The following is a 55,075-nucleotide window of genomic DNA, read 5'->3' on the forward strand; positions in this document are numbered from 1 at the left end:
ACATGCTGCGGGCCTGCTCCAGCGCCACGAACATGTCGGCGGCACGGTGCTGCAGGCTCTGGAACGAGCCGATCGCAACGCCGAACTGCTTGCGGGTCTTGATGTACTCGACCGTCTCCTTCAGCGACTCGTCCATCGCGCCGACCGCTTCCGCGCACAGCGCAATGCGGGCTTCGTCGGCGACGCGCTCGATCAGGGGCAGGCCGTTCTCGGGATCGCCGATCGCAGCGTCAGCACCGACCTCGACATTGGTGAAGGTGATGTCGGCCGCGTGCAGGCCGTCTTGGGTCGGATAGCCCTTCCTGGTGACGCCCTTGGCATCCGCTGGGACCAGGAACACGCCGATGCCGGTCTTGTCGCGCTGGCCGCCCTTGGTGCGCGCGGTCACGATCAGCGTGTCGGCGTTCTCGCCGTTGAGCACCACGAACTTCTCGCCGTCGATCACCCAGCCGTCGCCCTTCTTCTTCGCGCTGGTGACGACGTCGAAGAGGTCATAGCGCGAGTTCTTCTCGAGCTGGGCGAAGCCAAAGGTCCTGCTGCCGTCGATGATGCCGGGAATGTACTTGGCCTTCTGCTCGGCCGAGCCACCATGGCGCAGGAAACTGCCGGCGACCACGACGGTGGCGAGATAAGGCTCGACCACCAGCGCCTTGCCGAGCGCTTCCATCACGATCATGGTCTCGACCGCGCCGGCGCCAAAGCCGCCGTCGGTCTCCGCGAAGGGCAGACCAAGCAGGCCCTGCTCGGCGAGCTTGCTCCAGAGCGCTTTGCTCCAGCCGCCCTTCTCCTTCATGTACTTCTTGCGCGCATCGAAGTCGTAGGCATCCGCCAGCAACCCGTCGACGCTCTCCTTGAGAAGCCGCTGCTCCTCGGACAGATCAAAATCCATGTTCGTTCCCTTAACTAACTGATCGTTGTTCAAGCCGGAGCCTCTTCACCTCGCCCCGCTTGCGGGGAGAGGTCGGATCGCGAAGCGATCCGGGTGAGGGGGTACAGGTCTCTCGGCAGTCGTTGCTCGGAGAGATGCCCCTCACCCCAACCCTCTCCCCGCGAAGAGCGGGGAGAGGGAGAGGAAACTACAGTCCCAGCACCGCCTTGCTGATGATGTTGCGCTGGATCTCGTTGGAGCCGCCGTAGATCGAAACCTTGCGGTTGTTGAAGTAGCTCGGCGCGATCTGCGCGGTCCAATCCATGCTCTCGTTGGAACCGGCATCGCCGTGCTCGTCATAGGGCGCGGCGAACGGACCGATGATCTCCATCAACAGCTCGGTCGTGGTCTGCTGGATCTCCGAGCCCTTGATCTTGAGCACCGAGGACGCCGGATTGGGCTTGCCCTTGCCGTGCTTGCCCTCGTCGGCGACGACGCGGAGCTGGGTGAGCTCGAGCGCCTTCAGCTCGATCTCGCAGGCAGTGAGCTTCTCGCGGAACGCCGGATCCTCGATCACCGGACGGCCGCCGGCCTCGACCTTGGAGGCCAGCGCGCGGATGCGGCGCAGCCGCTCCTTCGACACGCCGACCCGGGCGATGCCGGTGCGCTCATTGCCGAGCAGGAATTTTGCGTAATCCCAGCCCTTGTTCTCTTCGCCGATCAGGTTCTCGTAGGGCACCTCGACGTCGTCGAAGAACACCTCGTTGACCTCGTGTCCGCCGTCGATGGTCTGGATCGGACGCACGGTGACGCCCTTCGACTTCATGCTGAACACGATGAAGGAGATGCCCATCTGCTTCTTCGCGGCCGGATCGGTGCGGCAGAGGCAGAAGATCATGTCGGCGTGCTGGGCGAGCGTGGTCCAGGTCTTCTGGCCGTTGATGATCCACTTGTCGCCACGGCGCTCGGCCTTGGTCTTCAGCGACGCGAGGTCCGAACCCGAGCCCGGCTCCGAGAAGCCCTGGCACCACCAGTCGTCGACATTGGCGATGCGCGGCAGATATTCCTTCTTCTGCTTCTCGTTGCCGAAGGTGTAGATCACCGGGCCGACCATGCTGACGCCGAAGGCGAGCGGCTGCGGCGCCGGATAGGACTGCAGCTCCTCGTTGAAGATGTAGTGCTGCACGGTGCTCCAGCCGGTGCCGCCATATTCCTTCGGCCAGTGGGTGACGCCCCAGCCCTTCTTGTTGAGGATGCGCCACCAGGTGACCATCTCGTCCTTCGACAGATGGCGGCCTTCCTGCAGCTTGCGCCGGGTCTCCGGCGGCACGTTGTTCTTGAAGAACTCCCGCACCTCCTCGCGAAACGCTATCTCTTCCTTGGTGAAAGCGAGATCCATCGGATCCTCCTTTTGAAATTCAACTGCTTCTTTCCTGGTCGTCCCGGCGAAGGCCGGGACCCATAACCACCGGCTTTCGTGTTTGACAACGCCGGCTGCCGCATGTGCCCAAAGAGAAGCCGCGGCGTATGGGTCCCGGCCTTCGCCGGGACGACAATCCTACTGCAACACCTCGAACAGGCCGGCCGCGCCCATGCCGCCACCGACGCACATGGTGACGACTGCGTATTTGGCCTTGCGGCGGCGGCCCTCGATCAGCGCGTGGCCGGTGAGCCGCGCACCCGACATGCCGTAGGGGTGGCCGACCGAAATCGCGCCGCCATTGACGTTGATCTTCTCCGGATCGATGCCGAGCTTGTCGCGGCAATAGAGCACCTGCACCGCGAAGGCCTCGTTGAGCTCCCAGAGATCGATGTCGTCGACCTTGAGGCCATGGCGCTTCAGCAGCCGCGGCACCGCGAACACCGGACCGATGCCCATCTCGTCCGGCTCGCAGCCGGCGGAGACGAAGCCGCGGAAGATCCCGAGCGGCTTCAGCCCGCGCTTGGCGGCTTCCTTGTCGCTCATGATCACGGAGGCGCTGGCGCCGTCCGAGAGCTGGCTGGCATTGCCGGCGGTGATGGTGAAGCCCTCGCCGCGCACCGGCTTGAGGCTGGCAAGCCCTTCGGCCGTGGTCTCCGGCCGCGGACCTTCGTCCTGCGACAGCGTCACCTCTTTCATCGTGACCGCACCGGTCGCCTTGTCGGTGACCGCCATCATGGTGGTGATCGGCGCGAGCTCTTCCTTGAACTTGCCGCCCTGCTGCGCGGCCGCGGTGCGGCGCTGGCTTTCGAGCCCATACTCGTCCTGCTTCTCGCGCGAGATGTTGTAGCGCTTGGCGACGATCTCGGCGGTGTCGATCATGGGCATGTAGACCTCGCCCTTGATCTTGAGCAGCGCCGGATCCTGGGCATGGAAGGAATTCATCTTGTCGTTCTGCACCAGCGAGATCGACTCGCCGCCGCCGCCGACCGCGATCTCGACGCCGTCGAAGATCACCGAGCGCGCGGCGAGCGCAATCGCCTGCAGGCCGGAGGCGCACTGACGGTCGATCGTGGTGCCGGCGACCGTCACCGGCAAGCCGGCGCGGAGCAGCGCCTTGCGCGCGATGTTGCCGCCGGTCGCTCCCTGCTGCATCGCCGCGCCCATCACCACGTCCTCGATCTCCTTCGGATCGACCTTGGCGCGTGCCACCGCTTCGCCGATCGCGTGCCCGAGCAGGGTCGCGCCCTCGGTGACGTTGAGCGCGCCGCGATAGGCCTTGCCGATCGGCGTGCGGGCGGTGGAGACGATAACGGCGTCGGTCATGAGCGAGATCCTGATGCAGTCTGTTGTTGCGTGGATTGAGATGTCTCGGTTTGAGCAGTCTTGGGCTGCTGCTGGCGCAATTCGTGACGCGACAGCTTGCCGACCGGGGTGCGCGGCAATTCGTCGACGAACTCGACGGCCGCCGGCAGTTCGTGCTTGCCGACCTTGCCGGTGAGGAATGCACGCAGCTCGTCGATCGAGAAGGTCTTCTCGCCGTCGCGCAGCTTGATAAAGGCCTTTGCCGCCTCACCGCGGTAATCGTCGGGAATGCCGATCACGATCACCTCCTGCACGGCAGGATGGGTGTAGATCGCCTGCTCGATCATCTGCGGATAGACGTTGAAGCCGCCGGAGATGATCATGTCCTTCTTGCGGTCGACCAGATAGAAATAGCCGTCGGCGTCCATGTAGCCGATGTCGCCGGTGAGGAAGCGGTCGCCGACGAAAGCCTCCGCGGTCTCCGCCGGCCTGTTCCAGTAGCCCTTGGTGACGTTCGGGCCGCGGATGCGGATCTCGCCGACCTCGCCGACCGGCATCACCCTGGTGGAATCCTCCAGCGACACGACGTCCATCTCGATGCCGGGCAGCATCAGCCCGATCGAGCCTGGTTTCTCCGGTCCCTCCTTGGGATGGCCGGTGCCGGGCGAGCAGGTCTCGGTCATGCCCCAGCCGCTCTTCAGCTTCATGCCGACGCGGCGCTCGAAGATCTTCGCGACCTCCACCGGCAGCGGCGCGCCGCCGGAGCCGGCGACCACCAGCGAAGAGAGATCGCGCTTGTCGAGATCGGGCAGCGAGGCGATCGCGATCCACATCGTCGGCACGCCGGGAAACACCGTTGCGCGCTTGACCTCGATGTCGCGCATCACGGCCTCGACGTCGAAGCGCTGGTGCAGCGAGATCAGATGGCCGCGCCGGATCGCCGACAGCAGGACGACGGTCAGCGCGTAGATGTGAAACAGCGGCAGCACGCAGATCACGCGCTCGATCGCATTGCGTTCGAGCCGCCCGGGCTTGCCCCAGACGTCGTAGATCGACACCGCCGCGGTGAGATTGCCATGGCTGAGCATGGCGCCCTTGGGCAGGCCCGTAGTGCCGCCGGTATATTGCAGCAGCGCGACGTCCTCGACGTCGACCGCCGGCCATTGCGACGGCCTGGTCGCGCCGTCGATGAACTGGCGATGGGTGATGATCGCGGGATTGTCGGGCAGCGCCGTTTGCGGCGTGCCGACCTTGCCCCAATTGTCGTCCTCGCAGACGATCAGACGATCGAGCAGACCCTTGGCGAGGAATTTCAGCGCGGTCGGCAATAGCGCCGACAAATTGCTGGTGACCAGCACCCGCGCGCCTGAATCGGACAGCTTGTGCGACAGCGCGATCTCGCCGTCGAGCGGCGACAGATGCACGACGCGGGCGCCGGCCTTCAGCGCACCGAAGAAATTGATCGGATGGTCAGGCGAATTGCCGAGGAACAGCGCGACCGACGTTCCCTTGCCGTAGCCGGTCCGCATGAAGGAAGCGGCGGCGGTCTCGACCAGGGCCTCCAGCTCGGCGTAGCTGATCGGCCGGTCGCGGAATTCGAGCACCGGGCGCGCGCCGAACTCGGCGGCGGCGCTCGACAGCAGGTCCGGCAGCGTGCCGCGCGTGATCTCGTCGCTCCACTGCACGCCCTTGGGATAATATTGTTCGCCGGGATAGGTCATGAAAACCAGACTCTGGAAACTGTCATTCCGTGGCACGCGCAGCGTGAACCTAAGATGCGCAATTTGCGCATCGGGGAATCTCGAGATTCCGGGTCTGAGCCTTACGGCGCATCCCGGAATGACACGTGGTTACAGTCGGCCAATCACGCCGCCTTCGACGGCGCGGCGAGCGAGGCGAAGGTCTTGCCCTCGTCGGCGAGCTTCTTGAGCAGCGGCGCCGGCTCGAGCGAGGGATCGTTGGTCTCCTTGGCGTAGAAGGCCAGGCGATCGGCGATGTGCTTGAGGCCGACGGTGTCGGCCCAGAACATCGGACCGCCGCGATAGATCGGCCAGCCATAGCCATAGAGCCAGACCACGTCGATATCCGACGGGCGCGCCGCGATGCCCTCGGCGAGGATCTTCGCGCCTTCGTTGATCATCGGGTACATCATGCGCTCGAGGATCTCGTCGTCGCTGACGACGCGCTTCTTGCGGCCGAGGCGCGCCAGCGTCTCGTCGATCAGCTTCTCGACCTCCGGATCGGGCAGCGCCGCGCGCGAGCCCGGCTCGTACTTGTAGTAGCCCTTGCCTGTCTTCTGGCCGAAGCGGCCGGCTTCGCACAGCGCGTCGGCGATCTCCGACTTGATGCCGCGGTCCTTGCGCGAGCGCCAGCCGATGTCGAGACCGGCGAGATCGCCCATCGCGAACGGGCCCATCGGCATGCCGAACTTGGTCACCACGGCGTCGACCTGTTGCGGCAGGGCGCCTTCGAACAGCAGCTTCTCGGACTGCTTGCCGCGCTGCGCCAGCATGCGGTTGCCGACGAAGCCGTCGCAGACGCCGACCACTGCCGGCACCTTGGCGATCTTGCGGGCGATCGAGACGGCCGTGACCAGCGCGTCGGGCGCGGTTTTGTCGGCGCGCACGATCTCGCACAGCTTCATGACGTTGGCCGGCGAGAAGAAGTGCATGCCGAGCACGTCCTGCGGACGCTTGGTCGACTTCGCGATCTCGTCGATGTTGAGATAGGAGGTGTTGGAGGCCAGCACCGCGCCCGGCTTGGCGTACTGGTCGAGCTTGCCGAACACTTCCTTCTTCACCGCCATGGTCTCGAACACCGCCTCGATCACGAGATCGGCGTCGCCGACGTTCTCGATGCCGACGACACCGTTGATCAGCGCCATCCGCTTGGCGGGCGCGTCCGCCGGGATGCCGCCGCGCGCGGCGGTCGCCTCGTAGTTCTTCTGCATGATGCCCATGCCGCGCTTGAGCTGCTCCTCGCCGGTCTCGATCAGGGTGACCGGGATGCCGGCGTTGGCGAACGACATCGCGATGCCGCCGCCCATGGTGCCGGCGCCGAGGATGGCGACGCGCGCCACGTTGCGGCCCTTGGTGCCCTCGGGGACGCCGGAGATCTTGGCGGCTTCGCGCTCGGCGAAGAACGCGTAGCGCTGTGCCTTGGACTGGTCGCCGTTCATCAGCTTGAGGAAGCCCTCGCGCTCCTTCTTCATGCCCTCATCGAACGGCAGGTCGATCGCGGCGCCGACGGCGTCGGCAGCGGCGAACGGCGCCTCGAGGCCGCGCGACTTCTTGGTCAGCGCAGCGACCGCATTGGTGAAGATCGAACGATCGGCCTTGGCCGCGGCGAGCTTGCTGTCGTCGTCGCGCAGCTTGCGCAGCGGACGCTTCTCGGCGACCACCTTGCGCGCGAATGCCTCACCGCCCGAAGCCGGTCCCTCGACGATCTCCTCGATCAGGCCGGCCTTCAGCGCCGCGTCCGCGCCGATCGGATCGCCGCCGACGATCATCTTGACCGCGAGCTCGGGACCGACCGCGCGCGGCAGGCGCTGGGTGCCGCCGGCGCCGGGCAGCAGGCCGAGCTTCACCTCGGGCAGACCGAGCTTGGCGTCCTTGGTGGCGACACGGTAGTGGCAGGCCAGCGCGACCTCGAGGCCGCCGCCGAGCGCGGTGCCGTGGATCGCGGCAACGATCGGCTTCGGCGAGCTCTCCATCAGGCTCAGCACTTCGGCGAGCCCGGGCGGCTTCGGCGGCTTGCCGAATTCGGTGATGTCGGCGCCGGCGATGAAGGTACGGCCGGCGCAGGTCAGCACGATGCCCTGGACCAGCGCATCATCGATCGCGCTCTTGATGCACTCGAAGATGCCGCCGCGCACCGCGGCGCTCAGCGCATTCACAGGCGGACTGTTGACCGTGACGACGGCAATATTGTCATGACGTTCGAGCTTGACGACTTCACTCACCGGGACTCTCCCTGGACGCTTGTTCTTGGACTTGTGTTGAGTAGCTGCACGACTTGCGTTGAGCCGCTACGATTAGACCAATTTCGCACTGCGAAATTTAATTCCACATCTTGACATGGAGGGTTATTTTGAAGCACGTGCCTTGTCAACGAGCATGACAAGGGCAGGGCAAGGATAGGGATGAAGCGCGCTAGCAAGAAAGCCGCGACCGATCGCAATTTCGTCGTCGCCCTTTCCCGCGGACTGGACGTCCTGCGCGCATTCCAACCCAATGACGGGCTGCTCGGCAATCAGGAGATTGCGGCCCGCACCAAGTTACCGAAGCCAACCATTTCCCGGCTGACCTACACGCTGACCAAGCTGGGATACCTTACACCTGTACCGAAGTTCGAGAAGTACCAACTCGCGCCGTCGGCGATGGCACTCGGCTACGCCGCGCTCGCCAATCTCGGCGTTCGGCATTTGTCCGAGCCCTATCGAGAAGAAGTGATGCGCGCGACCGGCGGAGCGGTCGCCGTCGGCGGCCGCGACCGCCACAGCATGATTTATTTCGGCCAGAGCCGGAACGGCCTGGCGCTCGGCGTACAACTCGACGTCGGCTCGCGGGTGCCGATCGCAACCACCGCGATGGGGCGTGCTTATATTTGGGCATTGCCGCCCGACGAGCGCGCGGCTTTACTGCGTGAGCTGCGGGATCACTACGGCAGCCGCTGGGCCAAGATGCGCGACGGCATCGAGCGCTCCGGCGAGACGGTCGCGAAGCACGGCTTCACGATGTCCGCAGGCGACTGGCAGAACGACGTCGCCGCAGTCGGCGTTGCATTGAGATTGAACGACGGAACCGGTCCTTACGCCTTCAATTGCGGCGCGCCGGCATTCCGCTTCACGGAAGACAGATTGCTCAACGACATTGGACCTCGTCTTGTCGCGATGGTAAGGAACATCGAGCAGGCGCTCGGTGGAATGGCGCCGCAATCCAAAAAAGAAGAACGCAAAAAGACCAGAGTAGGAGGGAAAGTTGCACGTTTGGCCGAGGGGATCAGATAGCCTCCATCACGTCCAGCGAAACGCATCGCAGGGCCGCTCGCACCGCTCGAAGACGGCGGGCGAGACGAGATGACGCAGGCACAGCTCGCGCAGGGGAATGATCCCCTGCTCGCGGTTCGCGACGTCAGCGTCGTGTTCGGCGGCATCATCGCACTGAACGGCGTGTCGTTCGACATGCGCCATGGACAGATCCTCGGGCTGATCGGGCCGAACGGCGCCGGCAAGACGACGCTGTTCAATTGCCTGTCGCGGCTCTATCAGCCGTCGTCCGGCGACATCCTGATGGAAGGCAAGAGCATCCTGTCGCGCCCGCCGCACCGGATCGCCGAGATCGGCATCGGTCGCACCTTCCAGAACGTCGCGCTGTTCCCCAACCTGTCCGTGATCGACAATGTGCGCGTCGGCGCGCATGCGCGCACCTCGAGCGACATCGTCAGCGACTCGCTGCGCCTCGCCTGGGTCCGCCGCGGCGAGACCGACATGAACAAGAAGGTGCACGACATCCTCGGCTATCTCGATCTCGAGGACGTCGCCCACACCGTGGTCTCGGGACTTCCGTTCGGCACCCAGAAGCGCGTCGAACTGGCGCGCGCCCTGGCCGCGGATCCGAAGATCCTGCTGCTCGACGAGCCGGCCGGCGGCCTCAATCACGAGGAAGTCTATGTGCTCGGCGACCTGATCCGCAAAATCCGCGACGACCGCAAGATCACCGTGCTGCTGGTCGAGCATCACATGGGTCTCGTGATGTCGATCGCCGACCACGTCGTCGCGCTCAATTTCGGCCGCAAGCTTGCCGAAGGCACGCCGGCCCAGGTCCAGGCCGACCCTGATGTCATCAAGGCCTATCTGGGGAGCAAGGACCAATGACCACGATGCTCAACGTCAAGGACCTGCGCGCCTATTACGGCCAGGTCCAGGCCCTGCACGGCCTCTCCTTTTCGCTCAACGAGGGCTCGCTGACCACGCTGCTCGGCGCCAACGGCGCCGGCAAGACCACCACACTGCGGGCGATCTGCAACATGGTGCGCTCCACCGGCGCGATCGAGTTCGAGGGCAAGCCGATCGGCACGCGCTCGACCGAAAACGTGGTCCGCCTCGGCATCGCCCACGTGCCGCAGGGCCGCGGCACCTTCACCAACATGACGGTGGAGGAAAACCTGCAGCTCGGCGCCATCAGCCGCCCGGACAAGAAGGCGATCGGCGCCGACATCGAACGGATGTACGAGCATTTCCCGGTGCTGAAGCAGCGCTACACCCAGCAGGCCGGCACGCTGTCCGGCGGCGAGCAGCAGATGCTCGCGGTGGCGCGCGCGCTGATGCTGCGGCCGCGCCTGATGCTGCTCGACGAGCCGTCGTTCGGCCTCGCGCCACTGATCGTGCGCGACCTGTTCCGCATCCTCGGCAAGATCAATCGCGAGGAAAAGGTGACCATCCTGGTGGTCGAGCAGAATGCGCAGCTCGCGCTCGAGCTCGCCGACCAGGCCTACGTGATCGAAACCGGACGGATCGTGATGTCGGGCAATGCCAAGGACATCGCGAACAACGAAGACGTCCGCAAATCCTATCTCGGCTACTGAGGGAGCTGGCACAATGGAGCTTTTTGCCAACCAGGTCCTGGCCGGCATCGCCACCGGCGCGATCTATGCCTGCATGGCGCTCGCGGTGGTCATGATCTACCAGGCCATCGACCATCTGAATTTCGCCCAGGGCGAAATGGCGATGTTCTCGACCTTCGTGTCCTGGCAGCTGATGCAATGGGGCGTGCCATATTGGGGCGCCTTCGTGCTCACCGTCGCCTTTTCGTTCGCCGCCGGCATCGTCATCGAGCGGTTGCTGTTCAAGCCGCTGGCGAAGGCGCCGATCCTGACCAACGTCGCCGGCTTCATCGCGCTCTACGCGATCATCAACTCGGTCGCCGGCCTGATCTGGGACTTCACCATCAAGCAGTATCCGACGCCGTTCGGTTCCTCACCGTTCCTCGGCAGCCAGCTGATCTCGACCCATCAGGCCGGCATGATCGGCATCACGCTATTGATGCTGCTCCTGCTGTTCTTCTTCTTCCGCTTCACCCGGGTCGGTCTTGCGATGCGCGCCGCCGCATCGCTGCCGGAATCGGCCCGACTGGTCGGCATCAACACCTCGTGGATGATCGCGCTGGGCTGGGGCATGGCCGCCTCGATCGGCTCGATCGCCGGCATGATGATCGCACCTGTGGTGTTCCTCGAGCCTAACATGATGCTCGGCGTGCTGATCTATGGATTTGCCGCAGCCGTGCTCGGCGGCCTGTCGAGCCCGTTCGGCGCCGTCATGGGCGGCTTCCTGGTCGGCGTCTTCGAGAACCTCGTCGGCACCTACATCCCCGGCGTCGGCAATGAACTGAAACTTCCGATCGCGCTTGCGCTGATCATCGTCGTCCTGGTCGTGAAACCGGCAGGCCTGTTCGGCCGCGCCATCGTGAAGCGAGTTTGATCATGAGCGCCGCTGAAGAAGTCGAAGTCGTCACCGAAGGCCAGGCCGTCGAGGCCGTTCCCAAGCGCGCCATGACGCTGGGCTACGGCACCTCGCTCGTCGTGCTCGCCGCGCTGATCCTGATCCCGCTGTTCGTCAAGAACTTCATCATCTTCCAGATGACGATGCTTCTGATCTACGGCCTCGCGGTGCTGGCGCTCAACATCCTGACCGGTGGCTCCGGCCAGTTCTCGCTCGGCCAGAGCGCGTTCTACGCCGTCGGCGCCTACACCTCGGCGATCCTGATGGAGCATGCGGGCATGAACTATGCCCTCACGCTGCCGATCGCCGGCATCGTCTGCTTCGGCTTCGGCTTCCTGTTCGGCCAGCCGGCGCTGCGGCTTTCCGGCGTCTATCTGGCGCTCGCGACCTTTGCGCTAGCCACCGCGATGCCGCAGCTTCTGAAGCTGGGCTATTTCGAGCACTGGACCGGCGGCGTGCAGGGCCTCGTGGTCACCAAGCCGGATGCGCCGTTCGGCCTGCCGATGGGGCAGGACATGTGGCTGTATTACTTCACGCTGGTGGTCACGATCGCGATCTATATCGCTTCGGTGAACCTGCTGCGCTCGCGCTCCGGCCGCGCCTTCATGGCGATCCGCGACAACGAGATCGCGGCTTCCGCGATGGGCGTCGACGTCGCGCTGTACAAGACGCTGGCGTTCGGCGTCTCGGCCGGCATCACCGGCGTTGCCGGCGGTCTCGGCGCCATCGCGGTGCAGTTCGTGGCGCCCGACGGCTACACCATCCAGCTCGCGATCTCGCTGTTCCTCGGCATGGTGGTCGGCGGCGTCGGCTGGTTGCCCGGCTCGATCGTCGGCTCCGCCTTCATCATCTTCGTGCCCAACATCGCCGAAGGTATTTCGAAGGGCCTTTCGGGCGCGGTGTTCGGCGTGCTGCTGTTCCTCGTCATCTTCCTCGTGCCGCACGGCGCCAGGCAGGTTGCGATCGTTGCCCAGCAACTGGCCGCAAAGTTCAAGAAAAACTGACAGCCTATAGAAGCAAACCAGGAGATATTATGCTTTCTACCGTTCGGATCGCCGCGATTTCCGCGGCGATCGTCGCTGTTGCCGCGACGTCCACTGCCGCATTCGCCCAAAAGAAATACGACACCGGCGCAAGCGATACCGAGATCAAGGTCGGCAACATCATCCCCTATTCGGGACCAGCCTCCGCCTACGGCGTGATCGGCAAGACCGAAGAAGCCTACTTCAAGATGATCAACGATCGCGGCGGCATCAACGGCCGCAAGGTCAATTTCGTCAGCTATGACGACGCCTACTCGCCGCCGAAGGCGGTCGAGCAGGTGCGCAAGCTGGTCGAGAGCGACGAGGTATTGCTCGTCTTCAACCCGCTCGGCACCCCGTCCAACACCGCGATCCAGAAATACCTGAATTCCAAGAAGATCCCGCAGCTGTTCGTCGCGACAGGCGCCACCAAGTGGAACGACCCGAAGAACTTCCCGTGGACCATGGGCTGGCAGCCGAGCTACCAGAGCGAAGCGCAGATCTACGCCAAGTGGCTGATGAAGGAGAAGCCCGACGCCAAGATCGCGATCCTCTATCAGAACGACGATTTCGGCAAAGACTACCTCAAGGGCACCAAGGACGGCTTTGGCGCCAAGGCGGCCTCCAGCATCATCATGGAGGAGAGCTATGAGATTTCGGAGCCGTCGATCGACGGCCACATCGTCAAGATCAAGGCCGCCAATCCCGACGTGCTGCTGATCTACACCACGCCGAAGTTCGGCGCGCAGACCATCAAGAAGACCGCCGAGCTCGGCTGGAAGCCGCTGCAGATCATCACCAACGTGTCGGCCTCGGTCGGCAGCGTGATGCAGCCGGCGGGCTTCGACAACGCGCAGGGCGTGCTGTCGGCGGCCTACGCCAAGGACGGCGCCGACACACAGTGGAACAACGACCCCGGCATGAAGAAGTGGGCCGAGTTTCTCGACAAGTACATGCCGGGCGCCGACAAGACCGACGGCGGCTATGTGTACGGCTATGGCGCCGCACAGACGCTCGCCAAGGTGCTCGAAATGTGCGGCGACGATCTCACCCGCGCCAACGTCATGAAGCAGGCGGCGAGCCTGAAGGACTTTACGCCCGACACCCTGCTGCCCGGCGTCAAGATCAACACCTCGGCCACCGACTTCGCCCCGATCGCCCAGCTGCAGATGCAGCGTTTCAAGGGGCAGAAGTGGGAGCTGTTCGGTGACATCATTTCCGGCGACGTCCCCTCCGAGTGACGTTGCACTGCGGGAATAAAACAACAGCCTCCGCGATATCCGTCGCGGGGGCTTTTTGTTGACGCCCCGCGCCGATGGTATTGAATACTCCAAACAAAGAACCCGAGGTGGGGAAACCATGACTGCCGCACGTCCGTCCCTGACGGCGCTGTTGTCCGCATTCGCTCTGATCCTGACGAGCTGCAATGTCGCGCTGGCGCAGAAGAAATACGACACCGGGGCCAGCGACACCGAGATCAAGATCGGCAACACCATGCCCTACAGCGGCCCCGCCTCGGCCTATGGCACGATCGGCAAGACCGAGGCCGCCTACTTCAGGATGATCAACGATGCCGGCGGCGTCCACGGCCGCAAGATCAAGTTCATCTCCTACGATGACGGCTACTCGCCGCCCAAGACGGTGGAGCAGGCGCGCAAGCTGGTCGAGAACGACGAAGTGCTGCTGCTGTTCGGCTCGGTCGGGACCGCGACCAATGCGGCGATCCGGAAATACATGAACGAGAAGCAGGTGCCGCAGCTGTTCATCGCCTCCGGCGCCTCGAAGTGGAACGACCCGAAAGATTATCCGTGGACCATGGGCTGGCAGCCGTCCTACCAGGACGAGGCGCGGGTCTACGCAAAATACATCATGAAGCACAAGCCCGACGCCAAGGTCGCCGTGCTCTACCAGAACGACGATTTCGGCAAGGACTACCTCAAGGGCCTGAAGGACGCCTTCGGCGACAAGGCATCGATGATCGTCGCCGAGGAGGCCTACGAGACATCCGAGCCCACGATCGACAGCCACATCGTCAAGCTGAAGGCCACCGGTGCCGACACCTTCGTCAGCATCACGACGCCGAAATTCGCGGCACAGGCGATCAAGAAGGCCGCCGAGATCGCGTGGACGCCGTTGCAGATCGTCGCCAATGTCTCGGCGTCGGTCGGCGGCGTGATGCAGCCGGCGGGCTTCGAGAATTCGCAGGGTATCCTATCGGCATCCTATCTCAAGGACGGCGCCGATCCGCAGTGGGACAAGGATCCCGGCATGGAGAAATTCCTCGCCTTCCTCAAGAAGAATTATCCCGACGCCAACAAGCTCGACGGCGCCACCTCGTTCGGCTACGCCGCCGCACAGACCATGGTGAAGGTGCTGGAGATGTGCGGTGACGACCTCACCCGCGCCAATGTCATGAAGCAGGCCGCAAGCCTGAAGGATTTCGTCCCCGGCACGCTGCTGCCGGGCATCAGCATCAACACCTCGGCCACCGATTTCGCACCGATCAAGCAACTGCGCCTGATGCGGTTCAAGGGCGAAAGGTGGGAGCTGTTCGGAGACATCATTTCGAGCAATCTGAGCAACTGATCGTCACGTCGGTCTGTTCGATCCGCTCGCTCAACTCAACAGCGTCGCTTTACTCGACCGCAATCTCCGCGGTTGGCTCCACGCACACGCGAACGCGTTGGCGGATTTTTGAGCAGCGGCCCGCCTTGAAAGTGGTCGACTAAAGACGCAGCCCCTGCGGCAATGCCGCAGGGGCTTTTCATTGAGACACCCCAGGTAAGATGATAGTTTTTACGACCAATAATGAGCCCTCGAAACAGGGGGCCGCGACACATCATCGGCAATCAGGGAGAGAAACGGCATGTCTGCAATACGACAATTGACGGCATTTGCTGCTGCGCTTGCGCTCGTCGCCGCATCCGGCAGCGCGGCGCTTGCCCAGAAGAAATACGACACCGGCGCCTCCGACACCGAGATCAAGATCGGCAACATCATGCCCTATAGCGGAGCGGCCTCAGCCTATGGCGTGATCGGCAAGACCGAGGAGGCCTATTTCCGCAAGATCAACGCCGAGGGCGGCATCAACGGCCGCAAGATCACCTTCATCAGCTACGACGACGCTTACACTCCGCCGAAGACGGTCGAGCAGGCGCGCAAGCTGGTCGAGAGCGACGAGGTACTGCTGATCTTCAATTCGCTCGGCACGCCACCGAACTCGGCGATCCAAAAATACATGAACCAGAAGAAGGTGCCGCAACTGTTCGTCGCCACCGGCGCCACCAAGTGGAACGACCCGCAGAATTTCCCCTGGACGATGGGCTGGCAGCCCAACTACCAGAGCGAGTCCATCATCTATGCGAAGTACATCCTGAAGAACAAGCCGGATGCCAAAATCGCGGTGCTCTACCAGAACGACGACTACGGCAAGGACTATCTGAAGGGATTCAAGGACGGGCTCGGCGCCAAGGCCGCGTCGATGATCGTCGCCGAGGACAGCTATGAGGTGACGGAGCCGACCATCGACTCCCACATCGTCAGGCTCAAGGCCTCCGGCGCCGACGTATTCTTCAACATCACGACGCCGAAGTTCGCCGCACAGGCGATCAAGAAGAATGCCGAGCTCGGCTGGAAGCCGCTGCACTTCCTCAACAACGTCTCCGGATCGATCGGCAGCGTGATCAAGCCCGCGGGCTTCGAGAACGCCCAGGACATCGTCTCGTCGCAATATTTCAAGGATCCGACCGACGCGCAGTGGAAGACCGACAAGGCGATGATCGCCTGGAACGAATTCCTCGATAAGTACTATCCGGAAGCGAACCGGGCCGATGCCTCCGTGATGTACGCCTATATCGTCTCGCAGGGCCTGGTCCACGTGCTCAAGGCCTGCGGCGACAATCTGACCCGCGAGAACATCATGAAGCAGGCGGCCAGCATTCGCGATTACGAGCCCGGCGGCCTGCTGCCCGGCGTCAAGGTCAACACCTCGGCGACCGATTTCGCGCCGCTTTCGCAACTGCAATTGATCCGCTTCAAGGGCGAGACCTGGGAGCGCTTCGGCGAAGTCTTGAGCGCCGACGTCGGCGGTTAGGCCGGGAAGGTCGACCAAAGATACCGCCCCTGCGGCGTTTGCCGCAGGGGCTTCTCATTGAGGCGAACCGCCTAAAATGATAATCACTGCAGCCAAATAAAGAGCTCTCCAAGCAAGAGGCCGAGACACATGACAAACAGGGAGAGAGACATAGATGTCCGCTACCAAAAAACTTGCGGTCCTCGGGGCCGCGCTCGCGCTCGTCGCGACATCCGGCAGCGCTGCGCTTGCCCAGAAGAAATACGACACCGGCGCCAGCGATACCGAGATCAAGATCGGCAACATCATGCCCTACAGCGGCCCGGCGTCCGCCTATGGCGTCATCGGCCGCACCGAGGCCGCCTATTTCAAGAAGGTCAACGACGCCGGCGGCATCAATGGCCGCAAGATCAACTTCATCTCCTACGATGACGCCTACTCGCCGCCGAAGGCCGTGGAACAGGCCCGCAAGCTGGTCGAGAGCGACGAGGTGCTGCTGATCTTCAACTCGCTCGGCACGCCGTCGAACTCGGCGATCCAGAAATACATGAACTCCAAGAAGGTGCCGCAGCTGTTCGTCGCCACCGGCGCCACCAAGTGGAACGACCCGAAGGACTTTCCCTGGACCATGGGCTGGCAGCCCAACTACCAGAGCGAGACCCAGATCTACGCAAAATACATCCTGAAGAACATGCCGAACGCCAAGATCGCGGTGCTCTACCAGAATGACGATTACGGCAAGGACTACCTGAAGGGCCTGAAGGACGGGCTCGGCCAGAAGGCCGCCAGCATGATCGTCGCCGAAGAAAGCTTCGAGACCTCCCAGCCGACCATCGACAGCAACATCGTCAAGCTGAAGGCGAGCAACGCCGACGTCTTCATCGACATCGCGACGCCGAAATTCGCGGCCCAGGCGATCAAGAAGGTCGCCGAGATCGGCTGGAAGCCGACCCACTTCCTCAACAACGTGTCGGCATCGGTCGGCAGCGTGATCAAACCGGCCGGCTTCGAGAACGCACAGGATATCATCTCCGCCGCCTACCTGAAGGACGCTTCCGACAAGCAATGGGACAATGACCCCGGCATGAAGGAGTTCTACGCCTTCATGGCCAAGGACTTCCCCGAAGGCGACAAGCTCGACGGCGGCACCGTGGTCGGCTTCGGCGTGGCGCAGACGCTGGTCCAGGTGCTGAAGCAGTGCGGCGACAACCTCACCCGCGAGAACATCATGAAGCAGGCCGCAAGCCTGAAGGACTTCCGCACCGAGGTGCTGCTGCCTGGCGTCAAGATCAACACCGCGGCGAACGATTTCGCGCCGATCAGCCAGCTGCAGCTGATGAAGTTCAAGGGCGAGAAATGGGAACTGTTCGGCGAGGTCATCAGCGCCGACGTCGGCGGCTGATCTCCCGCCGCCCCTCGACCGGGAAAGGCCCCCTGCGATACCCTCGCAGGGGGCTTTTTGTTGGCGCATTTCCGGGCGAAGCGGGTACCGATTCGCGCGAAGAAAACGCGTCGGAAACCGGAATTTAAAGCCATGGCCTGCTCGCAGGCCGGCCCGGGCAATGCCCGCTTACACTTTGCCCGGCAATACGCTAGGTAAACCGGCAAGAACCCCGACAAGAAACCGACGCCCTCGCGCGGCGGCAACAACAAGGAGATTTCGGGAAATGCCGATGCCGATCCGACACCGTGTCGCAACCGCCCTGCTCGGCCTCGCCGTCGCCGCCGCGACCGGCAATGCTGCATGGGCGCAGAAGAAATACGACACCGGTGCGAGCGACACCGAGATCAAGATCGGCAACATCGTGCCCTATAGCGGCCCGGCGTCGGCCTATGGCGTGGTCGGCAAGGCGATGGCCGCGGTGTTCAAGAAGGTCAACGACGACGGCGGCATCAACGGGCGCAAGATCACTTTCGTCTCCTATGACGACGCCTACTCGCCGCCGAAGGCCGTCGAGCAGGCCCGCAAGCTGGTCGAGAGCGACGAGGTGCTGTTCCTGTTCGGCACGCTCGGCACCGCCTCCAACACCGCGATCCAGAAATATCTCAACGCCAAGAAGGTACCGCAGCTGTTCGTCGCGACCGGCGCGACCAAGTGGAACGATCCGAAGGCCTTCCCTTGGACCATGGGCTGGCTGCCCAGCTACCAGAGCGAGTCGCGGATCTACGCGAAATATCTGCTCAAGGAAAAGCCCGCCACCAAGGTCGCGGTGCTCTACCAGAACGACGACATGGGCAAGGACTACCTCAAGGGGCTGGAAGACGGCTTCGCCAGCGATCCCGCGCGCGTCGTCGCCAAGGAGAGCTATGAAGTCGCCGAGCCGACGATCGATTCCCATGTGGTGCGGCTGAAATCCTCCAATCCCGACGTCATCGTCTTCTTCACCACGCCGAAATTCGGCGCCCAGGCGATCAAGAAGCTCGGCGAGATGAACTGGAAGCCGGTGACGATCGTCTCCAACGTCTCGGCTTCCACCGCGACCGTGATGCGTCCGGCCGGCCTCGACAATGCGCAGGGCGTGATCTCGGCCGCCTACGCCAAGGACGCCAGCGATCCGCAATGGAAGGACGACGCCGGCATGAAGGCGTTCGACGAACTGCTCGCCAAATACATGCCTGACACCAACCGCGTCGATGCCTCGGCGATGACCGGCTACAACATGGCGACCACGATGGTCGAGGTGCTGCGCCGCTGCGGTGACGACCTCACCCGCGCCAATGTGATGAAGCAGGCGGCGAGCCTGAAGCAATTCGCGCAGGGCGGCCTGCTGCCCGGCGTGACGCTGTCGACCGGGCCTGCCGACTTCCAGCCGATCGAACAGCTCCAGCTGATGCAGTTCAAGGGCGAGCGCTGGCAATTGTTCGGCGACGTCATCAGCGGCGAAGTCGGCGGACACTGACCGCGTTACATAAGGCACAACCATGACCGACCGTCGTCCTTTCCTGCGTTCGATCTTCGATGCCGCTGTGGCGGCTGCGCATCCCGACGTCGTGCTGGCGTCGCGGCTGCGGCCGGTGCCGAAGGGACGGGTGATCTGTCTCTGCGCAGGCAAGGGCGCCGCGGCGATGGCCGCGGCGGCCGAGCGGCATTATCTCGACGCGCTCGAGCTCGATCCGTCGCGGCTGGTCGGCATCGCCACCACCCGCCACGGCCATGGCGTGCCGACCCGCCGCATCAAGGTGGTCGAGGCCGGCCACCCGGTGCCCGACGAGGCCGGGCTCAAGGCGGCGGACGACACGCTGCGGCTCGCCGCGACCGCGACCCCGGACGATCTCCTGCTGGTGCTGCTGACCGGCGGCGGTTCGGCGAACTGGATCGCGCCGGTCGACGGCGTGAGCTTTACCCAGAAGCAGCAGGTCAACCGCGCACTGCTGCGCTCCGGCGCGCCGATCGGTGCGATGAACACCGTGCGCAAGCATCTCTCGCGGATCAAGGGCGGACGGCTGGCGCGCGCCGGCCAGCACGCGGCCGAGATCGTCACGCTGGCGATATCGGACGTGCCGCATGACGATCCCTCCGCGATCGCCTCCGGGCCGACGGTGCCGGATCCGACCACGCTGGCGGACGCCCGCGCGCTGGTCGCCAAATACAATCTCTCGATCGACGACGCGGTCCGCCGCGCGCTCGACGATCCCGCGAACGAAAGCTGCAAGCCCGGCGATGCCGTCTTCGCGCGGGCGACATTCGAACTGCTGGCAAAGCCGAAGGCCTCGATCGACGCCGCGGTGAAGGTCGCGCGGGACGCCGGCTACGAGACCATCGCGCTCGGCGCCGATCTCGAAGGCGAGGCCCGCGAGATCGCGGCCGCGCATGCGCGGCTTGCGCTGAAGGCGCGCAGCGAAGGCAAGCGGGTCGCGATCATCTCCGGCGGCGAGCTGACGGTGACGGTGCGCGGCAACGGCCGCGGCGGCCCCAACCAGGAATACGCGCTGGCGCTGGCCGGCCTGCTGAAGGATACGCCCGACGTCTCAGCGCTGGCCGCCGATACCGACGGCGCCGACGGCGGCGCCGGCAGCGCGACCGACCCGGCCGGCGCCGTGATCGACCAGGCGACATTCGCGAAGATGAAATCGATCGGCCTCGATCCGAAGGCCTATCTCGAGAACAACGATGCGACGGGGTTCTTCGCCCAGACCGGGGATTTGTTGCTGACCGGACCGACGCTGACCAACGTCAATGACGTGCGGGTGATTTTGGTGGATTAGGCCGTATCCTCGACGGACCCAAGGCCAGTCTCGGGCTGCGCCCAAAGCTCCTGATAGTTACGAAACTTCGCAAGCGTCTCGTCATATCGCGTCGGCTCGAGCACCGGCAAAATGCGCTTCAACACTGAGTTGATTGGCGCGGAGGTGTGCCGAACGTATAAGTCGATCGGATCAAGCAAGTGCCTCAGGTGCAGCTTTGGATCATAGTTCAGCCCGCTGCTGCGAAACCATTTGTACCCGTTGGCGATTGCCCAGCTCACCATGTCGCGAAACACATAATGATAGAGGTGCAGGTCTAAGGCGACATCGTAGTCGAGACCTATGTACTCCGCATAGATCGCGTCACCATGTACCATGCATGCGGCAAACGCGACGATCCGCTCGTTCTGACGCCAGAGGAAGAAGCGGACCTTGTCCCCCATCCGCCGCCCCAAGTCGCAGAAGTATCGTTCCGTCAGCTTCTCGAAGTGCAGTTTCGAACGCTGATAGACTTGGAAATACAATGGATAGATCTGCGCGATCACCGGCGTCGCGTCGTTGACGACGTTCATCTCGACGGATGGAGAGGCCCGCGCTGTCGCCTCAAACTTCTTGCGAAGTTTCTTGCGGGTTGCGCTGTTGAGCGCATGATTCATATAGTCATCGAAATTGGCGTAATCGATGCAAAGCCTGGTCATGGGCAGGCTGGGGATGCGGGTGAAGCCGTGAGCGATCAAGCAGTCGAGGATTGGTCGGTATCGCGCCGGAAACTCCTTGAGCACGATCAGCCGCGCCCCGAGCCTGCGAGCATGTATTGCAATCGTAGAGGCCAGAAGTTCCGCGCAGCCTCGATGGCAGGCCTCGTCCCCGTCAAGATGACCTTCCCCTGCGACGCACCCCACCATGAGCGCACGGGCGCGCATCAAACCTCGCCACATCCGGCGAATGGCGTCGATGAGTACGCCAAACCGCGGCCTCGCACCGGCCAGCAAATCCAGGTCCATTAGGAAGAATGGCCGTACAGCACAAACCTGATCAACCGCATCTTTGATGAGGAAATACCGGTAATCGAACTCGGGATGAAGGGTATCCTCGACCAACTCATAGTATCGATGATCCTTGCGCTCGCTCGCGAAGGCGAACTGCCAGCGCGGACAACGCTCCAAATCGTTCCGCACGATGACTTGGAGACGCGGCGGACATTGCATCGGCACGCGTCTCGTGAGGTCGCCGATTTGGCTCGTCAAGTGCGCTGTTGCAGCTTCCGGCACGATCTCACGCTCGCCACGGATCCCGGCCCTAGGCAGCATTTATCACGGCGCCAAAACAAAGCAGCTAACATATCCGTCAGAAACTAACTCGTTAGTCATTTGCGATTTGGCGTTGGAGCAGAACACTCCTGATACGACCCGCATGCGCGGACACTCGCCGTCCAGCGCGGCATCCGGGGAGCGGACTCATGGCAGCGGTGATTGGAGTCACGGGACTTGCATTTGAGGCGCGGATCGCTGCAGACCTGCATACGCAGGCGATCTGCAGTGGCGATGGCAGCACGCTCGCGGAGTCTCTCGCGTCGGCAATTGCTGAGGATTGCTACGGTCTTATCAGCTTTGGCGTCGCGGGCGGCCTTTCGCCCGACCTCCCGGCAGGCGCATGCGTCGTAGCATCGACGATCGTTTCGGAAACGATTCAGCTCTTCACTGATCGAGACTGGTCGCAAGCCTTGCTTCGACTCATCCCCGGTTCGATTTATGGCCCTATTGCTGGTGTGACCACGGTCGCCATGCATCCAGAAGCGAAGCGCTCGCTGCATATGAGTACAGGCGCGCTGGCGGTCGATAACGAATCCCATGTGGCGGCGAGTGTCGCTGCAGCGCGCGGCCTCCCTATGACTGCCGTCCGCGTGATCATGGATCCGGCCGGTCGGCAGCTTCCTGCCGCCGCCCTGTCCGCAGTGCGTGCAAACGGGACGATCGATCTCGCCGCGCTGGTCCGTGCGACAATGAAACAGCCGAGCGAGTTACCGATGCTGCTTCGGACCAGTCTCGACGCACTGTCCGGATTTGCGGCACTGCTTCGCTGCCGTCAATTGCTTGGCCCTGGATTAGGGTTGCCTTCCTTGCAAGCAGAAGAGTTGGAGCCAAGTTCAAGTATCGTAGCGGACGATCGTATGATCGCCCTCTAGTCGCTTTTTTAGCCGAACGGGCTGCTATACCTGCCGACTGCGTGCGTGACCTCAACGCGCACTGAAAGTGAGGCCGGCGCGCTCCTTTAGACGCTTGCGCAAGGCCGGCCCCATCAGCGCGCCCGGCGTCCAGATGCCGCCCTCACCCTGCACGTCACGCACGACGCAGAGAGCGCTTTCGGTGATCATCTTGCTTGTCGAGCCATAGCCCGGATCGCGGTCGCCGGTGACGACGGCTTCGACCCGTCCGCCATCCGGCACCTCGCCCAGAAAGAAGATGTCGTAGAAGCCCCTCTCGCGCGCTTCCCGGGTCGGGCCTGCGCCGCGTTTGAGACCGCCGGTCCCGAACAAGGACACCACCGTGGCGAACGTCTCCGTCGTCACGCTCGCGATGTCCCCAAGTGCCGGCGCCACCATCATCTCGTCATAAACGAAGTCCCTGCCGTAGGGATGGCCCAACAGGAAGTTCGTGCGGTGCACGTTCTTGGTGTTGATCGGCGCCATCGGGAACGGCACGAGCCACGCGTGCATGCTTGTGTCATATTCGGGGACGAGGCCCGACGGCTGAGACGGCCCAGTGAAGCCCGGCGTCAACGCGAAGGGATCGGTCAGCAGCCGGATCAGGGCCGGGTCGCGCGCCGCGGCGGCCAGCGTCGCCTGAGCGCTCGCCGCGGTGCCGCCAGACATGCCACCCCTCACCTTGCGCAGACGGGCCTTCACCCGCCGCGCCGGGCGTCCGAATTTCTCGCGCGCCTTCTCCTGCAACGTGAGCACACCGAGATCGAACGGGATGGAATCGAAGCCACAGGAGAAGACGATGCGCGCGCCGGTCCGTTTTGCCTCTTCGTGATAGGCGTCGATCATAGCCCGCATCCAGCCCGGTTCGCCGCAAAGATCAACATAGGCCGTGCCGGTGGCCGCGCATGCCGCCACTAGCTCGGGACCGTGAAGCTGATAGGGCCCGACCGTGGTGACGACCACGGTCGCGCGCTCGCACATCGAACGCAGGCTGGCCGGCTCGGCGGCATCCGCCTTCACCAACGGCAAATCGTCCGGTGCGCCGATGTCGGCACGCACTTTCTGGAGTTTGTCGGTCGAGCGTCCCGCAATTGCCCAGGACGGAGCATCGTCGCCGCGATAGGATGTCGCCAGATATTCGGCGATGAGACCCCCGGTGTAACCCGTCGCGCCATAGACGATGAGGTCGAAGTCCCGCTTCACGGCGTTGATCCTCCTCGAGCCCCCGGAAGCGCTCCCTTCAGATCCGTTAGCAACGCTCGGTACGCTTCGCGGCCATTTGCGAGGGGCCGGGCAACATACGGGCCATCGCGCTTGACGGAGGATACCACAATTGCCGCCCTTCGGCGCGCAACCTCCCGGCGATTTCCGGTCCCCCTTGAGAGCCGTCGTGAGTACGGACGCTGGTCGGCGTGAGCCGAAGCAACAGCCGGCACATTTGAGCGCCTGTGGCCGCTTGCAAACGCCCTCCGACGGCCTACCATGGATTGGGGAGTTCGCGTGCAGGAGCGAAGCCATGGAACTCACCGTGGTGCCCATCGTCAAGCCGGATGAGACCAACTTCATCTTCGGCCAGTCGCATTTCATCAAGACCGTGGAAGACCTTCACGAAGCGCTGGTGGGCACGGTTCCGCGCATCCGCTTCGGGTTGGCTTTCTGCGAGGCCTCCGGCAAGCGGTTGGTGCGCTGCTCCGGTAACGACGACGCCTCGCTCGCCCTGGCACGCGACAACGCATTGGCGATCGGCGCCGGTCACACCTTCCTGATTTTCCTCGGCGACGGGTTCTTTCCCGTCAATGTGCTCCCGGCGGTGCGCGCAGTGCCGGAGGTCTGCCGCATCTATTGCTCGACGGCCAATCCAACACAGGTGATCGTCGCGCAGACGGAGCTCGGGCGCGGCGTGCTCGGCGTGGTGGATGGCGCCTCGCCGCTGGGTGTCGAAACCGACGCCGACATTGCGTGGCGGAAGGATTTGCTGCGGAACATCGGCTACAAGCTTTAGACCGCGATGGTTCGCCGCCTGGCGGCGCCCGCATGCTGGATATGTATCAACCCAACGCGTCATTGCGAGCGGACGGGCCGTCGCGCTCTCTCAAAACTCCTGCGCGAGCTTCGCCAGCATCTCCAGCAGCGCGGCGTGGTTGGCCGGACCGAGCACCTCGATCAGCCGCGCCTCGTGCTTGTTGGCGACCAGCTTCTTGGCGCGCGCCAGCACGGCGCGGCCCTTGTCGGTCAGGACGAGGATGTGGGAACGGCGGTCGTTGGTGGAGCGCATCCGCGCGCAAAGGTCGCGGCTCTCCAGCGCGTCGAGCATCGCGACGAAATTCGGCCTGAGGATCCCGAGCGTGTTGGCGATCTCGGTCTGGTTGCGGCCCGGATTCTTGTCGAGCAGAAGCAGCACCGAGAACTGCGCCGGCGTCAGCTGCAGCGGCGCGACGCAGCGCAGGAAGTCCTCGAATACCCTGAGCTGCGCGCGCTTCAACGAATAGCCGAGCAATCCGGACAGTTCGCCCAGTTGCAGCATGCTGTCGTCCCCGGCAGAATCGGCCGGTTCCCTGCGCAGGGCCCGCGACGAACGGAGGGCATCGGTGGCGGTCTTGGAAACAGTCATCGCTCCAGGCTCGCAATCCCGCTACAAGAATCCCGCACGACACTCGGGGACCTTGAGATTATATCTAATAATTGTTATGAACTATATCAAATGTCGGCAGCTTTCAACAGCCGATATCGGCCGACCTGACCGGCACGACCGGTTGAGGCGGTCCGACGCTTGAGGGGGAGCGCTCGGCCTTGAACACAACGATCATGCTGTTCCTGCTGCAGGACGGCATCACCAATGGCGCGATCTACGCACTGCTGGGGCTGGCCCTGGTGCTGGTGTTCGCGGTCACGCGGGTGATCCTGATCCCGCAGGGCGAATTCGTCACCTACGGCGCGCTGAGCTACGCCATGCTGGCGACCGGCCAGGTGCCCGGCACAGCGCGGCTTGCGGTCGCGATGGGCCTCGTCGCCTTCGCCCTCGACCTGTTCTTCGCCCGTAACGCGCTGCATGCGCGGCTGGTGATCCGCTCGGTCGCGCTCAACATCGCCTTTCCCGTCGCGCTGCTCGGTCTGATTTACGCGCTGGTCGGTCCCGGCACGCCGATCGCCGTCAACATCGCGCTCGCGCTCCTGATCGTGGCGGCGATCGGTTTGTTCCTCTACCGCATCGCGTTCCAGCCGATCGCGCACACTTCCGTGCTGGTGCTGCTGATCGCCTCGGTCGGCTGCCATCTGGCGCTACAGGGCCTCGGCCTGGTGTTCTTCGGCGCCGAAGGCCTGCGCGCGCCTGCGCTGTCGAATGCCGCAGTAACCGCCGGCCCGCTGCGCTTCACCGGGCAGAGCCTTGCGGTCTACGGCCTGACGATCGGCTTCATCGTCGCCCTGTGGCTGTTCTTCGGCTACACCAAGACCGGCAAGGCGCTGCGCGCCACCGCGGTCAACCGCCTCGGCGCCCGCCTGGTCGGCATTCGCACCACGCTGTCCGGCCAGATCGCGTTCCTGCTCGCCTCCGTCATCGGCGCGATCTCCGGCATCCTGATCGTGCCGATCACGACGCTCTATTACGACACCGGTTTCCTGATCGGCCTGAAGGGCTTCATCGCCGCCATCATCGGCGGCCTGGTCAGCTATCCCCTGACCGCGGTCGCCGCCATCGTGGTCGGCATCGTCGAAGCCTTCTCGTCGTTCTACGCCAGCAATTTCAAGGAAGTCATCGTGTTCACGCTGATCCTCCCCGTGCTCGTGTTGCGCTCGCTCGCGGCGCCCGAGGTCGAAGAAGAGAAGGATTGAGCGCGATGACGCAGCGCCTTCCCCTCATCATCTTCGCGCTCGTGATGGCGGTGATTCCGCTTGTCCCGGGCATCCCGCCGTTCTGGATCGTGCTGCTCGACAATATCGGCCTCGCCGCGCTGGTCGCGATGGGCCTCGTGCTGCTCACCGGCGTCGGCGGCCTGACCTCGTTCGGCCAGGCCGCGTTCTGCGGCTTCGGCGCCTACACCACGGCGGTGCTGACCACCGCCTACGGCGTCTCGCCCTGGCTGACGCTGCCGGCTTCGCTGTTGGTCAGCGGCATCGCCGCCGTGCTGCTCGGCATCGTCACGGTACGGCTATCCGGCCATTATCTGCCGCTCGGCACCATCGCCTGGGGCATCGGGCTGTTCTATCTGTTCAGCAAGCTCGAATTCCTCGGCCGCAACGACGGCATCTCCGGCATTCCCCCGCTGTCGATCGGCTCGTTCAAGATGCTGAGCCCGGATGCGATCTACTACGCGATCTGGGTCGCGGTGCTGCTGTCCGCGCTGCTGACCATGAACCTCTTGGACTCCCGCACCGGGCGCGCGATCCGCGCCTTGCGGCGCGGCCATGTTGCGGCGGAAGCGTTCGGCGTGCAGACGCCCCGCGCCAAGCTGTTGGTGTTCATCTATGCCGCGGTGCTGGCCGGCCTGTCCGGCTGGCTGTATGCGCATTTCCAGCGCGCCGCCAACCCAACGCCGTTCGGCGCGCAGGCCGGCATCGAGTATCTGTTCATCGCCGTGGTCGGCGGCGCGGGCTACGTCTGGGGCGGCGTGCTCGGCGCCGGCATCGTCGTGATCCTCAAGGAGGTGCTGCAGAGCTACCTGCCCTACATCTTCGGCGGCCAGAGCCAGCTCGAGACCATCGTGTTCGGCATCATGCTGGTGCTGCTGCTGCAGCTCGCGCCTCAGGGCGTCTGGCCCTGGCTGATGTCGCGGCTGCCGTTCAAGCCCGCCCGCAAGACCCCGGACACGTCCGTGAAACTGGAGCACCGCGAACGAGCGCCAGGAACGTCTCCGATCCTTCTGCACATCGACAAGGCGCGCAAGCAGTTCGGCGGCGTGCTCGCGGTCAACGACGTCTCGTTCGACGTCAACGCCCGCGAGATCGTCGCGCTGATCGGCCCGAACGGCGCCGGCAAGAGCACGACCTTCAATTTGATCACCGGCGTCCTGACCGCAACCAGCGGCAAGATCTCAGTGCTCGGCAACGCGGTCGCGAACGCTCCGCCGCAGGAGGTGGTCAAGCTCGGCGTTTCCAGGACTTTTCAGCACGTCAAGCTGGTGCCCGACATGACCGTGCTGGAGAATGTCGCGATCGGCGCGCATCTGCGCGGCAATTCCGGCGCGATCTCCAGCATGCTGCGGCTCGACCGCGCTGATGAGGCGAGGCTGCTGGCGGAAGCCGCGCGGCAGATCGCGCGCGTCGGCCTGTCGGACCAGATCGACCAGCTCGCGGGCTCGCTGTCGCTCGGACAGCAGCGCATTGTCGAGATCGCCCGCGCGCTGTGCGTCGATCCGATGCTGCTGCTGCTCGATGAGCCGGCCGCCGGCCTGCGCCACATGGAGAAGCAGCGGCTGGCCGCGCTGCTCCGGCAATTGCGCGACGGCGGCATGTCGGTGCTGCTGGTCGAGCACGACATGGGGTTCGTGATGGATCTCGCCGACCGCATCGTGGTGCTGGATTTCGGTACCAAGATCGCCGAGGGCACGCCGGCCGCGATCAAGCGCAACCCCGACGTGATCAAGGCCTATCTCGGAGCCGCCGCATGAGTGCGCTGCTATCGGTGACCGACGTCCACATCTCCTACGGCAAGGTCGAGGCGGTGCGCGGCGTTTCGCTCGACGTCGCCCAGAACGAGATCATCACCATCATCGGTGCCAACGGCGCCGGCAAGACCACCTTGCTCAACGCCATCATGGGCGTGCTGCCGCTGAAGGGGCGCACCAGCTTCGCCGGCGTCGACATGGCGCCGCTCGATATCGAGGACCGCGTCGCCACCGGCCTCAGCCTGGTGCCCGAGCATCGCGAATTGTTCGGCACAATGAATGTCGAGGACAATCTCGAGCTCGGCGCGTTCCGGATCGCGAAGGCCGTCGCGGCCGCCTCGCTGGAGCGGGTCTACACGCTGTTTCCGCGGCTCAAGGAGCGGCGCAAGCAGCTTGCCGGAACGCTGTCCGGCGGCGAGCAGCAGATGCTGGCGATGGGCCGCGCGCTGATGGGCGCGCCGAAGCTCTTGATGCTGGACGAGCCGAGCCTCGGCCTCGCTCCGATCATCGTCGCCGACATCTTCCGCATCGTCGGCGAGCTCCGCGCCGCCGGCGTCTCGGTGCTCCTCGTCGAGCAGAACGCCCAGGCCGCATTGCAGATCGCCGACCGCGCCTATGTCATGGAGCTCGGCGAGTTCGTGCTGTCAGGCCCCGCGACGGAGATCGCCGCCAACAAGGGCGTCGCCGCGAGCTATCTCGGCTTCCAGCACGAAGGCGAGAGCGCGATTTAGGACGCGCAACTCCACCGCGGAGAGACCGTCACCCCACCTCGCCGCGCATTACATGCGCGGCGATCCTCCCCCTCCAGGGGAGGGTGAGAAAAAGCCGGCCCCATCGGGACCGGCTTCTTCGTTTCAGAGATTGCGTCCAGCTCACATCGCCGGGACGTATTTGCCGTCCTTGACCGTCAGTAGGATGCGCGAACGGTCGTCGAGGCCGTAGCGATCCTTTTCGGTCCAGTTGTAGACGCCCTGGGTCGCGACGATCTCCTTCTCGGAGATGAAGGCCTTGCGGATCGCCTCGCGGAATTCCGGCGTGCCGGGCTTGGCGGTCTTCAGCGCCACCGGGATGATGCGCTTCATCACCTCGAAGGCATCGTACGAGTGGCCGGCGAACTGGCTGCGGCTGTTGGCGCCGTACTTGGCTTCATAGGCCGTATTCAGCGCGAGGCCGGGCTTCTTGGTCAGCGCGCTGTCGGGCTGGGTTTCCGGCGACATGATCGGGCCGGCCGACATGATGACGCCTTCCGCGGCCGCACCGGCGATGCGGATGAAGTCCATGCTGGCGGCGCCGTGGGTCTGGTAGATCAGACCCTTGTAGCCGCGCTCGCGCAGCGCGGTCTGCGGCAGCGCCGCGGCGGTGCCGGAAGCACCGACGAGGATGGCATCGGGATTGGCGGCGACGAGCTTCAGCACCTGGCCGGCGACCGAGGTATCCGGACGCGCGAAGCGCTCCTCGTCGGTCATGGTCAGGCCCATCGGCACGGCCTGCGCCTTGAAGTCGTTGACCCAGAGATCGCCGTAGGAATCCGAATAGCCGATATAGCCGACGGTCTTGATGTTGTGCGCCTTCATGTGCTCGTAGAGCACCTTGCCCATGATCGGAATCGACTGCGGCAGGTCGACCGACCACTTCATGCGCGCCTCGTTGATCGGGAACGGCGCGAGGCCGAAATGCGGGATGCCGGCCTCGTTGGCGACCGTCGACACCGCGATCGACGGCGGCGTGGTGCAGGAGCCCATGATGATGTCGGCCTTGGACTCGGTGACGAAGCGCCGCGCGTTGGTGGTCGCGGCCGTCGGATCGCCACCGTCGTCGAGCACGATCAGCTTCAGCGGTACGCCGCCGATCTCCTTCGGCACGAAATCGAGCGCATTGCGCTCGGGAATGCCGAGTGCCGCGGCGGGCCCCGTGGTCGAGATCGAGATGCCGATGGTGATTTCATTGGTCTGCGCCAGTGCGGGCGCGCCCGGCAGCGCGATGGCTGCCGCGAGCACCGCGGCGGCGAGAGTGGCCTTCCTCATTCATTCCTCCCTGCAGTTAAGTTTTTTGGGTTTAAACCGGTTTTGCGGGCCAATTCAGCCCCTTCTTTAGAGCATGATCCGGAAAAGTGGAAACCGGTTTTCCGAGAGGATCATGCTCCGAAAGTCGAGTCATGAGGGGGTGCGAGTCAGCCCTTCATGAAGCGGTCAATAATCTCCTGCGGAAACGGCGCCGATTTCAGCTTGGCGGGATCGTCCGGGTGGCGGCCGACCAGCACCCTGGTCTCGAACGCCTCGATCGCCAGCGCCTCGTCCTTGAACACGCGGTGCACCACCTCGAAGCTCGAGCGCTTGATGCTCTCGATCCGGCTCTCGATGGTAATCCAGTCGCCATGGGTCGACGGGATGTGAAATTTCGCCCGCGTGTCGACCATGGGAATGCCGACCAGGCCGTATTTGTGGACGAGGTCCTGCTTCGAGCAACCGGCGGCCTCGAACATGATCGAGGTCGAGTCGTCGAACATCGCGAAGTAGCGCGGGTAATAGACGATGTTGGCGGGGTCGCAATCGCCCCACTGGATCTGCACGTCGCGCCGATTGACGAACATGGTTTATCCTCGATCGAGCATGAGCGATCCGGAAGGGCGTTCGTGCTCTTCCGGATCATGCTTCAGCGCGGCGCCATCCGGAGCGCGGCATCGAGCCGCACCACTTCGCCGTTCAGATAGGGGTTGTCGATCATGTGCAGCGCCAGCGAGGCGAACTCGTCGGCCTGGCCGAGCCGGCGCGGGAACGGGATCGCGGCGGCGAGCGAATCCTGCGCTTCCTGCGGCAGGCCGGCCAGCAGGGGCGTCATGAACAGGCCGGGCGCGATAGTCAGAACGCGGATGCCGAATTGCGCGAGCTCGCGCGCGATCGGCAGCGTCATCGCGACGATGCCGCCCTTCGATGCCGAATAGGCCGCCTGCCCGATCTGACCGTCATAGGCCGCGACCGACGCCGTCGAGATCACGACGCCGCGCTCGCCGGTTGCGAGCGGCTCGAGCTTGGCCATGTCAGCGGTCGCAAGCCGCAGCATGTTGAACGAGCCGATCAGATTGACCTTGATCACCTTGTCGAAGTCGCCCAGCGCCATCGGCCCCTCGCGACCGATCACGCGTTTTGCCACCCCAATGCCGGCACAGTTCACCAGCACGCGCGCGGGGCCGTGCGCCTTGGCGGCGGCGGCCACCGCGGCCTCGGCCGCCGCAGAATCGGCGACGTCGCAAACGACGGGAATGCCGCCGATCTCCGCCGCGACGCTCTCGGCGAGCTTGGCGTTGAGGTCGCAGACCGCGACCTTGGCGCCCTGCGCGGCGAGACCGCGCGCGGTCGCAGCGCCCAATCCCGATGCGCCGCCGGTGACGATGGCGGCCTGGTCCTTCAACTGCATGGCTTTCTCCTGTTCGAGAACTAGACTGACGTGATCACCGATGCCGGCGGCACCGGCGCATAAAGCGCTTCGATGATGTCCGTGCGATGCTCCAGCACCGCGCGCTGGTTGATCGAGCCCTTGTCGGTGACCTCGCCGCGATCGATCGACAGCGGCGTGTCGAGCAGGATCGCGCGCGCGATCCGGTTCGACGAGCCGGTGGCGCCGGCCAGCACGCGCGCGAAGCGCTCGCTGAAGGCCGCCCGCACCAGCGGATCATTGGCCGCGGCCGCGATATCGCCAGAGGCGAGCTGCGGATTGATCAGGCGGCAGCCATCAAGATCGAGGATCACGATCGCGGCGAGCTCGTCGCGGTTGAGCCCCGCGATCACGACGTCGCGCACCAGCGGCGCGCAGGTGCCGACGAAGCGCGCCCGCAACGGTCCGACGCTGACCCAGGTGCCGCTCGCCAGCTTGAAATCCTCGGCGATGCGGCCGTCGAAATCGAAACCGGCATCGAGATCGCCAGCGTCGGCAGGCTTCAGCGCGTCGCCGAACTTGTAAAAGCCCTCCTCGTCGAACGCCTTGGCGGTCAGCTCGGGCTGCCGCCAGTAGCCCGGCGTCACGTTCGGGCCCTTGGCGCGGACCTCGAGCTTGCCGTTGTTCGGAACGAGCTTCGCATCATTGCCCGACACCGGAAGCCCGACATGGCCGGAGCGGCTGGTATCCGGGCGCACCGACATGAAGAACGGCGAAGTCTCGGTGGCGCCGAGGCCGGTCAGCATGGGCACGCGATAGCCCTTCTCCTGCACGGCGAGCGCATCGAGGCTGTTCCAGATGAACGGCGACAGCGCGGCGCCCGAGAAGAACATCGCATGCAGTCGGGCGAAGAATTTTGCCCGCAGACCGGCGTCATCGCGCAGATAGGGCAGCAGCGATTCATAGCCCTTGGGCACGTTGAAATAGACCGTCGGCGAGATCTCGCGCAGGTTTCGCACCGTCTCCTCGATGCCGCCGGGCATCGGCTTGCCCTCATCGAGATACATCGAGCCGCCGTTATAGAGCGTCAGCCCGACATTGTGGTTGCCGCCAAAGGTGTGATTCCACGGCAACCAGTCGACGATCACAGGCGGCTCATCCTTGAGGAACGCCAGCGTCTCGCGCAGCATCACCTGGTTGGCGCAGATCATGCGCTGGGTATTGATGACGGCCTTGGGATTGCCGGTCGAGCCCGACGTCAGCAGAAATTTCGCGATCGTGTCCGGACCGATTGCCGCATGGGTCGCATCGAGGCGCGGGTCTTCCGGCGTCGCCAGGAGACCGGCAAGGCGCGTCACCTCACGGCCGGGCACGGTGCCGCGGCTCGCGGCGATCTCGACATCGGGTCCGATATTGGCACGCAGCGCGTCGGCGAACTTGTCGGCATCGTCGACAAAAATGAGGCCCGGCGTCAGGAGCTTGATGACGAAGCTGAGCTTGCCATAGTCGCGCGACACCAGCGAATAGGCCGGCGACACCGGGCAGAACGGAACGCCGGCATAGAGCGCGCCGAGCGCCATCAAGGCATGATCGATCGAATTGCCCGACAGGATCACGATCGGCCGCTCGGCCGACAACCCGCGCGCGATCAACGCGGAGGCGATGCGCCTGATAGCCTCGAGCAGTTGCGCGTAGGTGATTTGCCGCCAGCCGCCACCGGCGGCGCGCTCGGCCATGAACACGCGGTTCGGCCCGGCCTTCGCCCAGTGGTGCAGGCGATCGGTGAGGCGAACCGGAAAATCGGCGAGGCTGAGCTTCGGTCGGAGGTAGATGGTGCCGTCGTCGCGGCGCTCGACGGTGACGTCGGGATTGCCGAACGAGATCGGGCGCAGCGGATGCACGCTCGCAGTGGTCGCAGACGGCGCGGCGCTCATGTCGGCTTCACCTTGGCGGTCTTGCGATCAAGAAACGCGCGGATGCGCTTCTTGGCTTCCTTGTCGCTCTGCGCCACCGTCGCCATCAGCGATTCCATCAACAGGCCGGTCTGCGGATTGGCCTCGGCAATCATCGGTAGCGCCTGCAACACAGCGAAGTTGGTCAGCGGCGCATTGGCGGCGACGCGCTCGGCAAGCTCCAGCGCTTTCGGCAGCGCGCCGTCGGCCTCGGTGAGGTATTGCGAGAAGCCGTAGGCGGCGCCCTCGGTCGCCGAATAGACCCGCCCGGTCAGCATCATGTCCGCCATCCTAGGCACGCCGATCAGGCGCGGCAGCCGCACCGATCCGCCGCCGCCGACGAAGATGCCGCGCTGGCCCTCGGGCAGCGCGAAATAGGCCGACGGCTCGGCGACGCGGATATGCGCGGCGCAAGCCAACTCCAGTCCGCCGCCGATCACCGCGCCCTTCAGTGCGGCGATGACAGGCACGCGGCAATACTGGATGCGGTCGAACACGCGATGCCACATCTGGGAATGCACCAGGCCCTCGGTGGCGTCGCGCTCGGTCAGTTCGGAGAGGTCGAGGCCGGACGAGAAGTGGTCGCCGATGCCATGGATGACGACGGCGCCGACCGCATCCGGTATCGCGGAGAAGCAATCCCGCAGCGCCAGGATGATGCCGTCGTTCAGCGCATTGCGCTTGGCGGGACGGTTCAGCCCGACCGTCAGCACCGCCCCTCGCGTCTCGATCCTGAGCAGCGAGGCGTCTCCCTCGCCGGCAGCGTTTCCCATGGCGTTATTGTTTCCCGTTCAGAATAGTTATGTTTTATAACGATTAGCGGGAGAGTCAATATGGGCGCGCACGGCTGGTGGCCATCGACCCTTCGAGACGGCCGCTGCGCGGCCTCCTCAGGGTGACGGTGATGGAGTTGATACGCGCGGCTCCCTCCACCCGTCGTCCCTGCGAAAAGCGGGGACCCATAACCACAAACGGTTATTGCTGCGCGACGGCGGAACGACGAGTCCCGTTCACGGCACAGACCGCGGAGTATGGGTCCCTGCTTCGCAGGGACGACACCGAATGTGTGGCGGATCCCGGCGGGTGAGACGGCAAGTGTGCGAAGCTACAGCACCTGATGCACGTCGATCACGACGCGGTCGGCGTGGCGGGCGGCGGAGCCGACGAAGATGTGCTGCATCAGCCAGCGGTAGTTTTCGGCGCCGGTTTCGAATTTCGGCACGGTGCGGAAATAGATCAGCTTCGGGTCGACCGGCTCGCCGCGCTTCAGCTTCTGCAACAGCTCGACCGGCCCGAAGCGGATGCCCTTGTTCTCGACATAGACGACGGCGCCGTCGTCGGTCTCGAACGCATATTTCGCCTCCAGCTCGATCAGCTCATTGGGCCGGATGATCTGGAAGTCCGCACCGAACGCCAGCACCTTGCCGTTGACCTTCTCGCCCTTCACCTCGCCGCCGATGATCGGAATGATGCGGCGGACGCCGGTGCCGATGTCGCCGGCGGACGTCACCTCCGCGATCCGGGCGGTGATGGTGAAGACGTATCTGGTCTCAAGCTCGGGATTCATAGGCCTAACCAATCATGCGCTGCGGCAGCCAGGTCGCGAGCAGCGGGAACAGGATCAGGATCACCAGCCGGATCAGGTCGGTGATGACGAACGGCAGCACCCCGACAAAGATCGTCGACATGTTGACGTCCTTGATGACGCTCTTGATCACGAACACGTTCATACCGACCGGCGGATGGATCAGGCCGAGCTCGACCGTCATGACGATGATGATGCCGAACCAGATCGGATCGAAGCCGAGCGCGGTCACCACCGGAAACACGATCGGCACGGTGAGGATCACCATCGCCATCGCGTCCATCAGGCAGCCGAGCACCAGATACATCAGGAGGATCAGCGCCAGCACGCCATAGGGGCCGATGCCAAGCCCGGTGAGGAATTCAGTGACGTGCTGCGGCGTCTGGGTGATGGTGAGGAAATAGCCGAAGCAGAGCGCGCCGATCAGCACCGTGAACACGGCGGCCGCGGTGCGCGTCGCCTGCAGCAGCGATTGCAGGATGCCGTCCCTGGTCAGCTTGCCGCGGAGGATACCGATGATGAAGGCGCCCACCGCGCCGACCGCGCCGGCTTCGGTCGGGACAAAGAAGCCGCCATAGAGCCCGCCGATCACGAACAGGAACAGCAGCAGCGGCGACCAGACGTCGCGCAGCGCAACGAAGCGCTCGTGCCACGACGCCTTCTTTCCCGCCGGCAGGAAAGCGGGCCGCGTCACGCCGATGATGCCGATCGTGATCATATGCATCAGGATCGCGAGCAGGCCCGGCACCACGCCCGCGATGAACAGCTTGCCGATGTCCTGCTGGGTGATGATGCCGTAGACCGCGAGCACGGTGGACGGCGGCAGCATCGCTCCGAGCGTGCCGCCGACCGCGATCACGCCGGCGGCGAATGATTGCGGATAGCCGAAGCGGCGCATCTCGGGATAGGCGACGGCCGAGAAGGTCGCGGCGGTCGCGACCGACGAGCCGGAGATCGCGGCGAAGCCGCCGCAGGCGGCGATCGTCGCAATGCCGAGCCCGCCCTTCCAATGGCCGACGAAGGTGTTGGCGGCGCGGAACAGCTCGCGGCTGATTCCCGAGACCGACACGAAGGCGCCCATCAGCAGGAACATCGGGATCACGCCGAAGGAATAATCCGTCACCGTGCGCATCGTGGTCTGGCCGACCAGCTTGAGCGCCGGCGCGAAGCCGGTGAGATAGCCAAAGCCGGTGATGCCGACGAGGCCCATCGCCATGCCGACGGGGACACGGAGCAGCATCAGCACGAACAGGCTGACAAAGCCGATGACGGCGACGGTCTCGGGACTGAGGTCGAGACTCATGGCCGTCTACTCCGCGGTCTTGATCTTGGCGTCATGGATATCTTCCGGATGGAAGATCAGGCGGTAGGTGCGGATCGCGATCAGCAGCACCGCGGAGACGTCGCCGATCCACGACACCAGGAAGAACGGCCAGACCGGCACGCCGAGATCCATGGTGACGATATGGCTGTTCCTGGTGTCGATCACCTTGTCGACCAGCGTGTAGGTCTGCACGCTCACCACGAACAGCAGCACCAGCGTCGCGAAGATATCGATCCAACGCTGGTAGCGCGGCGAGGCATTGGCCCAGACCAGATCCACCGTAATGTGGGTACCGCGATAGCTCGTCGCCGCAATTCCCCAGAAGATCAGGATGCCGAGCAGGAACTGGCCGAAATTGTAGTAGTCGGGGATCGTCACCGCGAAGAATTTGCGCATGAACACCGCGGTGAAGGTGTTGAGCGCGACGACGCCAACGAAGAAGGCCGCGACCCATTCGATCGAATCGATGAAGCGATCCATGAAATTCTTGCGCGCCGGCTCGGGTGGGCCGGTGATCGCGCCGTCTTGGGAAACTTCGGCAGATTGCGTCATGCGTTGCTTCGATGAGCTCCCTCTCCCCCGCTCTTGCGGGGAGAGGGTTGGGGTGAGGGGCTGCTTCCACGAGTCGTGAATGCGGTGAGACCTGTACCCCCTCACCCGGATCGCATCTGACGATGCGATCCGACCTCTCCCCGCAATCGGGGAGAGGTGAAGGGGAGCGGGATCAGATCCCCGCCTCGAACTTCTTCAGCGTGGCCTGCAGATCGGCATCGATCTTTGCCGCATCGCCGCCGGCCTTTTTCACCGCCTCGGCCCAGCTGTCGCGCAGCGGCTTGACCGCCTTCTTCCACTCGGCGAGTTGATCCGAAGTCAGCGGATAGACCTCGTGGCCTTCCAGCGCCTTCATCTTGGTGCGGCCATTGGCTTCGAAATCGGTCCAGGGGTCGGTGACCTTGGAGGCCCATTCCGGCGTGCAGTGATCGTCGATCACCTTCTTCTGGGCAGCCGACATCGAATTATATTTGGCGAGGTTCATGTTGTAGGTGAACACCGTCGAATAGAGCGGCACGTCCATGTGGTACTTCACCACCTTGTCGATGCCGAACAGGAAGATCGAGCCCCAGGGGAAGGTGATCTCGTCGGCCACGCCGCGCTCGATCGCGTCGCGCGATTCCGGCGCGGAGGCCTGCACATTGGTGCCGCCGAACATCTTCACCATCTCGCCGATGGTGCTCTGCGCGGGACGCACCTTGACGCCGGAGAGGTCGCTCGGCAGCACGATCTTCTTCTTGCCGTGCAGCGCGCCCGGATCGTGGATGAAGGCGAAGCACAGCTTGGTGTCCTTCATCTCGGTCGGCGCATATTTGTGATACCACTCGTTCAGCGCCAGCGTGCCCTTCTTGCCGTCGGAGAAGGTGAACGGAAGCTGGCCGGCGGCCGCGATCGGGAAACGGCCGGGCTGATAGCCAGGATTGACATAGGTGACGTCGGCGATGCCGTCGCGCGCCATGTCGTAATGGTCGAACGCCTTGCCGAGTTGCTCGGACGGAAACACGGTGACCTTGATGGTGCCGCCCGATGCCTTCTCGATGTCGGCGGCCCAGGCCTGGGTCGCGGGCACCAGCGGATGCGCCGGCGGCACCCATAGCGACACCTTGAGATTGACGGTCTTGTCCTGCGCGACGGCAGGTCCCGCGGCCGGCAGGATGGCGGCGGCCATCAACACCGCCAACATTGTCTTCCTCATCACGTCTCCTCCTCTCCAGGACGGGCTTCGTGCCCGGCTCATTACTTAACATGTTATCTAATTCGCGCGGATATTCAAGATGAAATCCGGCGGGCGGACGCCTCGTCGCACTCTCCGCCCGGTCCCGCGCCACCGCATCTTGCGCTGCGGCGAACGCGCGGGTCCCGCGCAAATCCGCCTTGCCAAAATCGTTATATGATATAGTTGCCTTGGCAAGTTGCCGGCGCGGGCACCGGCTAAAAGCCTATCCGATCGGGAGGACAAGGTATTGCGGACAAAAGTAGCAATCATTGGTGCAGGTCCGGCCGGACTGTTGCTTGGGCAACTACTTCATACTTTCGGCGTAGACAACATCATTCTTGAGCGGCAGACCCCGGACTATGTGCTGGGGCGGATTCGCGCCGGGCTGCTCGAGGAAGGCACCGTGTCGCTGCTCGAGAGCGTCGGCGCCGCTGCCCGGCTACACCAGGAGGGCCTCGTCCATCACGGTCTCGAACTGGCGTTCGGCGGCGCACGGCACCGCATCGACCTGCATGGTTCGACCGGCAAGACCGTGACCATCTACGGCCAGACCGAGGTCACGCTCGACCTGATGAATGCCCGCAAGGCGGCCGGCCTGACCTCGATCTACTCGGCGGCCGACGTCAAGCCGCTTGATTTCGATACCGATCATCCGCGCGTCAGCTACGTCAAGGACGGCGTCACCCACGAGATCGCCTGCGACTTCATCGCCGGCTGCGACGGCTTCCACGGCATCAGCCGCGCCAGCATGCCGGCGTCGGCGATCACCAGCTACGAACGGGTGTATCCGTTCGGCTGGCTCGGCATCCTCTCGGAGACGCCGCCGGTCTCGCCGGAGCTGATCTACAACAACCACGAGCGCGGCTTTGCGCTGTGCACGATGCGCTCGTCCCACCGCAGCCGCTATTACGTGCAGTGCCCGCTCGACGATCATGTCGACCAATGGTCGGACGAGCGGTTCTGGGACGAATTGAAGCGGCGCCTCGACCAGAAGGCCGCCGACGAGATCGTCACCGGCCCCTCGATCGAAAAGAGCATCGCGCCGCTGCGCAGCTTCGTCGCCGAGCCGATGCGGTTCGGCCGCATGTTTCTGGCGGGCGACGCCTCGCACATCGTGCCGCCGACCGGTGCCAAGGGCCTCAACCTTGCCGCCAGCGACGTGCATTATCTGTCGCAGGCGCTGCGCGAATACTACGACGAGAAATCCTCCGCCGGCATCGATGCCTATTCGGGACGCGCGCTGGCGCGGGTCTGGAAGGCGGTGCGCTTCTCCTGGTGGATGACCTCGATGCTGCACAAATTCCCCGACGAGGGCGAATTCGCCGCGCGCATCCAGATCGCCGAGCTCGACTACCTCGTCAGCTCGAAGGCGGCCTCGACCTCGCTGGCGGAGAATTATGTGGGGCTGCCGTTCTAGATAAGTCGCGGATGCTTTTGTCGAGCAGCATCCTCTTCGCAATCTCCGTCGTCATACCCCGCGCATGCGGGGTATCCAGTACGCCGCGGCTTCTCGATTCATGCGGTGCGGTCTCTGGAATACTGGATCACCCGCTTTCGCGGGTGATGACGAGCCGGGCCGCTTCAAACAGCCGTGCAAATCCCGTTTAAAACTTTGTAGGCGGTGAAACCGTCATCGACATCGCGTTCAATGGCGTCAACCCAACGTCATATGCGAGCTTCAGATGACCACCGATACGCAAGTCGTGCCCGACAATCCCCAAGACGTCCCTCAAGGCTTCGAGCCGCTGTTCCGCAAGAGCCCGCTCACCGAGCCCTGGGAGCCGCTTTACCAGAAGAAGACCGAGCGTGCCGTCATCATCGGCCTGCGGCTGGCGAGGCCGCATACCAACGGCCGCGGCCTGATCCATGGCGGCCTGATCGCAGCCCTTGCCGACAACGCGATGGGCTATAGCTGCGGCCAGGCGACCGGCTGGACCACCTCGTTCGTGACGATCTCGCTCGCGGTCGATTTCGTAGGCTCCGCCAATGTCGGGCAATGGCTCGCGATCGAGAGCGACGTGATCAAGACCGGCAGCACGATCTGCTTCGCGCAGAGCCTGATCAAGGCCGACGGGGTGACCATCGCGCGCGCCAACGGCACCTTCCGCGTGGTGCCGAAGAAGCCGCCGGTGAGCTAGTCGAAATACCAGTCGGTGACCTCGGTCACGAGATCGATGAAGGTCCGCACCTTGGCCGACAACAGCCGCGTCGTCGGATAGACGACGTGGATCGGCACAGCCGGCTGCTCGAACTCGGCGAGCACGATCTGGAGCCGCCGCGCCTTCAGCGATTCGGCCGCCTGGTAGGCCATCACCCGGGTCAGTCCGCCGTCCTGCTCGGCGTACTGGATGGCGGCGTCCGAGCTGTTGCTGGTGAAGCGCGGCGTAGGGGTGATGCGGACTTCGCGGCCATCCTCCATGAAGCGCCAATCCGGCGTCGCGGTCATGGCGCCGAACTGGATCGTGTCGTGGGCGGTGAGGTCCGCCGGCCGCTTCGGCCTGCCGCGAAGCTTGAGATAGCCGGCCGACGCCACCACGATGCGGCGCATCCGGCCGACATGCCGCGCCACCAGCGTCGAATCCGGCAGGTGCCCGAGCCTGACCGCGAGGTCGACGCCGTCCTCGACCAGATTGATCCTGCGGTCCGACAGCCGCAGGTCAACGCCGACGCCGGGATAGCGCTTCAGATAGGTGCTCACCACCGGGCTGACATGGAGCCGCCCGAAGCCGAACGGTGCCGAGATCACCAGCCGCCCCCCGGGGCGGGTGCGCTCGTTCTCCACCGCGTCCTCGGCCTCCTCGACATCGGCGAGGATCCGGCGCGCCCGCTCCAGATAGCGCGAGCCGGCGTCCGTCAGCGTCACCTGCCGCGTGGTCCGCTGCAGCAGCCGCGCGCCGAGCCGCTCCTCCAGCGCCGCGATCAGCCGCGTGATGGCGGACGGCGACAGGCCGAGCTTGCGGGCGGCGGGGGCGAACCCCTCGAGGTCCGCCACCGCGACGAAGGCCTGCATGGCGTCGATCCGGTCCATGGCACTATTGCATAATCGGCAACAGTGAAGTGTCAATGCACAAAATTGCTTACGATCTTGGAATGTCCATCTTTAAGCGGCGAGGACAACCACTCAGGCGCCCGTCACGGGAGGCTCCGATGTCAGATGGTCACAGCTATGCGAGCGACGTCGCATTCAGTCCGGCGGTGAAGGCGATCCAGACCCGCAAGGGCTCACGCGCCACCTACGCCGAAGTCGAGGCACATGGCGGCTGGCGCAGCGAGATCGACGAGAACCTCGCCGGCTTCCTCGGCGAGGTGAACAGCTTCTATCTCGCGACCGCCTCGGCCGACGGCCAGCCCTACATCCAGCATCGCGGCGGACCGAAGGGTTTTATCAAGGTGCTCGACAAGCACACCATCGCGTTCGCCGACTACAGCGGCAATCGCCAGTTCATCACCCAGGGCAATCTCTCGGAGAATGCCAAGGCCTATATCTTCGTCATGGATTACGCGCACCGCCGCCGCGTCAAGCTGTGGGGCGAGGCGAAGGTGGTGGAGGACGATCCGGCGCTGACCCGCACGCTGATGCCGCAGGGCTACCGGGCGCGGCCCGAGCAGGTGATCCTGTTCAAGGTCACGGCGTGGGACACCAACTGCCCGCAGCACATTCCGCAAAAGTTCGACGCGGCCGATGTGGCGGCAGCGCTGGCCTCGCGCGACCAGCGCATCGCCGAGCTCGAGGCGGAGCTGGCCGCATTGAAGGGCCAGCCCGCTCCTGCCGCGCCGGCTTAGGCATGATCCGGAAAAGTGCGAAGCGGTTTTCCGAAAGGATCATGCCCCGAACTAAACCTAAAGCGCGATCGCGCTTTAGGCCGCCTGCTGCTGCAGCGGCGCCCAGGCGAATTCCGGATAGTATTGCCGCATCATCCGGCCGACATAGGCGGTGAGATTGTCGAACTTCTCGGTGCGCTCGCGCAGCGGCGAATCGAAGAACGGGGTGAGGATTCCCGCCAGCGCGCCGAACGCGGTGGCATCGGTGCCGCACGGCGCATCGCCCATCAGATACGGCTTGTCGCCGAGTTGCACAGACAGCGCGAACAGCGAGCGGATCGCGAGATCGACGTCTTCGTCCGGTCCGTGACGGCCAAGCCCGCTCAGCAGATAGTTCTCGGCAACGCGGAACTGGGCGTCCTCGCGCATCTTGTCGCGCATATGGTCGGGCGCGCCGTCGAAGAAATGCGCGGGCCCCTTGGCGAAATTGGTGTCGTCGACCCAGCGCGCGCCGACCAGCGCCCAGTAGACGTGATGCTCGATCATGCGCTCGAAGGCCCAGGCCTGGGCGCGCGCCTGCAGGCTGAGCGGCGCGTCGAAATCGAAGCCGTATTTGCCCTCGATATGGGCGCGGATGAAGGTCGAATCGGCGATCGTCTCGCCGTCGTCGACGATGAACGGCAGCTGGCCCTTGGGAGAGGCCGGCGGCATCGCCTTCTCCTTGCGATAGTCGAGCCCGGCCATCTTGAGCTGGACCTCGGTTTTGGTCACGAAGGGGCTGATTTCCGGCAAGCCGAAGCCCGTGCCAAAGCCAAAAAGCGTAATCATGTGAAGCTCCCGATCGCCTGTGGTCGTGAATTGGAGCTAGCCGTCCCCTGCTGCCAGCATGGTGTCAGCAGTAGTGGCATTCACTGTCGAACGGGCCGGCGGGTGCGAGGCGGCGAACCGCCCCGCGAACGCGCTTGACCAGCCGTGCCCGCCCGTAGGACCAGACCGTGCTGATCGACTGTGCGATCAGCGCGACCAGGGCCCAGCGCAGGTCGCCGGAGGTGGAGTAGACCGTGACCAGCTGTTCCAGCGCAAAGCCTTGCGCCTGCCGGAAACCGAGTTCGTCAAGATTCGTCATGGACAAATTCCCTTCACTTGAGGTGTTGTCCTGATATAGCCCCCACCTGCTGCCAACATGCTGTCAGCAGCAGCCGGACGGGACCCAGAAAAGCCTGCGCACCGAGAGACGACGAGACCCGTCAAGACACTCGTCAAGACGGCTGCCAAAACCGCTACCGAGACACTCGACAAGACACGTGCCAAGAGAGCGATCGAGAGAGTTGCCATGAGACGCGCCGACCGGCTGTTTCAGATCATCCAGGTGCTCCGACGCACCCGTAAGCCTTTGACTGCCGATGCAATCGCCGCCGAGCTCGAGACATCGAAGCGGACGATCTATCGCGACATCGCCAGCCTGATCGAGCAGCGGGTGCCGATCCGCGGCGAGGCCGGCATGGGCTACATCCTGGAGAAGGGATTCGACCTGCCGCCCTTGATGCTGACACCCGACGAGATCGAGGCCTGCGTGCTCGGCGCGCAATGGGTGGTCGGCCACGCCGATCCCGCGCTGGCGCGCGCGGCCGAGGACCTGATGGCCAAGATCGCCGAGACCGTGCCCGACCGGCTGCGGCCGTTCGTGCTGGAGCCGGCGAGCCGGGCCCGCTCGGCCTGGAACCGGGAGCCCGACCGCATCGACATGGTCAGGACCCGCAGCCAGATCCATGAGGGCAAGAAGATCACGCTGAACTATCGCGACGAGCATGGCCGCGATAGCGAGCGCACGATCTGGCCGATCGCGGTCGGCTATCACGAGGCGGTGCGGCTGCTCGCCGCCTGGTGCGAGCTGCGCAAGGATTTCCGCAGCTTCCGCACCGACCGCGTGGTCACGGCGGTCTATCACGACGAGAAGTATCCGGAGCGGCGCGACCTGCTCAGGGCGCGCTGGCGGCGCAGCCTGGTCTGGGAAGCGCCGAGGGACACCTGATGGCCGACAACGCGACCGACACAAGCCCCTGCCAGTCCTGCGGCGCCTGCTGCAGCTATTCGGAGAACTGGCCGCGCTTCACCATCGAGGACGACGCGCAGCTCGATCTGATCCCACCGCAATTCGTCAATGCGCGACAATCAGGCATGCGCTGCGAGGGCGATCGCTGCTCGGCGCTAGCGGGCCGGGTCGGAGAAGCAACGCGCTGCGAGGTCTATCCGGTGCGGCCGGAAGTATGCCGGACCTGCCAGCCGGGCGACGCGGAATGCGCGATGGCGCGGCGCCGGCACGGGCTGCCGCTCATCGCGAGCGCGCAGCCGATCTAGCCAGACGTTACGCCGTGACCCTGTCGCTGACGTCCTCGTCGTCGAGTTCGTCATCGACGATCGGCGCGAAGGTCGTCAGCGGCTTGGTCGACAGCGTGATCGGCTTGCGGCCACCATGCGAAACGGTGGCGGCGCGGGCCGGCTCGCGCGACAGCGCGTAGAGCGTCGAGCCGACACGGCCGCCTGAATTCGCCAGCTCCCACTCGCTGCAGCTCGACGCGATCGCGACCGCGAGCGCGTGCAGATGGCTGCGGCGATAGCAGAACAGCGCGAGCCTCGCCCTGACATCGGGCGCGACATTGGCAACCAGCAACGAGAGCCCGTTCGGATTGGCGCGATACATCTGGCCGAGCAGATCGTCGGCCACCGGGCAGGCATCGTTCTCGAAGGCGTCGCGGCTTGAAAACATTTGCAAATCCCCCTCGATCGGGAAGATGCCGCGTAATCCTCTAACGAAAGGTTAACCACGGCCTCCGGTCGCTTCCGGAGGGTCTTGCCCGTTGCGCGCGAATCACATCCGCCCGCCGCAACCCGGCTGGATTCGTGGTTCAGGACGGGAGGAAAGGTGCGCGCGAGCCGCTCAGTTCGCGGCCATGTAGATCGACAGCGCGAAGCCGGTGAGGTGGTGCAGCGCCTGGTCGACCCCGATCAGGGTCCAGAACCAGGGGTGGCCGGATTCCAGCGTCACGCCGAAATGCGAGGCGCAGATGCCCTTGGCCCGATCGACGATGATGTGGATCACGAAGTCGATGAAGGCGACATACCAGAACCGCGGCGCCACCACCAGGATCAGCGCCAGCGCGACCGCGAGATGGACCAGGCAGTGCGCCAGCAGCGGCAGCGCCCAGCCGGTCTTCTGGTCCTTTCCGATCGCCATCCAGGCGTTCTGCAGCATGAAGTCGGCGATGATGTGCTTTGCGGTGAGAAGCGACATCCATCCCACCAGGGCACCAACCGACACCGACGATGACATGGAGGGAAACAACAAGCTGACGCCCTTTTACTTCGATGAATGTGATTGCAAGAAATCCGGGTCAGGCCGTCAGCACAATTCCGCAAACCGAAGCGTGTCTCATTTATGACATCTCCGGCGCCGGAATGCACCTGCGCCTCCTCGAAAATCACATCTCGCTCCGACCGTCGATAGTGGCAATGGTCATGTGGCATCGCGGCGCAGGCCGGCCGAGATTAAGGTTACGGCCGGCGGCCGGTTTGCATTCCCCCCGGGGAGGTATATCGTCGGCAACATAGGAAATTTTCTTTCTTTTATAGCCATTTACGGATTCACCGGGCAGCGCCGCGCCGATCGGGTCGCGGCAACGGGCCGTCCCGGACGGGTGATGAGCCAGGTAATCAGCCATGAGTGCCGAAGCCCCCTCGCCTGCGCCGCTGCCGCCGCCGAGCCCTCCGGTCGCCAAACCGGTCGTCAAGACCAACCGCGCGCAGATCATCGTCTTCACCCTGCTGACGCTGCTCCTGAGCGCGGTCACCGTGATCGGCGGCCGGCTCTGGCTGCGCAATTCCGAATTGCTGGTGTTCGCGGTCGGCGATGCCAAGGGCCCGGAGGCGAAATTCGCCGCCAAGCTCGCCACCGTGCTGAAGAACAATTCGTCGCGGCTGCGGCTGAAGATCGCGCCGAACCCCGACAACGCCAGGGCGCTGGCGCAATTCGATCGCCGCGACGCCTCGCTTGCCATCCTGCGTACCGACGCAAGGGTGCCGCCGCGTGCCCGCGCCATCGCGATCCTCGAGCATGACGTGGTGCTGGTGCTCAGCCCCGGCGGCAAGAAGATCAAATCGCTGAGCGAGCTCAAGAAGAAGCGGATCGCGGTCGTCGGCGACGGCGAGAACAGCGTCAATTTCGTCCGCAGCGCGCTTGAGATTGCGGACAGCCCCGACGCGGCGCAGCGGGTACAGCAGGCGCCGCCGAACACACCTTTCGACAAGCTGTTCGCCTCCGGCTTTGCCGCCGTGATCGCGATCGAGCATGCTTCGAAGATCGTGAAGGACAAGACCTACGAGCAATATGCCAAGCGCCCCGGCGGCTTCACGCTGAATGCGATCGACGCGGCCAAGGCGCTGGCGCGCAAATACCCGGCGATTTCGGAGGAGACGGTCTCGACCGGCATGCTGTCGTCCTCGCCGGCGATCCCCGATGACGAGGTCGACACCATCGGGCTGGAATGGCTGCTGGTCGCGCAATCCTCGATGTCCACGACGACAGCCGCCGAGCTCGCGCGCATCATCTATGAGAACAAGTCGGAGCTCGCGCTCGACGACGGCTTTGCCTCCAAGATCGAGCCGGCGGCGACCGACAAGGACGCCTTCATCGTCGCCCATCAGGGCGCCGCCGAATACATCAACGACGATACCAAGTCGTTCATGGATCGCTACAGCGACGTGATGTATCTCGGCGCCGCCGCCCTCAGCATCATCGGCTCGATCTTCGCCGCGATCTACACCAAGATCACCCGCGTCGCACCGGAGAAGGCCAGCGAGCTGGCGGGCAGGATCCTCGACATCGGCGAGCGCGTCGAGCACGCCACTTGCGCCGAGCATCTCGACGAATTGCAGGATGAGCTCGAGGCGATCCTGCGCGGCGCGGTGACCGGCCTGCGCGACGGCACCGTTTCCGGCGACGGAATGGACACGTTCAAGCTCGGCTACGAATTGGTCCGCGACGAGATCGCACTGCGCCGCGATCACCTCAAGCGCCACCCGGCGACGCCGGACGAGAACCTCGTGGTGGTGAAGGCGGCCAATGGGTGAACCAAGCCGTTGGTCACGCCACAGATACAACTGTCGTCCCTGCGATCGCGCCGCATGCACCACTGTCGTCCTGGCGAAAGCCCATAGGCGCTAAGATAGTTTGATCATAGTCTGATAGTGGCGCTTATGTCTGGGTGGCTCGCGTAGATGTCGCCGGAGAGCGTGACTGGCTCTGCAGAGTAGAGCGATTGCGGGCTGTGGAATGATCGCTTGCCGTAGCGAAGCGACGAGCTGGCGCAGCAGACGCCACGTCACTGGGTGGGTCAGGCGGCGTCGGCCAAGCGGGGAGAGTCTTCGAGTTCGTCGACGAGCGGCTCGAGCAATAGAATGATCAGCAGATGAGCGAGGATATGGGGTCTGGCGGACCGCTCGTCGGTTCCGGGAGGTCCCTTCAGGCCAATCAGGCTTTTCAGCCGCTTGAAGCCGAGTTCAATGCGCCATCGCAGCCGATAGAGGGCGAGGATATCTGCAGTCGTGAAGTCCTCTGGCCTGAGTGAGGTCACCAGGATCACCCAATCTGCGGCGTCAAGTGTTTGCCTGGAGAGCTGATGACCTCCCTTTTGTGCAGTCCGGCGCGCCTTGCGTCGCGCAGCCGCAGCAGCTTGCGCCGGCTTCTTCGCGGCAACCAGACGCACTGCGAGCGGCGGCGCACCTGACTTGCGCTTTATCCAAATCGGCCGATCGATCAGGCCACGCGCCGAGGCGTTGCGCAGTTCGGCAGTGAGGTCAACAAGATTACCTTCGGCATCGAGCCAGCGCGCGCTCTTCCAGCCGGCCCGGATCACGAAGTCTGCATCGGCATCGACGAGATGCGCCATGCGCTCCGGTTGCAGATAGGCGCGATCGGCAAGACGGATCTCACCGGCAACCGCCGGTATCCGATCCAGCGTCTCGCCCGCTCGCTGATCGGTCAGCTCGAAGTGACCAAAGCGCTCCTGCGGAAGATCGAACGCGCTATGGATACGCCACACTGCGTTCTTGTTCCTGCCGCTCGTCCCAGCCTTGGGGACCGTCGTGGCGTCAACAATACGGATCAGACGACCGCGGCTCGCCTTCGGCGCCGCGTCGGCAAGCGCCTGCTCGACCAAGATTGCCAGCCAATCTCCGCACTGACGTAAGCGATACAACAGAGCCACGTTGGAGATATCGACAAGCCCAACCGACGTGGCCCATGCCGCCGTCAACCGCAGCCCTTTCTCACCAAGGCAATAAGCCAAGATCAGGCGCAGCAAGTCGACCGCATTGCTGATCTCCCGCGGACGGACAAACGCCTTCGTCTTGCGCGCGCTAATGTTCAGAGCCTCGGCTCCGCCAAGTCGGGCGACAACGCGCGCCCAATCTTTGTTCACAAGCGATTCGTGTGCCATTCCATCTTGGAATCACAAGCGAATCCAAGGCGCAAATCCTATTTTAGCGCCTATGGGCGAAAGCCAGGACCCATTACCACCGCTTTCGCTGATGAACGGGATCGCGGCCCCAGCATCGCGCAACAATTGAGACTTGGGGTAATGGGTCCTGGCTTTCCCCAGGACGACACCGCGTATGTTGAACGGCCGGTGAACCATACATCGGCACGCTCTCGACATGCACCGGAGCGCAGCGCTTACTACCCGACCGCCGCGTCCGTCGGCGTCGCAGCGGCGTCGAGCTGCCGTCCCTCGTGATCCATATGCAGGTAGTTCGGGTTGAACAGGCCGGCGTGCATCAGCCGCTCGAGATTGGGGACGACCAGGGTCTTTCCCTTGAGTACGATCAGGCCGCCGGCGCGCAATTCCTGCAGCGTTCGGTTGACGTGAACCTTGGAGAGCCCGGTGGCATCGGCGAGATCGCCCTGGGTCAGCGGGAAATCGCAGCTGTCGCCCTGGGTCAGGCCTGCGGCCCGCAGCCGGAGCCAGATCTCGCACAGCAGATGGGCCATCCGCTCCAGCGCCGTTCGCTGGCCGAGGCTCATGGTCCATTCGCGCTGGATCGCCGCGTTGACCAGGGTTTCCCACCAGAACGCGGTCACGATGCGCGGATGTCCGGCTGCGACCTTGTCGAAGAATTCGCGGGAGAGGTCGGCGATCGACACTGCGGTGACGGTACCGATCGAATGATCCATCTCGCGCAGGATGAAGACGTTCACATCGCAAATGTCGCCGGGCAAGAAGAAGGCCACGATCTGACGCCGGCCGTCCTCGAGCTGCTTGTAGCGATAGGCCCAGCCGGACAGGATCAGATGGACGTCCTTCGGCTTCTCGCCCTCGCGGACGATGTCGACCCGCGGACCAAAATGGCGGACGCGCTCGGTAGACGCGCGATTGAGAAGAACCTGGTCTACCGGCGAAAGCCGTGCAAACTGCTCCAATTTCCGGACTAGCGACGCCAACGATTGGTCTCCCGCATGTTTAATCGGGCAACTGCAGGACCGACTTCAATTACGTATGTTACCTTGCACAGTTATTGAGGTATGTTCACTAGTGTACAGACGTCCCAAGGATGCGACGGTTACATCCCCGAGCATCACGCACACCTCGACGCCCGGTGGTACCACCGGTGAAATACGGGTCCCCCGGCTCAGGGGGACGTCTAAGGGACGTTCAGACGAACGGCACGCCGTAGTAGTCGTTCACCGCGCGCGTGGTGCCGATATCGGACCAATTCCACTCGCGCTCGCTGCCGTATTTCGGCGCGCCGCGCAGCTGGCTCTCGGTGACGCCGGTGATATAGCCGCCCAGCCTCGTGTCGTATTTGAGCGACTGCCAGGGCAGCGGATAATGGTCGTTGCCGAGACCGAGAATGCCGCCGAAACCGAGCACGGCGTAAGACACCCGCCCGCTCTTCTTGTCGATCATCACCCGTTCGATCGAGCCGATCTTGCGCTCGTCGGAGCCATAGACCGCGGTGCCCTCGACCTTGTCGCTGCCGATCAGGTTTCCGACCTCCTTCTCGTCCATCGCCATGTCGATTCTCCATTGATCCCTCGACGCCAACGGTCAACCCGGGTCATCGTTCCTGCCGCATTGCCGCGATTGCTGCAAAAGCGGAACGCCGTTCAGCCCGTTGGAGGATCGCCGCGGTCGTCTGATGTCATGCCGGATCCCGGTGTCTTGTCGGCATCGTTCAATTTCGGATCACGCGTCGCTTCGCGCGCATTCGACTTTCGCGGGTCGGTCTTGTGCGCGGCCTGCGCGCGCTGCTTGTCGGCCGGCTGCTCCTGCCCCTTGTCGTCTTTGACGATACCCTGATTGGAATGTGCCACTGCTTATGTCCTTCTTGTTGCCTTGGCTGCCTTGCTTGAAGACATGCGGGCCCCGGCGATCAAATTCGCCGAGGCCCGTCACCGGAGTGGTCCACCGCCTTTCGGGGAGCAAAGCAGCGAACGCACGGGTGTTACGCAGAGCGCCGAAGATCGTTCCTGCGATCTTCGCGATCCCGGGTCGCGATCTCAGGTCCCGATTTTGGGTCGCAATTTCCGGCGCGCGTTTTTTCAATTCGACCGATGTCATGGGTTAACGACGGCATCCGGGGAACAAGCCTAGTATTGCTGGTTCCAGCTCGGAGACGGCATGATCAAGAAGAAGCGCAACAGGTCGCGGCCTCCCGGATCGTTCGAAAACCGCTTGCAAAAATTCGCCGAAGATTCGCGCATTGCGGCACGCAAGCTGCCGCCGGGACGGGAACGCGAAATGCTGATGAAGAAGGCCAGACAGACCGAGACTGTGATGGAAGTCAGCGAATGGCTGACGTTCCGCAAGTAGCCGCGAGTCTCAAAGGAGAGCTGCGATGATCGAGGAACGGTTTGACTCACGCACGCTCTTCGCCATGAACGTTGCGCTCGATCGCGTTTGCGCAGACGCACCTCACGGCGAGGAACATGACACCCGCCGCCGCGTTGCCCGATACATCATCAAATGCGCCAAGAGCGGCAGGACGACGCTTTCCGAGCTGACCGAAGCCGGACGGCAGGCGTTGGCCAAGGCCACCGCCGCGGCGTGAAAACCGGCGTAAGTGCCTGTTGCCCTCGGCCCTCAGCAGAGGCAGCTACGCATGCGCATTGCAATCAGTATCGGCCTGCTGGCCTTTTTGGCCGCCGTCGGCGCCTACGCCTATGAAGGCCTGACCGTGGATGCTCCGGTGCCGACCTACGGCATCGTGGTGTTTACGATCGGCATTGCGCTTCTGGCCGCGGTCTGCATCGGCCTGATGGGCCTGTTGTTTTATTCCAGCCGTCGCGGCTACGACGAGCCGCCGCACATCAAGCAGTAGATGGCTTCGGCAGATTCCCGCTGCATTGCGAGCGAAGCGAAGCAATCCACAGCGCCGCAAGCGGGGAACTGGATTGCTTCGTCGCTTCGCTCCTCGCAATGACGGCGAAGGTTCTTACGACACCGCCGGCGCCCGAGCGCGGATCTCCGCGATCTTGCGCTTCAGCGCTGCCTGCCGCGGATCGGGCATGGTGGCAGCGCGCGCTTCCGCAATGGCGCCGGCAAGGTCGGGGAGCACGAGCACGCCGTCGAAGGTCGGCTTGGCGAGCCCGTCGATGATCACGTGCCAGTCCGCGATGCCCTGGCGGTAGGGATCGCCGTAACCCTGGATCATGGTCGCGGTCTGCACGACCGCCGGGGCGGCGCTCGGCTGCTTGGTCAGGCTGCGGTCGATCATGTGCAGCCAGCGCTCGACCCAGACGCGCTCCCTGGCATAGCGTCCCGAGAACAGCCGCCAGCGCTTCAGGCCCGCTTCGATCCTGAGCCGGCGAACGCTGAAGCGGTTGTTCGCGCTGAAGCGGATCGAGACCCGGCGACGCCGCCAGCCGAACTGATCCAGCACGCCGAGCACCGGATCGGCGACCACCGCCGGCAGGGCGTCGATCAACTCGTCAAGGCGAAACTTCTTGACGTCGTCGGCCGAGCGCGCCGCAAGGCCGCCCACCGCACTGACTTCGCCAAGCTTGAGCTGCGCGATGCGGATCGCGTCCTCATAGGCCATGCGCTCCGCCATCAGGCGGGCGATCTCGGCAAGCAGGGCGTCGTCAACGCCGCGGCGGCCGACGAAGCGCTTGAGCCGGTCGATATAGAGCTGGGCGTAGCTCGTGCTCTGATAGGCGATCAACAGATCGATGGCCTTGGTGACGGCCGGCCCGAGATGGTCCGGGCAGGCGTCGGGCAGCACCGGCGGCCCCTCGTCCTCATCGCCGATGATATCGGCAAAGAGGTAACGGAGCGAAGCCAGGAGACCGTCGTCATCCGCCACTGCGGCGCCTCCAGAACTCGTCACGGGGCTCATGCAGGTTTGGGCTCCGCGACCTGTGGGGTGGCGTGCTGCGCGAGCTGCTGCTCGAGCGTCGAGATATTCTGGAACAGGCGGGCGCTGGCGAGGCGCAGGAAGTAGAAGCCGAACGCCGGGTTCTGGACGTAGAGCTGCTCGACCTGGTCATAGGTCACCGACAGCACCATGCCGGTCTCGACGCACTCCAGCGTCTGGGTTCGCGTGTTCGACGGCGACAGCATGCCGAACTCGCCGACGAGGGCGCCGACCGGCAGCTCGATGCCGGATTCGACCAGGCGGAAGCGGCCACTGACAATGTAGAACATGCTGTCGGCCTTCTCGTCCTTGTAGAACAGGACTTCGCCCGCGGTGCATTTGCGTTCCGTCGTGAACGGCTTCAGCCATTCCATCGACAGATCGCTGTTGACCGATTTCTTCACGTTGCGGACCAGTTGCAGCATCTGGTGCAGCCGATAGGTGTTCACCGGCAGCAGCACGGCATGCAGGATCAGCGTCGCGTAATTGTGGGTCGGGACGGCGGTCGCGATCAGGATGATGTTGGTCAGGATGGCGAAGACGCGCAACGGGATCATGGTCCGCATCGACAGCGTGGCAACCACGAAGATCGATGCGAAGAAACTGCCGGCGGCGCCGGCGTGCTCCGCGAGATGTGAGGTATCCATCGGAAACCAACCAATTTCTCAAGAAGTGAATAAGATCGCCTTATTAGTCGCTTCATTCCGGCCAAGGTCGCATCGGCGACCAGCATCCCTGATATACGGGGAAAAAGCGACGTTTTGTCCGATTTCTCACATTCGCGGGCGCAAAATCGGGCCAACATGGTTAGGCCTTTCGTCCAACTGATGGGTCTTCCGCCGCGAGCATCCCGCCATGGCCTGCGCGTTGACGGCCTCAACCGGGAGAGGCACGTTGTGACATCGGCTCTGCCGTTCGCAGGGCCTCAATTCCAGCAATTCATCGACAGGCAAGCTCCGTTCCGATGTCCAAGCGGCTCGTCCTTCCGGCCTTGACGCGCTTCGTTTCCGCCACCGCCGGCCGCAACATGACCACGGCGGCCTATGTCGCCGTCGCGGCCGGTGTCGCCATGATGACGCTGCTGACGGTCGCGCCGGCCCATGACGCGGCGCCGCGCTGGGTGGATGCGCTGCTGTGGGCCTGCCTTGCCTATTTCGTATTCGAATGGCTGGTGCGGCTGCGCCACATGGGCCGGCAGGGCAAATTCTGGTTCTACGCGCTGTCCAGCGCCGGCGTGGTCGACGCGATCGGCGCGCTGGCCGTGCCGGTGGCCTTGCTGTCCGGAGTCGAGCCGAAAACCGCCTGGCTGCTCGGCGTGCTCTGGGTGCTCAAGGTGGTGCCGGGCATTCCCGGCCTGCGCCAGCTCCGGCGCGTGCTGGTGGTGGAATCCGGGCCGCTGCTCAGCGTGCTCGTGATCTTCCTGATGGTGGTGTTCCTGGCCTCCGTTGCGGAATATTTCCTGGAGCGGGACGTCCAGCCGCAAACCTTCGGCAGCGTGCCGGCGGCGCTGTGGTGGGCGGTGGTGACGCTGACCACGACCGGCTACGGCGACGTGGTGCCGATCACCCCGCTCGGCCGCGTGGTCGCCGCCATGGTGATGATCTCGGGCCTCGGCGTGTTCGGGCTGTGGACCGGTATCCTGGCGACCGGTTTTGCCGCCGAAACCCGCCGCGACAATTTCTTGAGAACCTGGGAGACCGTCAGCAAGGTGCCGTTCTTCGCGCATCTCGGCCCGGCCGCGATCGCCGACGTCACCCAAATGCTGCGGACCATGGACCTGCCGCCGCGCACCATGATCATCCGCAAGGACACCAATGGCGACTGCATGTATTTCGTCGCCGCCGGCGAGGTCGAGGTCGACCTGCCCGGGCGCAAGGTGAAGCTTGGCGAAGGCGAGTTCTTCGGCGAGATGGCGTTGCTAGGCAACACCAAGCGCGGCGCCAGCGTCTCGACCAGCAAGGTGACCAGGCTGTTGGTGCTTGACCTGGTCGATTTCCGCCTGTTGATGGCAAGGCATCCCGATCTCGCCGAGACCATCGACGCCGAGGCCAAGCGGCGCGAACGTGAGAATCAATAATGATGGAGACCAAGATGGCTGACGCGGCCGACACCGCCAGCGGACCCGTGCTCGAAATCGCGGGCGCACGCGCAACGATCCGCCTCAACCGGCCGAAGCATCTCAACCGCCTGCAGGCCGAGGACCTCGGCGAGCTGCTGACATTGTTCGACCGGATCGAGGCCGATCCCGCGATCCGCGTGCTGGTGCTGACCGGAACCGGCCGCGCATTCTCCGCCGGCTACGACCTCAACTCCGTCGCCGAGCGCGCGGTGAGCGCCAGCGAACAACAGAGCGCGGGTTCGGCGTTCGAGGTCGTGGTCAACCGCCTCGAGGATCTCAGCGTGCCGACGATCTGCCGGCTCAATGGCGGGGTCTATGGCGGCTCGACCGACCTCGCGCTCGCCTGCGACTTCCGCATCGGCGTCGATACCGCCGAGATGTTCATGCCGGCGGCGCGGCTCGGGCTGCACTATTACAAGAGCGGCATCCAGCGCTACGTCACGCGGCTCGGCGTCGACAACGCCAGGATGCTGTTCCTGACCGCGCAGAAAATATCGGCGCCGGAGATGCTGCGGATCGGCTATCTCACCGCGATGGTATCGCTCGATCTGCTCGACGAGGAAGTCGACAAGCTCGCGACGATTTTGGCGGGCAACGCGCCCAAGGC

At 64.2% G+C, this 55,075-nt stretch carries 55 protein-coding genes (2 of these 55 cut by a window edge); 27 read left to right on the forward strand and 28 right to left on the reverse strand.

The annotated features are described in order from the left end of the window. The 5 genes from pimD to ACVWZM_RS14900 form a co-directional block, all read right to left on the reverse strand. Positions 1-889 carry the 5' portion of a pimeloyl-CoA dehydrogenase small subunit gene (gene pimD / locus ACVWZM_RS14880; RefSeq protein ID WP_253625100.1) on the reverse strand. Its footprint begins 257 nt before the window's first position, so the window shows 889 of its 1,146 coding nt (coding positions 1-889); its start codon is at positions 887-889; its stop codon lies off the left edge, out of view. A gap of 187 nt (positions 890-1,076) precedes the next feature. Then, positions 1,077-2,267, reverse strand: a complete 1,191-nt coding sequence (pimC, locus tag ACVWZM_RS14885) for a pimeloyl-CoA dehydrogenase large subunit (protein ID WP_057016017.1) — start codon at positions 2,265-2,267, stop codon at positions 1,077-1,079. A 159-nt stretch (positions 2,268-2,426) separates the two neighbouring features. Beyond that, complete coding sequence (locus ACVWZM_RS14890) at positions 2,427-3,614, reverse strand: acetyl-CoA C-acyltransferase (protein ID WP_092085386.1); 1,188 nt, start codon at positions 3,612-3,614, stop codon at positions 2,427-2,429. Beyond that, on the reverse strand, positions 3,611-5,314 hold the full coding sequence (gene pimA / locus ACVWZM_RS14895) for a dicarboxylate--CoA ligase PimA (RefSeq protein ID WP_253625102.1): 1,704 nt from the start codon (positions 5,312-5,314) through the stop codon (positions 3,611-3,613). Before pimA ends, ACVWZM_RS14890 begins: the two co-directional genes overlap by 4 nt. A 143-nt stretch (positions 5,315-5,457) precedes the next feature. Beyond that, entirely contained in the window at positions 5,458-7,554 is a 2,097-nt protein-coding gene (locus tag ACVWZM_RS14900; RefSeq protein ID WP_456853756.1) for a 3-hydroxyacyl-CoA dehydrogenase NAD-binding domain-containing protein, read from the reverse strand. 180 nt (positions 7,555-7,734) lie between these two features. Here ACVWZM_RS14900 and ACVWZM_RS14905 point away from each other — a divergent pair, with 180 nt between their 5' ends. The 11 genes from ACVWZM_RS14905 (at position 7,735) to ACVWZM_RS14955 (ending at position 20,391) form a co-directional block, all read left to right on the forward strand. Further along, entirely contained in the window at positions 7,735-8,601 is an 867-nt protein-coding gene (locus tag ACVWZM_RS14905; protein ID WP_018269093.1) for an IclR family transcriptional regulator, read from the forward strand. Positions 8,602-8,670: 69 nt separating this feature from the next. After that, entirely contained in the window at positions 8,671-9,468 is a 798-nt protein-coding gene (locus ACVWZM_RS14910) for an ABC transporter ATP-binding protein (RefSeq protein ID WP_016847575.1), read from the forward strand. After that, entirely contained in the window at positions 9,465-10,178 is a 714-nt protein-coding gene (locus tag ACVWZM_RS14915) for an ABC transporter ATP-binding protein (protein ID WP_038384532.1), read from the forward strand. Before ACVWZM_RS14910 ends, ACVWZM_RS14915 begins: the two co-directional genes overlap by 4 nt. A 13-nt stretch (positions 10,179-10,191) precedes the next feature. Next, complete coding sequence (locus ACVWZM_RS14920) at positions 10,192-11,070, forward strand: branched-chain amino acid ABC transporter permease (RefSeq protein WP_028339071.1); 879 nt, start codon at positions 10,192-10,194, stop codon at positions 11,068-11,070. Between the two features lie 2 nt (positions 11,071-11,072). Beyond that, positions 11,073-12,095, forward strand: a complete 1,023-nt coding sequence (locus tag ACVWZM_RS14925) for a branched-chain amino acid ABC transporter permease (RefSeq protein WP_092085378.1) — start codon at positions 11,073-11,075, stop codon at positions 12,093-12,095. A 29-nt stretch (positions 12,096-12,124) separates the two neighbouring features. After that, positions 12,125-13,354: an ABC transporter substrate-binding protein gene (locus ACVWZM_RS14930; RefSeq protein WP_028338101.1), complete on the forward strand. Its 1,230-nt coding sequence runs from the start codon at positions 12,125-12,127 to the stop codon at positions 13,352-13,354. A gap of 118 nt (positions 13,355-13,472) precedes the next feature. Beyond that, positions 13,473-14,699 carry an ABC transporter substrate-binding protein gene (locus ACVWZM_RS14935; RefSeq protein ID WP_229189407.1) on the forward strand — a complete coding sequence of 409 codons (1,227 nt, stop codon included), beginning with the start codon at positions 13,473-13,475 and terminating at the stop codon, positions 14,697-14,699. A 280-nt stretch (positions 14,700-14,979) separates the two neighbouring features. Beyond that, positions 14,980-16,206, forward strand: coding sequence for an ABC transporter substrate-binding protein (locus ACVWZM_RS14940; RefSeq protein ID WP_076832477.1), 1,227 nt, complete (start codon positions 14,980-14,982; stop codon positions 16,204-16,206). 154 nt (positions 16,207-16,360) lie between these two features. Next, complete coding sequence (locus ACVWZM_RS14945) at positions 16,361-17,587, forward strand: ABC transporter substrate-binding protein (RefSeq protein ID WP_057016010.1); 1,227 nt, start codon at positions 16,361-16,363, stop codon at positions 17,585-17,587. A gap of 265 nt (positions 17,588-17,852) precedes the next feature. Then, on the forward strand, positions 17,853-19,085 hold the full coding sequence (locus ACVWZM_RS14950; RefSeq protein ID WP_028338255.1) for an ABC transporter substrate-binding protein: 1,233 nt from the start codon (positions 17,853-17,855) through the stop codon (positions 19,083-19,085). Between the two features lie 22 nt (positions 19,086-19,107). Further along, a complete protein-coding gene (locus ACVWZM_RS14955; RefSeq protein ID WP_456853758.1) occupies positions 19,108-20,391 on the forward strand; it encodes a glycerate kinase type-2 family protein in 1,284 nt (427 codons plus the stop codon). On the opposite strand, the gene ACVWZM_RS14960 is transcribed toward ACVWZM_RS14955, so the two are convergent. Continuing rightward, a complete protein-coding gene (locus ACVWZM_RS14960; protein ID WP_456856698.1) occupies positions 20,388-21,617 on the reverse strand; it encodes a GNAT family N-acetyltransferase in 1,230 nt (409 codons plus the stop codon). The genes ACVWZM_RS14955 and ACVWZM_RS14960 overlap by 4 nt on opposite strands. Positions 21,618-21,829: 212 nt before the next feature. Between ACVWZM_RS14960 and ACVWZM_RS14965 the strand changes: the two genes are divergently transcribed. Continuing rightward, entirely contained in the window at positions 21,830-22,555 is a 726-nt protein-coding gene (locus ACVWZM_RS14965) for a phosphorylase family protein (RefSeq protein WP_456853760.1), read from the forward strand. 51 nt (positions 22,556-22,606) lie between these two features. Here ACVWZM_RS14965 and ACVWZM_RS14970 read toward each other — a convergent pair whose 3' ends face one another. Further along, entirely contained in the window at positions 22,607-23,776 is a 1,170-nt protein-coding gene (locus tag ACVWZM_RS14970; protein ID WP_456853762.1) for a saccharopine dehydrogenase family protein, read from the reverse strand. Between the two features lie 313 nt (positions 23,777-24,089). Between ACVWZM_RS14970 and ACVWZM_RS14975 the strand changes: the two genes are divergently transcribed. Continuing rightward, a complete protein-coding gene (locus ACVWZM_RS14975) occupies positions 24,090-24,575 on the forward strand; it encodes an adenosine-specific kinase (RefSeq protein WP_076832491.1) in 486 nt (161 codons plus the stop codon). A gap of 90 nt (positions 24,576-24,665) precedes the next feature. Here ACVWZM_RS14975 and ACVWZM_RS14980 read toward each other — a convergent pair whose 3' ends face one another. Next, positions 24,666-25,184, reverse strand: coding sequence for a MarR family winged helix-turn-helix transcriptional regulator (locus tag ACVWZM_RS14980; RefSeq protein WP_028336531.1), 519 nt, complete (start codon positions 25,182-25,184; stop codon positions 24,666-24,668). A 179-nt stretch (positions 25,185-25,363) separates the two neighbouring features. Between ACVWZM_RS14980 and ACVWZM_RS14985 the strand changes: the two genes are divergently transcribed. From ACVWZM_RS14985 to ACVWZM_RS14995, 3 genes are read left to right on the forward strand one after another with little or no spacing between them, the layout of a single operon-like run. Then, positions 25,364-26,404 (forward strand): branched-chain amino acid ABC transporter permease, encoded by a 1,041-nt coding sequence (locus ACVWZM_RS14985; RefSeq protein ID WP_028336532.1) that lies wholly within the window; start codon positions 25,364-25,366, stop codon positions 26,402-26,404. Between the two features lie 5 nt (positions 26,405-26,409). Continuing rightward, a complete protein-coding gene (locus tag ACVWZM_RS14990) occupies positions 26,410-28,179 on the forward strand; it encodes a branched-chain amino acid ABC transporter ATP-binding protein/permease (protein WP_456853764.1) in 1,770 nt (589 codons plus the stop codon). Continuing rightward, on the forward strand, positions 28,176-28,907 hold the full coding sequence (locus tag ACVWZM_RS14995; RefSeq protein ID WP_456853766.1) for an ABC transporter ATP-binding protein: 732 nt from the start codon (positions 28,176-28,178) through the stop codon (positions 28,905-28,907). Before ACVWZM_RS14990 ends, ACVWZM_RS14995 begins: the two co-directional genes overlap by 4 nt. 141 nt (positions 28,908-29,048) lie before the next feature. On the opposite strand, the gene ACVWZM_RS15000 is transcribed toward ACVWZM_RS14995, so the two are convergent. From ACVWZM_RS15000 to ACVWZM_RS15040, 9 genes are all read right to left on the reverse strand, one after another. Beyond that, entirely contained in the window at positions 29,049-30,200 is a 1,152-nt protein-coding gene (locus ACVWZM_RS15000; protein WP_168857602.1) for an ABC transporter substrate-binding protein, read from the reverse strand. 146 nt (positions 30,201-30,346) lie between these two features. Next, positions 30,347-30,766 (reverse strand): acyl-CoA thioesterase, encoded by a 420-nt coding sequence (locus tag ACVWZM_RS15005; RefSeq protein WP_253604891.1) that lies wholly within the window; start codon positions 30,764-30,766, stop codon positions 30,347-30,349. A 62-nt stretch (positions 30,767-30,828) separates the two neighbouring features. Then, complete coding sequence (locus ACVWZM_RS15010) at positions 30,829-31,590, reverse strand: SDR family NAD(P)-dependent oxidoreductase (protein ID WP_456853768.1); 762 nt, start codon at positions 31,588-31,590, stop codon at positions 30,829-30,831. Positions 31,591-31,610: 20 nt separating this feature from the next. Beyond that, positions 31,611-33,482: a feruloyl-CoA synthase gene (locus ACVWZM_RS15015; RefSeq protein ID WP_456853770.1), complete on the reverse strand. Its 1,872-nt coding sequence runs from the start codon at positions 33,480-33,482 to the stop codon at positions 31,611-31,613. Then, on the reverse strand, positions 33,479-34,273 hold the full coding sequence (locus ACVWZM_RS15020; protein ID WP_168857598.1) for a crotonase/enoyl-CoA hydratase family protein: 795 nt from the start codon (positions 34,271-34,273) through the stop codon (positions 33,479-33,481). Before ACVWZM_RS15020 ends, ACVWZM_RS15015 begins: the two co-directional genes overlap by 4 nt. Positions 34,274-34,605: 332 nt before the next feature. Next, positions 34,606-35,067, reverse strand: coding sequence for a DUF3237 domain-containing protein (locus ACVWZM_RS15025; protein ID WP_076832505.1), 462 nt, complete (start codon positions 35,065-35,067; stop codon positions 34,606-34,608). A gap of 4 nt (positions 35,068-35,071) precedes the next feature. Next, complete coding sequence (locus ACVWZM_RS15030) at positions 35,072-36,388, reverse strand: TRAP transporter large permease (protein ID WP_057015997.1); 1,317 nt, start codon at positions 36,386-36,388, stop codon at positions 35,072-35,074. A gap of 6 nt (positions 36,389-36,394) precedes the next feature. Continuing rightward, positions 36,395-36,961: a TRAP transporter small permease gene (locus ACVWZM_RS15035; protein ID WP_057015996.1), complete on the reverse strand. Its 567-nt coding sequence runs from the start codon at positions 36,959-36,961 to the stop codon at positions 36,395-36,397. Between the two features lie 172 nt (positions 36,962-37,133). Further along, positions 37,134-38,156, reverse strand: coding sequence for a TRAP transporter substrate-binding protein (locus ACVWZM_RS15040; RefSeq protein ID WP_456783316.1), 1,023 nt, complete (start codon positions 38,154-38,156; stop codon positions 37,134-37,136). A 268-nt stretch (positions 38,157-38,424) separates the two neighbouring features. Here ACVWZM_RS15040 and pobA point away from each other — a divergent pair, with 268 nt between their 5' ends. Both pobA and ACVWZM_RS15050 read left to right on the forward strand, forming a co-directional pair. Next, positions 38,425-39,594, forward strand: a complete 1,170-nt coding sequence (gene pobA / locus ACVWZM_RS15045; RefSeq protein ID WP_057015994.1) for a 4-hydroxybenzoate 3-monooxygenase — start codon at positions 38,425-38,427, stop codon at positions 39,592-39,594. Between the two features lie 265 nt (positions 39,595-39,859). Next, positions 39,860-40,315, forward strand: a complete 456-nt coding sequence (locus tag ACVWZM_RS15050) for a PaaI family thioesterase (RefSeq protein WP_076832511.1) — start codon at positions 39,860-39,862, stop codon at positions 40,313-40,315. Here the strand turns inward: ACVWZM_RS15050 and ACVWZM_RS15055 are convergent. Further along, entirely contained in the window at positions 40,312-41,205 is an 894-nt protein-coding gene (locus ACVWZM_RS15055) for a LysR family transcriptional regulator (protein ID WP_168857595.1), read from the reverse strand. The two genes, ACVWZM_RS15050 and ACVWZM_RS15055, sit on opposite strands and share 4 nt — an antisense overlap. A 119-nt stretch (positions 41,206-41,324) precedes the next feature. On the opposite strand from ACVWZM_RS15055, the gene ACVWZM_RS15060 reads away from it, so the two are divergent. Further along, positions 41,325-41,960, forward strand: coding sequence for a pyridoxamine 5'-phosphate oxidase family protein (locus ACVWZM_RS15060; protein ID WP_057015991.1), 636 nt, complete (start codon positions 41,325-41,327; stop codon positions 41,958-41,960). A gap of 75 nt (positions 41,961-42,035) precedes the next feature. Here ACVWZM_RS15060 and ACVWZM_RS15065 read toward each other — a convergent pair whose 3' ends face one another. Both ACVWZM_RS15065 and ACVWZM_RS15070 read right to left on the reverse strand, forming a co-directional pair. Continuing rightward, positions 42,036-42,767, reverse strand: a complete 732-nt coding sequence (locus ACVWZM_RS15065) for a glutathione S-transferase family protein (RefSeq protein ID WP_057015990.1) — start codon at positions 42,765-42,767, stop codon at positions 42,036-42,038. Positions 42,768-42,831: 64 nt separating this feature from the next. Next, a complete protein-coding gene (locus tag ACVWZM_RS15070; protein WP_057015989.1) occupies positions 42,832-43,065 on the reverse strand; it encodes a hypothetical protein in 234 nt (77 codons plus the stop codon). Positions 43,066-43,272: 207 nt separating this feature from the next. Between ACVWZM_RS15070 and ACVWZM_RS15075 the strand changes: the two genes are divergently transcribed. Both ACVWZM_RS15075 and ACVWZM_RS15080 read left to right on the forward strand, forming a co-directional pair. Next, positions 43,273-43,971: a helix-turn-helix transcriptional regulator gene (locus ACVWZM_RS15075; protein ID WP_028336549.1), complete on the forward strand. Its 699-nt coding sequence runs from the start codon at positions 43,273-43,275 to the stop codon at positions 43,969-43,971. Further along, on the forward strand, positions 43,971-44,297 hold the full coding sequence (locus ACVWZM_RS15080) for a YkgJ family cysteine cluster protein (protein ID WP_076832520.1): 327 nt from the start codon (positions 43,971-43,973) through the stop codon (positions 44,295-44,297). Before ACVWZM_RS15075 ends, ACVWZM_RS15080 begins: the two co-directional genes overlap by 1 nt. 7 nt (positions 44,298-44,304) lie before the next feature. Here the strand turns inward: ACVWZM_RS15080 and ACVWZM_RS15085 are convergent, their stop codons facing one another. Both ACVWZM_RS15085 and ACVWZM_RS15090 read right to left on the reverse strand, forming a co-directional pair. Next, the gene (locus tag ACVWZM_RS15085) at positions 44,305-44,706 is read right to left on the reverse strand and encodes a hypothetical protein (protein ID WP_016847470.1); all 402 of its coding nucleotides are present in this window, start codon (positions 44,704-44,706) and stop codon (positions 44,305-44,307) included. A 171-nt stretch (positions 44,707-44,877) separates the two neighbouring features. After that, positions 44,878-45,231, reverse strand: coding sequence for a DUF3307 domain-containing protein (locus ACVWZM_RS15090; protein ID WP_082653700.1), 354 nt, complete (start codon positions 45,229-45,231; stop codon positions 44,878-44,880). 425 nt (positions 45,232-45,656) lie between these two features. Between ACVWZM_RS15090 and ACVWZM_RS15095 the strand changes: the two genes are divergently transcribed. Continuing rightward, complete coding sequence (locus ACVWZM_RS15095) at positions 45,657-47,066, forward strand: TAXI family TRAP transporter solute-binding subunit (RefSeq protein ID WP_076832523.1); 1,410 nt, start codon at positions 45,657-45,659, stop codon at positions 47,064-47,066. 263 nt (positions 47,067-47,329) lie between these two features. Here ACVWZM_RS15095 and ACVWZM_RS15100 read toward each other — a convergent pair whose 3' ends face one another. The 4 genes from ACVWZM_RS15100 to ACVWZM_RS15115 form a co-directional block, all read right to left on the reverse strand. After that, positions 47,330-48,415, reverse strand: a complete 1,086-nt coding sequence (locus ACVWZM_RS15100) for an IS4 family transposase (RefSeq protein ID WP_456835017.1) — start codon at positions 48,413-48,415, stop codon at positions 47,330-47,332. 257 nt (positions 48,416-48,672) lie between these two features. Further along, complete coding sequence (locus ACVWZM_RS15105; protein ID WP_076832525.1) at positions 48,673-49,434, reverse strand: Crp/Fnr family transcriptional regulator; 762 nt, start codon at positions 49,432-49,434, stop codon at positions 48,673-48,675. Positions 49,435-49,645: 211 nt separating this feature from the next. Beyond that, positions 49,646-50,008 (reverse strand): PRC-barrel domain-containing protein, encoded by a 363-nt coding sequence (locus ACVWZM_RS15110; protein ID WP_076832528.1) that lies wholly within the window; start codon positions 50,006-50,008, stop codon positions 49,646-49,648. A 92-nt stretch (positions 50,009-50,100) separates the two neighbouring features. Beyond that, positions 50,101-50,307 carry a hypothetical protein gene (locus tag ACVWZM_RS15115; protein WP_057016269.1) on the reverse strand — a complete coding sequence of 69 codons (207 nt, stop codon included), beginning with the start codon at positions 50,305-50,307 and terminating at the stop codon, positions 50,101-50,103. 307 nt (positions 50,308-50,614) lie between these two features. On the opposite strand from ACVWZM_RS15115, the gene ACVWZM_RS15120 reads away from it, so the two are divergent. The 3 genes from ACVWZM_RS15120 to ACVWZM_RS15130 are packed head-to-tail and all read left to right on the forward strand — an operon-like array spanning position 50,615 to position 51,314. Beyond that, positions 50,615-50,806, forward strand: a complete 192-nt coding sequence (locus ACVWZM_RS15120; protein WP_016847464.1) for a hypothetical protein — start codon at positions 50,615-50,617, stop codon at positions 50,804-50,806. Positions 50,807-50,831: 25 nt separating this feature from the next. Beyond that, the gene (locus ACVWZM_RS15125) at positions 50,832-51,044 is read left to right on the forward strand and encodes a hypothetical protein (RefSeq protein WP_016847463.1); all 213 of its coding nucleotides are present in this window, start codon (positions 50,832-50,834) and stop codon (positions 51,042-51,044) included. Between the two features lie 51 nt (positions 51,045-51,095). Further along, positions 51,096-51,314, forward strand: coding sequence for a hypothetical protein (locus tag ACVWZM_RS15130; RefSeq protein ID WP_057016270.1), 219 nt, complete (start codon positions 51,096-51,098; stop codon positions 51,312-51,314). Positions 51,315-51,428: 114 nt separating this feature from the next. Here ACVWZM_RS15130 and ACVWZM_RS15135 read toward each other — a convergent pair whose 3' ends face one another. After that, positions 51,429-52,298: a DUF6537 domain-containing protein gene (locus tag ACVWZM_RS15135; RefSeq protein ID WP_082653713.1), complete on the reverse strand. Its 870-nt coding sequence runs from the start codon at positions 52,296-52,298 to the stop codon at positions 51,429-51,431. A 29-nt stretch (positions 52,299-52,327) separates the two neighbouring features. Beyond that, the gene (locus tag ACVWZM_RS15140; RefSeq protein ID WP_016847460.1) at positions 52,328-52,996 is read right to left on the reverse strand and encodes a Crp/Fnr family transcriptional regulator; all 669 of its coding nucleotides are present in this window, start codon (positions 52,994-52,996) and stop codon (positions 52,328-52,330) included. 317 nt (positions 52,997-53,313) lie between these two features. On the opposite strand from ACVWZM_RS15140, the gene ACVWZM_RS15145 reads away from it, so the two are divergent. Both ACVWZM_RS15145 and ACVWZM_RS15150 read left to right on the forward strand, forming a co-directional pair. Beyond that, the gene (locus tag ACVWZM_RS15145) at positions 53,314-54,426 is read left to right on the forward strand and encodes a cyclic nucleotide-gated ion channel (RefSeq protein WP_057016272.1); all 1,113 of its coding nucleotides are present in this window, start codon (positions 53,314-53,316) and stop codon (positions 54,424-54,426) included. 14 nt (positions 54,427-54,440) lie between these two features. After that, positions 54,441-55,075, forward strand: the 5' portion of a protein-coding gene (locus ACVWZM_RS15150; RefSeq protein WP_076832869.1) for an enoyl-CoA hydratase/isomerase family protein. Its footprint extends 151 nt past the window's final position; 635 of the gene's 786 nt are visible here — the first part of the coding sequence; its start codon is at positions 54,441-54,443; the stop codon falls past the right edge of the window.

This window comes from Bradyrhizobium sp. USDA 4501 (assembly GCF_054062115.1).

What these genes read in the sequence shown, in the direction of transcription:
- pimC (WP_057016017.1), bottom strand. Translation starts at nt 2,267, where the DNA reads ATGGATCTCGCTTTCACCAAGGAAGAGATAGCGTTTCGCGAGGAGGTG.
- ACVWZM_RS14890 (WP_092085386.1), bottom strand. Translation starts at nt 3,614, where the DNA reads ATGACCGACGCCGTTATCGTCTCCACCGCCCGCACGCCGATCGGCAAG.
- pimA (WP_253625102.1), bottom strand. Translation starts at nt 5,314, where the DNA reads ATGACCTATCCCGGCGAACAATATTATCCCAAGGGCGTGCAGTGGAGC.
- ACVWZM_RS14905 (WP_018269093.1), top strand. Translation starts at nt 7,735, where the DNA reads ATGAAGCGCGCTAGCAAGAAAGCCGCGACCGATCGCAATTTCGTCGTC.
- ACVWZM_RS14910 (WP_016847575.1), top strand. Translation starts at nt 8,671, where the DNA reads ATGACGCAGGCACAGCTCGCGCAGGGGAATGATCCCCTGCTCGCGGTT.
- ACVWZM_RS14915 (WP_038384532.1), top strand. Translation starts at nt 9,465, where the DNA reads ATGACCACGATGCTCAACGTCAAGGACCTGCGCGCCTATTACGGCCAG.
- ACVWZM_RS14920 (WP_028339071.1), top strand. Translation starts at nt 10,192, where the DNA reads ATGGAGCTTTTTGCCAACCAGGTCCTGGCCGGCATCGCCACCGGCGCG.
- ACVWZM_RS14925 (WP_092085378.1), top strand. Translation starts at nt 11,073, where the DNA reads ATGAGCGCCGCTGAAGAAGTCGAAGTCGTCACCGAAGGCCAGGCCGTC.
- ACVWZM_RS14930 (WP_028338101.1), top strand. Translation starts at nt 12,125, where the DNA reads ATGCTTTCTACCGTTCGGATCGCCGCGATTTCCGCGGCGATCGTCGCT.
- ACVWZM_RS14935 (WP_229189407.1), top strand. Translation starts at nt 13,473, where the DNA reads ATGACTGCCGCACGTCCGTCCCTGACGGCGCTGTTGTCCGCATTCGCT.
- ACVWZM_RS14940 (WP_076832477.1), top strand. Translation starts at nt 14,980, where the DNA reads ATGTCTGCAATACGACAATTGACGGCATTTGCTGCTGCGCTTGCGCTC.
- ACVWZM_RS14945 (WP_057016010.1), top strand. Translation starts at nt 16,361, where the DNA reads ATGTCCGCTACCAAAAAACTTGCGGTCCTCGGGGCCGCGCTCGCGCTC.
- ACVWZM_RS14950 (WP_028338255.1), top strand. Translation starts at nt 17,853, where the DNA reads ATGCCGATGCCGATCCGACACCGTGTCGCAACCGCCCTGCTCGGCCTC.
- ACVWZM_RS14955 (WP_456853758.1), top strand. Translation starts at nt 19,108, where the DNA reads ATGACCGACCGTCGTCCTTTCCTGCGTTCGATCTTCGATGCCGCTGTG.
- ACVWZM_RS14965 (WP_456853760.1), top strand. Translation starts at nt 21,830, where the DNA reads ATGGCAGCGGTGATTGGAGTCACGGGACTTGCATTTGAGGCGCGGATC.
- ACVWZM_RS14975 (WP_076832491.1), top strand. Translation starts at nt 24,090, where the DNA reads ATGGAACTCACCGTGGTGCCCATCGTCAAGCCGGATGAGACCAACTTC.
- ACVWZM_RS14980 (WP_028336531.1), bottom strand. Translation starts at nt 25,184, where the DNA reads ATGACTGTTTCCAAGACCGCCACCGATGCCCTCCGTTCGTCGCGGGCC.
- ACVWZM_RS14990 (WP_456853764.1), top strand. Translation starts at nt 26,410, where the DNA reads ATGACGCAGCGCCTTCCCCTCATCATCTTCGCGCTCGTGATGGCGGTG.
- ACVWZM_RS14995 (WP_456853766.1), top strand. Translation starts at nt 28,176, where the DNA reads ATGAGTGCGCTGCTATCGGTGACCGACGTCCACATCTCCTACGGCAAG.
- ACVWZM_RS15000 (WP_168857602.1), bottom strand. Translation starts at nt 30,200, where the DNA reads ATGAGGAAGGCCACTCTCGCCGCCGCGGTGCTCGCGGCAGCCATCGCG.
- ACVWZM_RS15005 (WP_253604891.1), bottom strand. Translation starts at nt 30,766, where the DNA reads ATGTTCGTCAATCGGCGCGACGTGCAGATCCAGTGGGGCGATTGCGAC.
- ACVWZM_RS15010 (WP_456853768.1), bottom strand. Translation starts at nt 31,590, where the DNA reads ATGCAGTTGAAGGACCAGGCCGCCATCGTCACCGGCGGCGCATCGGGA.
- ACVWZM_RS15015 (WP_456853770.1), bottom strand. Translation starts at nt 33,482, where the DNA reads ATGAGCGCCGCGCCGTCTGCGACCACTGCGAGCGTGCATCCGCTGCGC.
- ACVWZM_RS15020 (WP_168857598.1), bottom strand. Translation starts at nt 34,273, where the DNA reads ATGGGAAACGCTGCCGGCGAGGGAGACGCCTCGCTGCTCAGGATCGAG.
- ACVWZM_RS15025 (WP_076832505.1), bottom strand. Translation starts at nt 35,067, where the DNA reads ATGAATCCCGAGCTTGAGACCAGATACGTCTTCACCATCACCGCCCGG.
- ACVWZM_RS15030 (WP_057015997.1), bottom strand. Translation starts at nt 36,388, where the DNA reads ATGAGTCTCGACCTCAGTCCCGAGACCGTCGCCGTCATCGGCTTTGTC.
- ACVWZM_RS15035 (WP_057015996.1), bottom strand. Translation starts at nt 36,961, where the DNA reads ATGACGCAATCTGCCGAAGTTTCCCAAGACGGCGCGATCACCGGCCCA.
- ACVWZM_RS15040 (WP_456783316.1), bottom strand. Translation starts at nt 38,156, where the DNA reads ATGAGGAAGACAATGTTGGCGGTGTTGATGGCCGCCGCCATCCTGCCG.
- ACVWZM_RS15050 (WP_076832511.1), top strand. Translation starts at nt 39,860, where the DNA reads ATGACCACCGATACGCAAGTCGTGCCCGACAATCCCCAAGACGTCCCT.
- ACVWZM_RS15055 (WP_168857595.1), bottom strand. Translation starts at nt 41,205, where the DNA reads ATGGACCGGATCGACGCCATGCAGGCCTTCGTCGCGGTGGCGGACCTC.
- ACVWZM_RS15060 (WP_057015991.1), top strand. Translation starts at nt 41,325, where the DNA reads ATGTCAGATGGTCACAGCTATGCGAGCGACGTCGCATTCAGTCCGGCG.
- ACVWZM_RS15065 (WP_057015990.1), bottom strand. Translation starts at nt 42,767, where the DNA reads ATGATTACGCTTTTTGGCTTTGGCACGGGCTTCGGCTTGCCGGAAATC.
- ACVWZM_RS15070 (WP_057015989.1), bottom strand. Translation starts at nt 43,065, where the DNA reads ATGACGAATCTTGACGAACTCGGTTTCCGGCAGGCGCAAGGCTTTGCG.
- ACVWZM_RS15075 (WP_028336549.1), top strand. Translation starts at nt 43,273, where the DNA reads ATGAGACGCGCCGACCGGCTGTTTCAGATCATCCAGGTGCTCCGACGC.
- ACVWZM_RS15080 (WP_076832520.1), top strand. Translation starts at nt 43,971, where the DNA reads ATGGCCGACAACGCGACCGACACAAGCCCCTGCCAGTCCTGCGGCGCC.
- ACVWZM_RS15085 (WP_016847470.1), bottom strand. Translation starts at nt 44,706, where the DNA reads ATGTTTTCAAGCCGCGACGCCTTCGAGAACGATGCCTGCCCGGTGGCC.
- ACVWZM_RS15090 (WP_082653700.1), bottom strand. Translation starts at nt 45,231, where the DNA reads ATGTCGCTTCTCACCGCAAAGCACATCATCGCCGACTTCATGCTGCAG.
- ACVWZM_RS15095 (WP_076832523.1), top strand. Translation starts at nt 45,657, where the DNA reads ATGAGTGCCGAAGCCCCCTCGCCTGCGCCGCTGCCGCCGCCGAGCCCT.
- ACVWZM_RS15110 (WP_076832528.1), bottom strand. Translation starts at nt 50,008, where the DNA reads ATGGCGATGGACGAGAAGGAGGTCGGAAACCTGATCGGCAGCGACAAG.
- ACVWZM_RS15120 (WP_016847464.1), top strand. Translation starts at nt 50,615, where the DNA reads ATGATCAAGAAGAAGCGCAACAGGTCGCGGCCTCCCGGATCGTTCGAA.
- ACVWZM_RS15125 (WP_016847463.1), top strand. Translation starts at nt 50,832, where the DNA reads ATGATCGAGGAACGGTTTGACTCACGCACGCTCTTCGCCATGAACGTT.
- ACVWZM_RS15130 (WP_057016270.1), top strand. Translation starts at nt 51,096, where the DNA reads ATGCGCATTGCAATCAGTATCGGCCTGCTGGCCTTTTTGGCCGCCGTC.
- ACVWZM_RS15140 (WP_016847460.1), bottom strand. Translation starts at nt 52,996, where the DNA reads ATGGATACCTCACATCTCGCGGAGCACGCCGGCGCCGCCGGCAGTTTC.
- ACVWZM_RS15145 (WP_057016272.1), top strand. Translation starts at nt 53,314, where the DNA reads ATGTCCAAGCGGCTCGTCCTTCCGGCCTTGACGCGCTTCGTTTCCGCC.